At 50.7% G+C, this 57671-nt stretch carries 40 protein-coding genes, 1 other RNA gene and 1 pseudogene (1 of these 42 running past the window's edge); 16 read left to right on the top strand and 26 right to left on the bottom strand.

The genetic code is table 11. The features are described 5' to 3' along the window. Positions 1 to 1332, bottom strand: partial view of a 3-deoxy-D-manno-octulosonic acid transferase gene (locus ACN0YN_RS23840; RefSeq protein ID WP_417387537.1) — the 5' portion only. The gene continues 12 nt to the left of window position 1, outside the view; the window shows 1332 of its 1344 coding nt (coding positions 1-1332); the start codon lies at positions 1330 to 1332; the stop codon falls past the left edge of the window. A gap of 45 nt (positions 1333 to 1377) precedes the next feature. Continuing rightward, entirely contained in the window at positions 1378 to 4926 is a 3549-nt protein-coding gene (gene secA / locus ACN0YN_RS23835; RefSeq protein WP_417387536.1) for a preprotein translocase subunit SecA, read from the bottom strand. A gap of 398 nt (positions 4927 to 5324) precedes the next feature. On the opposite strand from secA, the gene ACN0YN_RS23830 reads away from it, so the two are divergent. Then, positions 5325 to 6035, top strand: a complete 711-nt coding sequence (locus ACN0YN_RS23830) for a molybdopterin-dependent oxidoreductase (protein WP_417387535.1) — start codon at positions 5325 to 5327, stop codon at positions 6033 to 6035. Positions 6036 to 6071: 36 nt separating this feature from the next. Here the strand turns inward: ACN0YN_RS23830 and ACN0YN_RS23825 are convergent, their stop codons facing one another. The 4 genes from ACN0YN_RS23825 to ACN0YN_RS23810 form a co-directional block, all read right to left on the bottom strand. After that, entirely contained in the window at positions 6072 to 7292 is a 1221-nt protein-coding gene (locus tag ACN0YN_RS23825; protein ID WP_417387534.1) for a hypothetical protein, read from the bottom strand. A gap of 5 nt (positions 7293 to 7297) precedes the next feature. Beyond that, entirely contained in the window at positions 7298 to 8377 is a 1080-nt protein-coding gene (locus ACN0YN_RS23820) for a hypothetical protein (RefSeq protein WP_417387533.1), read from the bottom strand. A 244-nt stretch (positions 8378 to 8621) separates the two neighbouring features. Further along, a complete protein-coding gene (locus ACN0YN_RS23815; protein WP_417387532.1) occupies positions 8622 to 9140 on the bottom strand; it encodes a hypothetical protein in 519 nt (172 codons plus the stop codon). A gap of 50 nt (positions 9141 to 9190) precedes the next feature. Then, positions 9191 to 9403: a hypothetical protein gene (locus tag ACN0YN_RS23810; RefSeq protein WP_417387531.1), complete on the bottom strand. Its 213-nt coding sequence runs from the start codon at positions 9401 to 9403 to the stop codon at positions 9191 to 9193. A 749-nt stretch (positions 9404 to 10152) separates the two neighbouring features. Here ACN0YN_RS23810 and ACN0YN_RS23805 point away from each other — a divergent pair. Next, a complete protein-coding gene (locus ACN0YN_RS23805; RefSeq protein ID WP_417387530.1) occupies positions 10153 to 11100 on the top strand; it encodes a hypothetical protein in 948 nt (315 codons plus the stop codon). An 85-nt stretch (positions 11101 to 11185) separates the two neighbouring features. Then, positions 11186 to 11689 (top strand): endonuclease V, encoded by a 504-nt coding sequence (locus tag ACN0YN_RS23800; protein ID WP_417387529.1) that lies wholly within the window; start codon positions 11186 to 11188, stop codon positions 11687 to 11689. Here ACN0YN_RS23800 and pckA read toward each other — a convergent pair. From pckA to ACN0YN_RS23775, 5 genes are all read right to left on the bottom strand, one after another. Next, positions 11686 to 13272 carry a phosphoenolpyruvate carboxykinase (ATP) gene (gene pckA / locus ACN0YN_RS23795; protein WP_417387528.1) on the bottom strand — a complete coding sequence of 529 codons (1587 nt, stop codon included), beginning with the start codon at positions 13270 to 13272 and terminating at the stop codon, positions 11686 to 11688. The genes ACN0YN_RS23800 and pckA overlap by 4 nt on opposite strands. 183 nt (positions 13273 to 13455) lie before the next feature. Further along, on the bottom strand, positions 13456 to 14457 hold the full coding sequence (locus tag ACN0YN_RS23790; protein ID WP_417387527.1) for an NAD-dependent epimerase/dehydratase family protein: 1002 nt from the start codon (positions 14455 to 14457) through the stop codon (positions 13456 to 13458). Beyond that, a complete protein-coding gene (locus tag ACN0YN_RS23785) occupies positions 14454 to 16118 on the bottom strand; it encodes a fatty acid CoA ligase family protein (protein WP_417387526.1) in 1665 nt (554 codons plus the stop codon). Before ACN0YN_RS23785 ends, ACN0YN_RS23790 begins: the two co-directional genes overlap by 4 nt. Positions 16119 to 16158: 40 nt before the next feature. Beyond that, the gene (locus ACN0YN_RS23780) at positions 16159 to 16980 is read right to left on the bottom strand and encodes a formylmethanofuran dehydrogenase subunit C (protein ID WP_417387525.1); all 822 of its coding nucleotides are present in this window, start codon (positions 16978 to 16980) and stop codon (positions 16159 to 16161) included. 17 nt (positions 16981 to 16997) lie between these two features. Then, positions 16998 to 17801 carry a hypothetical protein gene (locus ACN0YN_RS23775; protein ID WP_417387524.1) on the bottom strand — a complete coding sequence of 268 codons (804 nt, stop codon included), beginning with the start codon at positions 17799 to 17801 and terminating at the stop codon, positions 16998 to 17000. Between the two features lie 254 nt (positions 17802 to 18055). Between ACN0YN_RS23775 and ACN0YN_RS23770 the strand changes: the two genes are divergently transcribed. Both ACN0YN_RS23770 and ACN0YN_RS23765 read left to right on the top strand, forming a co-directional pair. Then, entirely contained in the window at positions 18056 to 20134 is a 2079-nt protein-coding gene (locus ACN0YN_RS23770) for a HEAT repeat domain-containing protein (RefSeq protein WP_417387523.1), read from the top strand. A 306-nt stretch (positions 20135 to 20440) separates the two neighbouring features. Continuing rightward, the gene (locus ACN0YN_RS23765) at positions 20441 to 21730 is read left to right on the top strand and encodes a GNAT family N-acetyltransferase (RefSeq protein WP_417387522.1); all 1290 of its coding nucleotides are present in this window, start codon (positions 20441 to 20443) and stop codon (positions 21728 to 21730) included. A 21-nt stretch (positions 21731 to 21751) separates the two neighbouring features. Here ACN0YN_RS23765 and ACN0YN_RS23760 read toward each other — a convergent pair whose 3' ends face one another. The 3 genes from ACN0YN_RS23760 to ACN0YN_RS23750 all read right to left on the bottom strand — a co-directional run bounded on the left by ACN0YN_RS23760 (position 21752) and on the right by ACN0YN_RS23750 (position 26437). Further along, positions 21752 to 23314 (bottom strand): PP2C family protein-serine/threonine phosphatase, encoded by a 1563-nt coding sequence (locus ACN0YN_RS23760; RefSeq protein WP_417387521.1) that lies wholly within the window; start codon positions 23312 to 23314, stop codon positions 21752 to 21754. Between the two features lie 198 nt (positions 23315 to 23512). Continuing rightward, positions 23513 to 25084 carry a dicarboxylate/amino acid:cation symporter gene (locus ACN0YN_RS23755; RefSeq protein WP_417387520.1) on the bottom strand — a complete coding sequence of 524 codons (1572 nt, stop codon included), beginning with the start codon at positions 25082 to 25084 and terminating at the stop codon, positions 23513 to 23515. Between the two features lie 153 nt (positions 25085 to 25237). Next, the gene (locus tag ACN0YN_RS23750) at positions 25238 to 26437 is read right to left on the bottom strand and encodes a Gfo/Idh/MocA family protein (RefSeq protein WP_417387519.1); all 1200 of its coding nucleotides are present in this window, start codon (positions 26435 to 26437) and stop codon (positions 25238 to 25240) included. A gap of 388 nt (positions 26438 to 26825) precedes the next feature. On the opposite strand from ACN0YN_RS23750, the gene ACN0YN_RS23745 reads away from it, so the two are divergent. Next, entirely contained in the window at positions 26826 to 27326 is a 501-nt protein-coding gene (locus ACN0YN_RS23745) for a hypothetical protein (RefSeq protein WP_417387518.1), read from the top strand. Between the two features lie 199 nt (positions 27327 to 27525). Here ACN0YN_RS23745 and ACN0YN_RS23740 read toward each other — a convergent pair whose 3' ends face one another. Genes ACN0YN_RS23740 through ACN0YN_RS23730 form a run of 3 tightly spaced genes read right to left on the bottom strand, consistent with a single transcriptional unit; the run spans position 27526 to position 35612 of the window. Then, the gene (locus tag ACN0YN_RS23740; RefSeq protein ID WP_417387517.1) at positions 27526 to 28698 is read right to left on the bottom strand and encodes a class I SAM-dependent methyltransferase; all 1173 of its coding nucleotides are present in this window, start codon (positions 28696 to 28698) and stop codon (positions 27526 to 27528) included. Between the two features lie 8 nt (positions 28699 to 28706). Beyond that, positions 28707 to 32222 (bottom strand): UvrD-helicase domain-containing protein, encoded by a 3516-nt coding sequence (locus ACN0YN_RS23735; protein WP_417387516.1) that lies wholly within the window; start codon positions 32220 to 32222, stop codon positions 28707 to 28709. A gap of 9 nt (positions 32223 to 32231) precedes the next feature. Next, entirely contained in the window at positions 32232 to 35612 is a 3381-nt protein-coding gene (locus tag ACN0YN_RS23730) for a PD-(D/E)XK nuclease family protein (protein ID WP_417387515.1), read from the bottom strand. A 375-nt stretch (positions 35613 to 35987) separates the two neighbouring features. Here ACN0YN_RS23730 and ACN0YN_RS23725 point away from each other — a divergent pair, with 375 nt between their 5' ends. Both ACN0YN_RS23725 and tsaD read left to right on the top strand, forming a co-directional pair. Beyond that, positions 35988 to 37427 (top strand): S41 family peptidase, encoded by a 1440-nt coding sequence (locus tag ACN0YN_RS23725; RefSeq protein ID WP_417387514.1) that lies wholly within the window; start codon positions 35988 to 35990, stop codon positions 37425 to 37427. A gap of 154 nt (positions 37428 to 37581) precedes the next feature. Next, positions 37582 to 38613: a tRNA (adenosine(37)-N6)-threonylcarbamoyltransferase complex transferase subunit TsaD gene (gene tsaD, locus ACN0YN_RS23720; RefSeq protein ID WP_417387513.1), complete on the top strand. Its 1032-nt coding sequence runs from the start codon at positions 37582 to 37584 to the stop codon at positions 38611 to 38613. Positions 38614 to 38628: 15 nt separating this feature from the next. On the opposite strand, the gene ACN0YN_RS23715 is transcribed toward tsaD, so the two are convergent. Continuing rightward, a complete protein-coding gene (locus ACN0YN_RS23715) occupies positions 38629 to 39933 on the bottom strand; it encodes a hypothetical protein (RefSeq protein WP_417387512.1) in 1305 nt (434 codons plus the stop codon). Positions 39934 to 40070: 137 nt separating this feature from the next. Beyond that, entirely contained in the window at positions 40071 to 42806 is a 2736-nt protein-coding gene (locus ACN0YN_RS23710; protein WP_417387511.1) for a hypothetical protein, read from the bottom strand. A 620-nt stretch (positions 42807 to 43426) separates the two neighbouring features. Between ACN0YN_RS23710 and ACN0YN_RS23705 the strand changes: the two genes are divergently transcribed. Further along, positions 43427 to 45349, top strand: a complete 1923-nt coding sequence (locus tag ACN0YN_RS23705) for a hypothetical protein (protein WP_417387510.1) — start codon at positions 43427 to 43429, stop codon at positions 45347 to 45349. Positions 45350 to 45355: 6 nt separating this feature from the next. Here the strand turns inward: ACN0YN_RS23705 and ACN0YN_RS23700 are convergent, their stop codons facing one another. Next, positions 45356 to 45844 carry a hypothetical protein gene (locus tag ACN0YN_RS23700; protein WP_417387509.1) on the bottom strand — a complete coding sequence of 163 codons (489 nt, stop codon included), beginning with the start codon at positions 45842 to 45844 and terminating at the stop codon, positions 45356 to 45358. A 288-nt stretch (positions 45845 to 46132) separates the two neighbouring features. Here ACN0YN_RS23700 and ACN0YN_RS23695 point away from each other — a divergent pair, with 288 nt between their 5' ends. Then, positions 46133 to 46465: a hypothetical protein gene (locus ACN0YN_RS23695; protein ID WP_417387508.1), complete on the top strand. Its 333-nt coding sequence runs from the start codon at positions 46133 to 46135 to the stop codon at positions 46463 to 46465. Between the two features lie 19 nt (positions 46466 to 46484). On the opposite strand, the gene ACN0YN_RS23690 is transcribed toward ACN0YN_RS23695, so the two are convergent. After that, positions 46485 to 46799, bottom strand: coding sequence for an Hpt domain-containing protein (locus ACN0YN_RS23690; protein WP_417387507.1), 315 nt, complete (start codon positions 46797 to 46799; stop codon positions 46485 to 46487). Between the two features lie 507 nt (positions 46800 to 47306). On the opposite strand from ACN0YN_RS23690, the gene ACN0YN_RS23685 reads away from it, so the two are divergent. Beyond that, positions 47307 to 48485 carry an LptF/LptG family permease gene (locus ACN0YN_RS23685; RefSeq protein ID WP_417387506.1) on the top strand — a complete coding sequence of 393 codons (1179 nt, stop codon included), beginning with the start codon at positions 47307 to 47309 and terminating at the stop codon, positions 48483 to 48485. Here ACN0YN_RS23685 and ACN0YN_RS23680 read toward each other — a convergent pair. Next, a complete protein-coding gene (locus ACN0YN_RS23680; RefSeq protein WP_417387505.1) occupies positions 48482 to 49567 on the bottom strand; it encodes an alpha/beta hydrolase family protein in 1086 nt (361 codons plus the stop codon). The genes ACN0YN_RS23685 and ACN0YN_RS23680 overlap by 4 nt on opposite strands. Positions 49568 to 49730: 163 nt before the next feature. Next, on the bottom strand, positions 49731 to 49976 hold the full coding sequence (locus ACN0YN_RS23675; RefSeq protein ID WP_417387504.1) for a hypothetical protein: 246 nt from the start codon (positions 49974 to 49976) through the stop codon (positions 49731 to 49733). A 292-nt stretch (positions 49977 to 50268) separates the two neighbouring features. Between ACN0YN_RS23675 and ssrA the strand changes: the two genes are divergently transcribed. From ssrA to ACN0YN_RS23655, 4 genes are all read left to right on the top strand, one after another. Next, positions 50269 to 50625, top strand: a transfer-messenger RNA (tmRNA) gene (gene ssrA, locus ACN0YN_RS23670). A 209-nt stretch (positions 50626 to 50834) separates the two neighbouring features. Further along, complete coding sequence (locus tag ACN0YN_RS23665; protein WP_417387503.1) at positions 50835 to 52577, top strand: tyrosine-type recombinase/integrase; 1743 nt, start codon at positions 50835 to 50837, stop codon at positions 52575 to 52577. A gap of 131 nt (positions 52578 to 52708) precedes the next feature. Further along, the gene (locus tag ACN0YN_RS23660) at positions 52709 to 53572 is read left to right on the top strand and encodes a hypothetical protein (protein WP_417387502.1); all 864 of its coding nucleotides are present in this window, start codon (positions 52709 to 52711) and stop codon (positions 53570 to 53572) included. A gap of 203 nt (positions 53573 to 53775) precedes the next feature. Next, on the top strand, positions 53776 to 54009 hold the full coding sequence (locus ACN0YN_RS23655; protein ID WP_417387501.1) for a hypothetical protein: 234 nt from the start codon (positions 53776 to 53778) through the stop codon (positions 54007 to 54009). Here the strand turns inward: ACN0YN_RS23655 and ACN0YN_RS23650 are convergent. Together ACN0YN_RS23650 and ACN0YN_RS23645 are read right to left on the bottom strand one after the other, a co-directional pair. After that, complete coding sequence (locus ACN0YN_RS23650; RefSeq protein ID WP_417387500.1) at positions 54006 to 55445, bottom strand: copper ion binding protein; 1440 nt, start codon at positions 55443 to 55445, stop codon at positions 54006 to 54008. The two genes, ACN0YN_RS23655 and ACN0YN_RS23650, sit on opposite strands and share 4 nt — an antisense overlap. Beyond that, entirely contained in the window at positions 55442 to 55873 is a 432-nt protein-coding gene (locus ACN0YN_RS23645) for a heavy metal-responsive transcriptional regulator (protein WP_417387499.1), read from the bottom strand. The genes ACN0YN_RS23650 and ACN0YN_RS23645 overlap by 4 nt, the downstream gene beginning before the upstream one ends. 223 nt (positions 55874 to 56096) lie before the next feature. Here ACN0YN_RS23645 and ACN0YN_RS23640 point away from each other — a divergent pair, with 223 nt between their 5' ends. After that, positions 56097 to 56690, top strand: a complete 594-nt coding sequence (locus ACN0YN_RS23640; RefSeq protein WP_417387498.1) for a recombinase family protein — start codon at positions 56097 to 56099, stop codon at positions 56688 to 56690. A gap of 467 nt (positions 56691 to 57157) precedes the next feature. Here the strand turns inward: ACN0YN_RS23640 and ACN0YN_RS23635 are convergent. Next, positions 57158 to 57510 (bottom strand): annotated as a pseudogene (locus tag ACN0YN_RS23635) (transposase); the annotation flags it as partial. Positions 57511 to 57671 lie beyond the last annotated feature (161 nt).

The raw sequence follows: 57671 nt of genomic DNA, 5'->3' as shown, positions 1-57671 counted from the left end.
GCCTTGCCAGTCTGCCTCTTTCTGTACAATAAATGGTAAGATCAGCGACAGAGTTCGTTTTGTGGCTCCCCGTTGATCTAAAACAAAGCGCTGCGCCCGTATTCCCTGTTCTTCAGCCAGTTGCGGGGCTTTCAGCCATTGAATCAATGTCTCGTGAAATGCAGACTGATCCTGGACAATCGTGACAGCCTGATGCTGCAGCAGGGCGTCGACCACATCCTTGAAATTCCAGGTATTCGGCCCCAGCATCAGGGCAGTCCCGTAGCCGGCTGGTTCGATCATATTTTGTCCACCACGCTTTGTCAGACTTCCCCCGACAAACGCGATATCAGCCAGTCCCCAGCAGGATTTCAATTCTCCCAGTGTATCGAGCAGGCCGATCGCAGGGGTTTGATTCTTCGTAAACGGCAACACAGCTCCTGCTTCTTCCGGCTCCTGCTCGCTGCGGCGAATCAGCGGGAGCCCCTTTCGCTGCACCAGCTCGGCAACTTCCTCGAACCGCTCCTGATGACGGGGTACCAGAATCAGACGCAGCCGCGGAAACCGCTGCCGGGCCGACTGGTAAACCTCTAACGCCATCTCCTCTTCCGGTGACTGCGTACTGCCGGCGATCAGAACCGTATCATCTGAATTCAACCGAAAAATACTCCGTAATTCCGCCGTCAGCGGATTCGTCCGGTCCACCTCGATGCCGTCAAATTTAATCGAGCCGGTCACTGCAATCCGGTCTGCACTGCCTGTCAGCGCCTGAAAGCGTTCCGCGTAGGCTTCGGTCTGAACCGCAATCAATTCCAGACGGTTCAACAGCGGCCCGATCAGCCAGCGCAGCTTTCGGTATCCTCGAAAACTCTTTTCGCTTAACCGACCATTGATAATGGAGACCGGAATTCCCGCTTGATCAGCTGCCAACACGAAATTCGGCCAGAATTCCATCTCCACCAGAATCACCGCTGTCGGCCTGATGCGATGCAGCGCCCGTTTTACTGCCCAGGAAAAATCCAGGGGGAAATAACAGACGGTAAAGTCAGGAAATTTATCTTTTGCCACCGCATACCCGGTATGCGTTGTGGTTGAGATCACGAGTTCGACCTCAGGATGCTGTTGTTTCAGTTCTTCGAGCAGAGGAGGCAGTTGCAACACTTCCCCCACGCTGACAGCATGAAACCAGAGACAAGGCGCATTGCTGGCTCGCTCCGGCAACTGACCCAGAAACTTCTGCGCCAGACCACTTCGATATTTCTTCTGGACCAGTACCCGGTACAGAATGACTGGCGAAGCACAGGCCAGTAACAGACCGTAAACGAGATTCAACAGATAAGCATAGATTTGCACGGGATTCCATTCCCCAACCGGACTTCAATACCGGACTATATTAAGCTACAGATTCTTTCCGCAGCACTTTTTAAATTTCTTCCCGCTGCCACACGGACAGGGATCATTTCGACCAACCTTGGGTTGCTGATTGACAATCGGATCGATTGCCTGCTGAGCAGGTTCCGAGGAATTGGTGTCCCCTTCACTCTCCTCATCGTAATCGTAATCATCGGTGACTTCTTCATGGATCGTATCAGTCACACGCCATAATGAACCGACAAAATCAGGGCTCTGCTTTTCCAGGCGGAAAATGGCGGAAGTGACCTGCTGACCAATGCGGCCCCACATGGCGTCAAAGGCCTTCATCCCTTCACGCCGATATTCGACTTTAGGATCTTTCTGGGCATAACCAACCAGACCAATGCCGGACCGCAAATGATCCATATAATACAGGTGGTCTTTCCAGGAAGTATCCAGGACTTCCAGGATCAGCGAGCGTTCTGCCTGACTGAGTTCAGGGCGATAACGTTTATTGTAAGCCTGATACAGGCGAATTCTCACTTCATCGTCTGAGAGCGGTTCCAGTTCTTCCGTCGTCAGATTCAGTTCCAGCTCCTCGTTGGCCCAGCTGGCAAGTTCTCCCAGAGCGGCTTTATTCTGTACTGAATGACCACCCTGTCCGTGAGAAACTTTCTCGTGGCCTGCATAGGCTTTCGTCAGGTACTGTTCAATCTGCTTAGAGGCTTCGCCGTTGACAAAGACCTTTTCACTTTCCGCAGACAGGATATTCTGAATCTCGTTGATCTGCTTTCCTTTTAAGGCTTCCAGATCGAGGTTGGAGTGAAATCTTGAATTGGCCCACTTCACCAGGCCGACGCGGCTGTTCGCTTCGTTCCCAGGCTGTTGATTACCCAGGAAATTGTACATGCCCACGGTCACCGGGAAGGTGACTTCTTTTTCCCGATACAGCTCTTTGACTTTTTCCAGTACTTTGGCTTTCGCTTCCGGAATACTCAACGACTTGAAATCTTGCGGATCGGCTTCAATCCCGAACTGATAGTTCAGATATCCTGCCAGCGAACGGGAGCCCCACTCTTCATCCAGAAATGACTTCAAGGGGGTGAAATCAATGCGTTCGATGGCTTTCTGAGCCTGTTCAAACAGCGTTTCATGCAACCCGTCGCGACCGATTTTCTTGAGTTCGCGTTCATTCAGATTCAGATTGAAATAAGCGTTCGCCCACTTGGTCAACGCCTGCCAGTTCCAGTCGTCTTCATACTCTTCCGGAAGATTTTCATTGATCTGCTCGGCGATGATATCATCCGCCTGCATGCCGGCTTCGTCTTTCAGATAGCTGACCAGCTGGTCGTAATCCATATCGCGAATATTAGCGGCCTCGACTTCGATATGTGCTTCCTGACCACACCAGGCAGCGATCGTATCCCAGCTGTAATTTTTATCGAGCAGTCGCTCTGTCTCTTCGTCGACCTGTCGTTCGATCATCTCCAGAATCAGATCGCGACAGTTGCAGCCATCCAGAATCCGCTGACGATAGCCGTAAACCGTTTTTCGCTGTTCGTCCATGACTTCGTCATATTCGAGCAGATGTTTACGCTGCTCGAAGTGCGTTTCTTCACGTTTCTTCTGTGCCCCTTCCACACGCTTGGAAACCATTCGGCTTTCGATGGCTTCCCCTTCTTCCATACCCAGGCGAGACAGAATATTTTTCACCCATTCGCCGGCGAAGACCCGCATCAGTTTGTCTTCCAGTGAGAGGAAGAAACGGCTGGAACCGGGGTCTCCCTGTCGTCCCGAACGACCGCGAAGCTGTAAATCGATACGACGGGAATCGTGCCGTTCAGAACCGATCACATGCAGGCCGCCCAGCTGCATGACTTCCTCGGCTTCGACATCCATGCCTTCCCGTTTTTCAATCTCTTTGACCAGTTTGTCCCACTCCACCTTGGGAACCTCAATACGGGACGCGTATTTCTGACTCAACTCTTCCCAAGCCAGATGCTCTGCACTTCCCCCGAGAATAATGTCGGTACCGCGACCGGCCATGTTCGTGGCAATCGTGACGGCGCCTTTACGACCAGCCTGTGCGATGATTTCCGCTTCACGCTCATGATGTTTGGCGTTCAGAACGTTGTGGGGAATGCCGTATTTACTCAGTTTGTGACTGACAATTTCCGACTGTTCGATGGAAACCGTTCCGACCAGAATCGGACGTCCCTCTTTATGAATTTCGCGGACTTCGTCAGCAATGGCAGTCCATTTTTCTTTTTCGGTCTGATAAATCACATCGGGGTGATTGATGCGCTGCATCGGACGGTTAGTGGGAATACTGACCACGTCCAGCTGGTAAATCTTCCAGAACTCTTCTGCTTCCGTCATCGCCGTACCGGTCATCCCGGAGAGCTTGTCGTATAACTTGAAAAAGTTCTGCAGGGTAATGGTCGCCAGAGTCTGAGACTCTTCTTTGATCCGCACCCCTTCTTTCGCTTCCACCGCCTGATGCAGGCCATCGCCCCACTGACGCCCGGGCATCAGTCGTCCGGTGTGATCGTCCACGATAATTACTTCGCCCTGCTGGACAACGTAATTCACATCCCGTTTGTAGAGGTGATGCGCTTTCAGCGAGTTATCGATCAGGTGCGGCCATTCCATGTTGCCGGCGGTATAAAAGCTTTCCACACCGGCCAGCTCTTCCGCGTGCTTGACTCCTGCATCGGTCAGGTGACAGGTATGCTCTTTTTCTTTGACTTCAAAATCGGTGCCTGGAATCAGCTTGAGCGCTACGGAATTGGCTTTGGAATATTTAGTCAGATCATCCTGGGCCGGACCCGAAATAATCAGCGGCGTACGTGCTTCGTCGATCAGAATGTTATCAATTTCGTCCACGACGGCATAATTTAAAGGTCCCTGCACCTGCAGTTCCTTCACCGGCTTCATGTTATCCCGCAGATAATCGAAACCGAACTCATTGTTCGTACCGTAGGTGATATCGCAGGCATAATGCTTCTGGCGTTCTTCCGGTCCCATTTTGGACTGGATCGCACCGACGGTCAGCCCCAGCGCAATATGAATGGGGCCCATCCATTCCATGTCGCGCAGTGCCAGGTAATCGTTCACCGTGACGACGTGCACTTTTCCAACCAGTGCATTCAGATAAGCGGGTAATGACGATACCAGGGTTTTTCCTTCCCCGGTGACCATTTCCGCAATCATACCTTTATGGAGAAAGTAGCCCCCGATCATCTGCACGGGGTAATGTCGCATATTCAGATTGCGGCGTGCCGACTCACGGACGGCTGCAAATGCATAGGTGAGAATATCATCCAGAGTCTCCCCCGCCGCCAGTCGCGCGCGAAGTTTTTCGGTCGTCTGTTTCAGTTCGTCATCGGACAGTTTCATTAATTCCGGTTCAAAACTGTCGATTTCTGCCAGCATGGAACCGGGTACGATCTGATCCTTCCCGTCCTTGTCTCTGACGAAACCCAGTTTGCGAATCTGGCGTTCATTCGATGAACCGAACAATCCGGTCAGGAACCGTTCGAACCATGCCGTTACTGTCGTTAACCATTCACCCAGCTTGTCAAGGAATTCCATTTTTTAACCCGAACTCGAATTCTCGAAAAATTATCTTCTATATTTATTCCGGTCGATCACAATCAGACTGTCATACTGGCAGGAACAAGTAACCGTTCCCTGATGACTGAAGTATTCGCCTTCGCCAGCACATCCTTGCCCGGAATACATTTAATTTCTGTAAGTTCTTCTCTTTCCGAAGTTTATTTATTTTGAAAAATATGGTCAATGGCGGTATTCTGCCCGACCCTGACCTGAACTTCAGAAGATTGGAAGGCTCACTCATACAGAAATGCAACCAATGTGCCAAGTCTGGGGCATTTGTAATATCTTCCTCTGGATAATTTAGCCGAAATTCCTATATTTCAGAGGGGAAGCCGTTCGTTTCTCAGCAACTTAAACCACTGTGGAGCCTACAGATGTATAATAATGTTGATTCCGACAAATATCAGAGTGGTGCTCCCCCGCTTCCACCGGAAAATGATGCCGAAATCATCATCAGTGCCGACACACGTCGGCAGGAGCGGATTCCCGCCGGTCAGTCTCGAACGCGAAAATGGCCGGTACTCCACGCCACCACGGTTCCCGCGGTCAATCTCGACACCTGGAAACTGGAGATTGGCGGCCTGGTAGAGAATCCTCTCACATTCACCTGGGACGAATTCCAGCAGCTCCCGCGGACCCGGGTCTTCGCCGATTTCCATTGCGTCACGCGCTGGTCCCGCCTGGGAAATCTCTGGGAAGGGGTCTCCGCACAGGAGATCATGCGACGCGCCGGCGTTCACCCCGATGCCCGCTACGTGGTTGCGACCGGCTATGATGGCGACTGGACGACCAATCTTCCTCTGAAAGACTTTCAGTCAGACGACGTTCTGCTCTGCGATCTGCACGACGGTCAACCGCTGATACCGGATCACGGGGGCCCGGTACGACTGATCGTGCCTCTGCTGTATGCCTGGAAAAGTGCCAAGTGGCTCAAACGGATCGACTTCCTCGCCAATGATGCGCCAGGCTACTGGGAACGCTGCGGATACCATCACCATGGCGATCCCTGGGTGGTCGATAAAAATAACCCCGACGGTGAACGTTTCGAAGACCCGGATCAGATCCCACCCGGCTTTTATGACTAATCGGGCATTCTGCTCAAATCGAATCTAGAGCGATCACTACTCTGCTGGAGCCAGACAGCGATGCAGCGCCTGGAGTGCGAACGTAGTGGCGATCAGAGGATCGTCTTCCATCATCCAGGGAAGCGGGTTTTCCCAGTGGCCGTCTGCCTGCTGCCGCGCAATGAGTGTCCGCAGAATCTCGTGACAGCGTGCATTCAGATACGAATTTTCCACTCCTCTTTCTTTCAGCTGTTTCCAGACTCGGGTTGTCGCTGCCGCTTCGTAAAAAAAGAGGGCATCCAGCTTCTGATACGCAGGTAAGGACTCTGCAGAGAGCGGGAGCACAGCAAGACGTGCATGCGTTAATTGAGGTAGAACATGAATCGCAGTTTGAACCCTGCGATCGTCAGCGGGCACATCGCAGGCCAGCAGCGCGGAAATTCCATCACAGGTCGCCGAGAGATAAGGGACGCCATACCGCTTCCCGGACGGGCTGCGTTGGGAACCTGCTTTATTCAGAGGATGATCAGACAGGAACGTAAACACAAAACCACCCGCGCCCGCAGCGTCAGCGGGTACCTGACAGTGCTGAAGATAGTCCAATGCCGCAAAACGGCTCTTGAGTGGTAATCTTTGTGCCCCGGAGAGTGCCGCGAGTGCAAAGTAAGTGACAGAGATGTTCGCGGGATTGGCTGCAGCTCCCTGATAGAACGAATCACTGCCCGGCCCCCAGCCCCCCGCCACATCACCTTCCGAGACGCGCCCCGAGTGCATGATTCGCTGTCGGCGTAACAACTCCCGGCTCAGCGCGTCCCGTAGTTCCCGATTAGCAGTGGTTTCCGGCTGAAACTGATTCAGCGTCGCCAACATCAGGCTGATTGAATACAGGGGATAATTTGATTCCGCTTCGACCGACTGCCCGATCTCTCCCTGGTTGATTTTCGATTTGAGAAATAGCAGCCCGCGATTAATCGTTTCCTTTTGTTCGACTCCTGCCGATGTGGGTTCCACCAGCGTGGACATCACCAGCGCACTGGTGGCGACTCTGCTCTCAAGACTGGCGTAAGATTTTGACTGCCAGCCGCCAGAGTGTTCCTGCTGCTGTTCCAGCCAGCGTCTGCCTTTCAGCAGCGCATGGTGCCCCTGCTGCTTTCGAGACTGGAAATGTTCCTGCTCAACCTGGATTTCCGCCGGCGGGTCTTGCGCGATCAGTCGGCCTGGTAAAAGCAGGACGATTCCGAGTATTGGAATCCAGTGGTGAACGCAGTGAGGAAACATCCGACTTACAGATCTGAAGTGGGAAGACTGAAATTAGGGGATAACAAGGTCAGCAGCACGCCAGCCGTACAGAAAGTCCGGTCGGTAATACAATGATGTCCTTTCCAGCTGCCATCCTGGTTTTGAGTTCGTAATACACCGTCGCGCACCTGGGGATACCAGTATATCCAGTGATCTTCCTGTCCCTTCAGCATGCATTCGGTAATAAAATAGAAGGCCAGATATTCTTCTCCCCCGGCGAAACGAAAAATCCGCGGTTCCGTTTTCACGGTCTCCAGAATCGTCTTCACACACTCCTGGAATTCGGGAGTATCGCGGTATCCCATGGAATACAGTACGCGAACTCCTGCCGCCTCTTTATAAAACTGATGCATCCAGTTCCTTCTGTCATCAGGCTGTTCCCGCAAATGTTTCATCAGCGCCTGCCCGACCAGTTGTTCGGAAGCTTCAATCCGCAAACCCGCCGAACTGGCAGCGCGCAGACATTCCCAGCCTAAAATCGTTCCCAGTACGGGAGCCCAGCTGTCGTTTCCCCAGGTGCCATCCTTCCCCTGTGTCAGACAAATATGATGCACCAGCTTGTCCAGGGCAGCGCGAATCGCTTTCTCTTCCCCCGGCGCATCGTAGTAAATCTGACTCAGATAAAGTGTCGCCAGAAACAGATCGGCATTCAGTCCGATCTTTCTCTGCACCAGGGTGATGTTATCTTTCGATCGATTTAACGGGCGCGCTGCGACCAGATCCAGGACCCCATACAAAACCAGTCTGCTCTGCTTCTGATACTTTCCGGCACGCGGCGTACTCCCTTCTGAAAGGAGCACAAGCCCGGTGATTGCAGTACAACTGAGATCCGGCATATGGTATCGGTCCGGCCCCACCGTTCCATCCCTGTGAATGGCCGAGATCAACCAGTCCATCCCCCGTTCGATCGCCTGTCTGGTTTTGGGATCATTTCGAACCGGATTGCCTGCCTGCACCGTGGAAGTCACCAGTCTGAAATCAGAACAGGGCGCCGGAATGAAACTCAGGCAATAAATCAGGGTGCAGACACTTAACAGCTTCTTCGATAAGTATGGACGTTTCATCCGACACAATCCCTTGAACAAAGCAACTCTCAAATCGTTCAAAGGAAAACTACTGCATAAATCAGTCCATTTTCGCACATTATTTTATCGTGCAGAAAACCAGCGGGGAAAGGCTTTCTTATGTTGCATGGAGCTGAAAGAGACGACGCCTGAAATCCTTGAGTAGATTTCACCGACCGTGATGTCGAAAAATACGACAGACGCATTGGGAAGGGACCACTGTGAAATGCAATTCCAGAGAGCGCTATTCGTCATTGACGACGCGGTCTCGATAATCGCTCCAGTCACCAAATCCGCCACTTAAAATCTGCAGGAGTTCTGCGGGGGAAGAGACGACAACGGTATCGGACCACCGGGAAAGCACGCGTTCGGCATTTTCAGCGGAGGTCACCAGCGGTCTCATCTCATCCATGGCGGGCAGGATCACCAGATTCCCCTGGTCTGCCACTGCAAACAAAAATGAGACAATGTTCGTCGTTAAGGATCGGAGTGCCGCCATCCCTCCATTGAAATCAGGATTGTCTGCCAGTCCACTAAAAAATAATTCAATCCCCGTCCCATCCTCAAATTCGATCAGATAACAGCCAAAATCATCCGGTTCCGCAGCCCCCTGTTGTGCAAACAGTTCCTGCAGCCTGCTCCGCTCTTCCGCATTAATACGTTCCCCCACCGGTTTTTGAACTGTCTCCCCGGTAAAGGGATTTACTGCTTCTTCCGTTTTATCACTGATGTGAGCAGTTTGAAAAAAGACATCGAAGCTCATGTCTGACTCTTTCTAAAATCGGGATTGATCGGAATCTCAGTAAATCCGGCTCACGGATCATACAGAATGATTGAAGCCAACTGCAACCAGGAAAACGGAGTCCTGGCACTCCGCCCTGCCTGCACTCGACTGTGTCCCGTTTTACTGTAGCGTCTCCAGAACCATTTGGACGGAGTATAACGGAGTATATTAGATTGACAGACACTATGGTTAAATGTGATGCGCACCAGTTCCGGATTTCCATCTGAGGCAATCGGATGCATTTCGATACACTGCTTCCTGGTTAGCATTGAGAAATGGTCTCACCCTTCCCAGTCGTGAATGTAGTCTGCAGCAACTGGCACGATCAGCCTGCAACAGGTAACGAGGTCGGCAGGTCTTTTCTCCACGAATTTGATGATTGTTATTGTTGAGGAGATCGATTCTATGGAGAGTCATACAGGCGTCAACAGGGATCTGAATAAAAGCAGGTGGCGATACAGGTTGATACCGGGGCGACCTGCTGCGATGCCAAGGGCATTCCGTGCCGACGATGTGCGAAGTGCGGCGACCCGCAGGCATACACGAAACACTGATGAAATTATTGGCAGTGAAAATGTGGAAAAAAACAGCTCAAACAGAGTGAACTCCCGGAACAAGTGGTGCGTGTTTCGGTGATCGGAAAACTGAGCACGCGCGCGACCCGAAACAACGCTTATCTCCAGCGGCGCGCCGGAGTCAAGTGCAGTCCGGGCAGTAGTGGTGATTCGTTTTCACCTCTGAAGGTTTTAGCATAGGCACTTTGAAGGCGCTGGCTATAATGAAACTCTCAATGCAGGTCGGATCTATTATCCTGAATGGTTCGAATTCCCTGACAGTTGCCTGGTGTCTGCGACAACCCCGAATTGCATTCGGGGCTACCCGGTTCCTCACAGAAACTGTTCGTCGGATAGATCCTGTGAACTTATATTTGATAAACAGACCAGGTCACCTTGGTCTCTGAGAAAAAACGCGATTCTGAGAAAGTTCATCCATGTTGATTCCATTGCATTCCATTCGTTTCTGTTCTCTCAGTTTCCTGATCGTGTTCTCGTCCTGTTTCAATCCCTGTCAGGCTGCTCCTGACGGCAATGCGATCATCCGAGGTAAAGCAGGTCATTCAGAAATCGTGATCACCACCACCAATCGTCTGGCAGGCGCGATTCATTCTCTGACCTGGAACGGCAGGGAATTCATTGACAGTTTTGATCATGGCAGACAACTGCAGTCCGCGGCCAGCTTTGACTGTGGAAGACCGGGAGCATTCTGGGCGGAATGCTTTAACCCGACTGAAGCGGGCTCGCGTTCGGATGGCGCGGGAGCCACTTCAACCAGCAGACTCCTGCGTCTCCAGGCACGCGGAAATGAATTAAGTACAAAAACTCAGATGGCGTACTGGCTGGCGCCCGGACAGAAATCCGCCGGCAGGCCGGCTCTTAATACCAGTGTTCTTTCCGATCATCAGATTAGTAAACAGGTTCGCATCGGCTATCAGGACCTGAATCAGGTGCTCGATTATCGCGTCACGTTCACGATCCCGAAAGGAGAGCGGCATAACTATGCCCAGTTTGAGGCACTGACGGGCTACATGCCTGCGGAGTTTGAACAGTTCTGGAAACTGAATCCGCAAACAGGCCAGCTGCAGCCTCTGGACGACGGGCCGGGCGAACAGAAAGACCCGGTAATCCTCAGTACAAAGGACGGCGCGTATGCCATGGGAGTCTTTTCTCCCGATCAACCCTCCCCCGGCTTTGAACAGGCGGGCTACGGTCGGTTTCGCTTCCCGGCTGCGAAAGTAGTGAAATGGAACTGTGTCTTTCGCGTCAGGAATCCGGAAGGAGTGGCCGCCGGCGATTATTCGTTCCAGATGCTCGTCGCCATCGGTACGCGGGATGATGTGAAGCAGAATCTGCTCACACTGATGAAATTAAAAGCAGATTAACCGATTGCGGTCACGCTGAGAAACCAGCTTTTTAAAACGATGCTACAGTTAAAATTATCTTATTAATCAGAGGAGAATCGGAAAATTGCATCTGGCCATGGACGTGCATTACCGCGATGACAACTCTGCCTGCGTCGCGGGGATTTTATTTCGCGAATGGAATTCAGAAGCGGAAGAATCGACTCTGGTCTGTCAGATCGACCAGGTGGCGGAGTACGAACCCGGAAACTTTTATAAAAGAGAACTCCCCTGCCTGCAGACACTGCTGGCAACAGTTACCTGTCCCTTACAAACAATCATCATTGACGGTTTTGTCACTCTGGGAGCCACCGGGCGGCCCGGTCTCGGCTCCCATCTGTATGAACAACTGACCGAAAAAACCCACGTCATCGGTGTCGCCAAAAACAAATTTGTCGACACGAGTGATGAAACCAGAATCTATCGCGGCAACAGCGGAAACCCACTCTACATCACAGCCAGGGGATTACCATTGGAAACCGCCAGACAACGAATTATGTCGATGCATGGTGATTTCCGAATCCCGACTCTTCTGAGAAAAGTTGACCAGCTCTGTCGAGCGGGTGGTTAAATCCGGGGCGCTGCAGCCAGAACTTCTTCTGAAACGCCAGAAGCATATTTCATAAAGTTGTCGTTGAAAGCGGTCGCCAGTTTGACCGCAGTTGCTTTGTATGCAGCATGATCGGCCCAGGAAGAATGCGGAACGAGAATATGATCATCCACGCCGGGACATTTCGTAATGGTGGCGGTTCCAAAGATCGGATCGACTTCGGTCGGGGCATGAATCAGAGTACCGGAATGAATGGCATCGATAATCGCCCGCGTGTCTTTCAGGCTGATGCGTTTCCCTGCGCCATAAGCACCACCATTCCAGCCGGTATTGACCAGCCAGACGTTGGCGTTGTACTTCCGGATTTTCTCAGCCAGCAGGTCGGCGTATTTCCCCGGATGCCAGACCAGGAACGGCCCGCCAAAACAGGGAGAAAAGGTGGCTTCCGGCTCATCGACACCCATTTCGGTTCCAGCAACTTTCGCCGTGTAACCGCTGATAAAGTGATACATGGCCTGTTCGGGGGTCAGACGACTGACCGGAGGCAGAACGCCAAACGCATCACAGGTCAGAAAGATCACATCGTTGGGATGATCTGCCAGGCAGGGAATCTGAGCACTGGGCATGAATTCAATCGGGTACGCGCCGCGGGTATTCTGAGTGAAACTGGTATCATCGAAATCGACATGATGCCGGGCTTCATCGTAAACCACATTTTCCAGAACGGCTCCGTAACGCAGAGCCTGGAAGATTTCCGGCTCGTTTTCCCGCGAGAGATAAATGGCCTTGGCGTAACAGCCCCCTTCGATATTGAAAATTCCATTATCGGTCCAGCAGTGCTCGTCATCACCAATCAGGAAACGTTTGGGATCTGCAGAGAGCGTGGTTTTCCCCGTTCCGGAGAGACCAAACAAGACGGAGGAGCGACCTGTCTGGCGATCCGCGGTCGCAGAACAGTGCATCGACAGGATTCCCCGTTTCGGCATCAGGTAGTTCATGACCGTGAAGATGCCTTTCTTCATTTCGCCCGCGTATTCGGTTCCCAGGATCACGATCTCACCATCTTCGATGCTGAGGTCGACGCTGGTTTTGGAAGTCATGCCGGTGGTGAATCGATTCGCAGGAAAAGTACCCGCGTTGTAAATCACATAATCCGGCTTGCCGAAGTTTTCGAGTTGCTCTTCGGTCGGTCGAATCAGCATGTTATGCATGAACAGTGCATGATAAGGACGCGAACAGATCACCCGTACTTTAATCTGATATTCAGGATCCCAGCCGGCAAAAGCGTCAATCACATACAGGTGCGGGCAGATATTCAGATAATCGGTGGCCCGTTCCCGGTTACAGAAGAACGCATGCTGCTCGAGGGGATAATTCACATCACCCCACCAGATATCATCAGCAGAATTTTTATGTTTGACGACCCGTTTATCTTTGGGAGAGCGGCCTGTCTTCTCACCGGAGTAGGCAATCAATGCACCGGTATCCGAAATCGAAGCACCTGGTTCATAGCGAATGGCTTCTTCGTACAACATAGATGGATCCGGATTGCGCATCACCCAGTTCACATTGATTCCATGCTCTGTCAGATCGAACGACTCCATTTTCTACTCCATTCACTTGATTTGAATTTGAAGACCTTACTGATCCCCTGTTTCAGCAGGATCGCAAGCAGCCTTTTCGCACCATTGTTTGTCGCAAGTTTAATCTCTCTCCGGAGTTTCACCAAGAGAGATTCGCACCTTTGTATCCAATTACCTGCAGGATTCAGTCGGACTCTGACAGAACTACTGTGCAGCCAGTCGCTGCAGTTCAGGCTTCATCCGCCGCATCGCTTCTTCAAAACTGACAGGAGGCTGATACCCGAAATCAAGTCGCGCGCGACTGATATCATAATAATGAGAACTGCTGAGTTGAGAAGCCAGAAAGCGGGTCATCGGCGGTTCGCCTGGCAGATGCAGAACACGGAAGATGACCTCCAGAACGCTGCCGATTCGTTTCGCCGCTTTCGTGGAGATCTGTTTTTTGACAGGCTGCAGCCCCGCATCAACGAGCAGTTGATTGATCCATTCCCACATCATGACAGGCTCGGGTTCATTAATAAAATACGCCTGACCGCCGACAGGAGAATCGGGAAAGAGTCGCGCGGCGGCTTGCAGATGGGCCGCCGCCGCATTCTCTACGTAGCTCATCGAAATCAGATTGGTCCCTTGCCCGACCTGCCGCAGGCGACCAGATCTGGCACGCTGAATCAGTCTCGGGATCAGATGGTTATCGCGAGGCCCCCAGATCAGATGTGGCCTGAGAGCAACCGTAGCCAGTCCGTTTTCACCGTTGGCTTCCAGCACGGCACGCTCGGCCAGCATTTTGGTATGCGGGTAGTGACAGAGATAATGCTCGCTGTACGGCAGGGCTTCGGTGGCATTTTCATGAGCAGAACCGTCATAGACAACACTGGGGGAGCTGGTATAGACCAGTCGCGTCACGCCCTGCGACTTGCAGGATTCAATGACGTTCAGAGTCCCTTGAGTATTGATGCTGTAAAAATAATCCCAGGGCCCCCAGATGCCGGAAACAGCGGCGGTATGATAAACAGTATCGATTCCCACGCAGGCCTGCTTGACAATCGCTGCGTCTCGAATGTCTCCCTGAACGGTTTCCACGCCCAGCTCTTTCAGCCGCTGGTATTCACCACGACAGAGCACGCGCACCGTTTCGCCGGCCGCCACCAGTTGCTCGACAATATACAATCCAAGGAAGCCCCCTCCCCCGGTCACCAGCGTATTCATTTGACCTGCTTCTCTGCCCAGGGAGTTAATTTCTCACGAAAGATTTTGACATTATGACGGATATCAACTGGCAACGAATGATGAAACAGGATTGTCTCGATCGATTCGGTTAACGCGTTCGCTTTTCCTAATTCCAGCAGTTCCTGTGTGAAGCGATCCCGGTCAGCCTGGTTTTCGGGAAAGTCCCCCTGCTCCGGCTCGACGATGATGACCGGTTTCTGATTTGGTTTTGAACCGACCCCGACCAGCGCACTGCGATAGACACGAGGATGCTGGTTGAAAATCGCTTCACAACAGATTGTGAACATGGCCCCCCGACTGGTTTCCAGCATGTGTGCCTTGCGTCCGCAGAACCAGAGTTTTCCTTCCGCATCCCGATAACCGACATCACCCATTCGATGCCAGAACCGATCGCCGTCTGGGATTTTCGCCAGCTGTGTTGCTTCCGGTCGTTTGAAATATTCACGGGTCGCCATCGGGCCCTGCACGATGATTTCGCCAATCTCTCCAGCAGGCATCTCAACCGCCTGCTCAATCGTTTTGATGGGTTCGTTATGAATCTGAATGATTCTCACCTGGACTCCAGGAAACGGCGTTCCGACACAGGTGCCAGCTCCGGACTGGGTCTGTTCCGATGTTTTTTCCAGCACATCGCGACCGCAGATCGAAGCCACCGGCAACGATTCTGTTGCCCCGTAAGGGGTATTGATGTCTGTTTCGGAATTCGTAAATGTCTGCCGCATCCGCTGAATCACATGCACGGGAACCGGAGCTCCTGCAGACAACACACGATTGAGAGAAGGGAGTTGAATCTGATGCTGTTCACAGTAGCGGCCAATCCGATTCCACATGGCGGGTGAACCGAAAGCCTGGGTGACTCCCTGGTCGTTAATCTGCCGGATAATTTTCTTGGGATCGACTTGTGCCGGCCTGGTGGGATCCATGTCAGGCACGACCGTCGTGACTCCCATCGCCGAATTGAACAATGCAAACAACGGGAACCCCGGCAGATCCACTTCACCAGGTTGAATCTGGTAATAGTCACGGAGCAGATCCACCTGCGACCAGAACATGCCATGCTCGTAAGCAACACCTTTGGGCGGACCGGTGCTGCCACTGGTAAAGATCACAGCAGCCGGATCGGTGGCGGTTCGCTGGACCATTTCGAAAGGCTCCCATTCTCCTCCCAGCAGCCACTTATAATCGATCCCGGAAGTCAGCACCGGGTCGCCGACAGTCACATTCAGACGAGCTTTGGGAAAAGTACGGTGTTTCAGTTTACGGATCAACTGCGCCAGCGGGATCGCGACGAAACCTTCAGGTTCGACTTCCGCCAGACAGCGCATGATATTTTTTCGGCCCATGCCCGGATCAATCAGAATGATGACCGCACCCGCTTTGAATAAAGCAAAGGTCAACGCGATAAATTCCAGACTGGGGCGTACCATCAAAGCCATACGGGTACCAGGCTGCACCCCGAGTCGAATCAACCCCCGCGCCAGTCGGTCGCTTTCCTGGTCCAGCTGCTGAAAAGTGAGACTGCTGTAGGTATAACGTCCCTGCCTGTCCCGACCTGCAGGAAAGACCACCGCCTTTTGAAATGGCCAGGCTTGTGCGGACTGTTTTAAACGGTCGGCGATATTACGTTGTGAAGTAGACATGATCAGAAGGAACGCAGACTGTCAAAAGAGTGGAAACTTTTCACTGGCGGACCAGAACTTCTCCCTTGCCAAGTGTCAGAAAGTCTCCACAGTATCGGCGATATTCCGCGTTCAGACAATCTTCCGGAACCGGAAATCCAACGGAACTTAATTCGCGTAAGAAGAAGGACAACCAGTCGGGTCGATACTGGCAGGAATATTTGAACGTCGGAAGTAATTCAGGTTCTGTGGAGGCATTCAATGCTGCAATTGTTCCCCGACGCATGCCGGCACCGGGACAGGCACCAATTTTTCCAAATGAAAATATGGAACCGGCGATCATATCAAACCCGGCTGCATCACCAAGATCGCCTCCCACGACAATCGTGCCCCGCCGCATACGATGACCGGCTTCTCTGCCGGCGTTACCACGAATCAGGATTGTCCCGCCATTCATGCCCCGTTTGCTGCCCGGCCAGGCAGCTCCGACCAGATCACCGGCGTTTCCCGCGACATGGATTTCACCACCTCGCATTCCTGTGGCCATATGATCCGCAACGTCGCCCTGCACCTGAATCTGCCCCCCGGACATCTCTCTGCCCAGATGCATGCCCGCATTCCCTTCAATGCGAATGAAACCTGAATTCAGACCGGCTCCGATGGCTTTCACTCGGGAACAATCCCCCACCCAGACCATCAGATCGTCTTCAGCGGAAGAATATTTTATATCGAAGAAGTCAGCGACAGCAGCGCGTCGATTCCCCTGGAGGACTGGCAGTGCACGTACCTCATCTGCCGACAGTCGCTGGACCGCTGCATGATTGACTGAATCAACTTCAATCGGGATCGTGAGCGCATGCTTGAGAGTAAAAGTGAAGGCCATGCGGTGGAAATTCTATATCAACCTGTTCGAGAGGTTTTCCCCATATTGATGAGACCTTCAATGAATCCGCGTGCAGCAAGATAATCGTTAGGCAGCATCGTCTTAATCTGGCCACGCAGAATGTTCTTCATCTTCGTCGCTTCGTCATTGATCTCCTGCGACAGGCTGGAGGTAATGCCGGTGGAGTTCTTCAAGGAATAAAGTTCCTGAAGTTTTTCACGCGATTCGGCATATTCCGGTCCCATCAGAGATTCAGGCCAGGAGATTTCACCCGTCGCTGGATTCAGCTGACTGGCGTTTAAAGTCTCGTTATCCTGCGAACTGGATGCATTGTAGTAAGGGCTCAAACCGGATTCCTTCAGCTTGAGATTTTTTTCCTTCTGTGCATCGATCGCGTCCTGTTTCTGCTGAGCAAGTTCTTTATCAATTTCAGCCTGCAGATGAATCGCCTCGCGTTGTGCTTTTTGGCGTTCAACATAAGTTTCGGCAAGCTTCTTCTGGTTGTCGATGTATTTGCTGTTGGCTTCCTGATAATTGATCATGGCTTTGGAGCGATCGACCTGGGCCTGCCCCTGAGCGCGAATCAGAGAAGAGCCATCATTATAGTATCCGCCATAGTAACCTGGATAATATCCACCATAGTAGCCACCACCATAAATTCCCCGGTAACCATAAAATGCAGTGGGGCTGTAACCGCCACCAAAATTATAGACCGTTTGTCTCGGGAAGAAGGGACCAGCCGCCTGAACCATGTTGCTGGCTGACAACAAAGTCATTAAACATAAACCGGACAGGGTCATCTTGCGTATCACTGGTTTCATCTCATACCCCTGAGCATAATTGGTCGTGGACCTGATCCTGACGCGAACTTTACTTTCGCATCAGGCAGGCTTCTATGATTTCCTGATGAATCTGATCAGAATTACTTGATTTTTGAACTCGGATCATGATATCTATTAAGTAACAGTTTAATGTTCTCCTTTCTATTTCGCCAGTCTTTCTTCTGAAGGTAATATGAATTCTTTACTTTCAGGGAATCTGGTTTTCGCAACGATGATTAGCAGGAACCTGACTTATGCGTCTACTACTCACGACAGTACTTATTCTGGGCGTCAGTTTACTCACTTCAGGCATCGTTTCTGCTCAAGCCCCTGATATCGCTCCGCTGATTAAGCAGTTGAGCAGCGATAATGAAGAGCAGCAGGCTCTGGCCGCTCATCAACTGGGAGAACTGGGGCCTTTATCCAAATCAGCAGTCCCGGCATTGATTCAGGTGGTGAAAGAAGCTCCTGTCGCTGCACGGAGTGAAGCAATCATCGCTCTCGGAAAAATCGGACCTGCTGCCTCAGCAGCGGTGCCCGAACTTGCAAAAATCCTGCGAGGCTACTCCATCATCCTGAAATACAATACCTTACAGGCACTGCGGGGGATCGGGCCTGCTTCGAAATCCGCAGCCAAACAGATTCTGCCCCTGCTGGAAAGCAATAATTCCTATCTGAAAATCGCAGCTGCCCGCACACTCTGGGCGGTTGATCCGGGGAATAAAGAGAATCTGCAACCGATCATCAAAGTTCTCGTTGACAGCCTGCATGTACCGATCAACGAAGTTCATTCCAGCGCTGCGATAGCTCTTTCTGAAATCGGTGCCCCTGCCGTTGAACCACTTCTGGAACAGCTGAAAACAGAGTACAAGGAAAATCACACCGAACAATGCAAACAGATCTGCGATGTTTTCGCTCATATGGGAGTCCAGGGCGAAGCAGCGATCCCAACATTGATTAAATCGTTGAAGGTCGAAAACCCCGACCTGGTCTGGCATGCAGCCCACGCATTAGGCATGATTTCTTCCAGGCCGGATGAAGTCGTACCCGCTTTAATTCCTCTGTTAAAAAATTCTTCACCACAAGTACGAGCCCAGGCCGCTATTGCTTTAGGAAATTTCGGCGGTGCTGCCAAAGCTGCTGTTCCCGAATTAATCAAACTGCTGTCTGATTCGGAACTGAATGTCAAACTGGATGCCGCAGCAGCATTGGGTTCAATTGGTCCCGATGCTGCTTCTGCAGTCCCAGCATTGGCAAAAGCGATGCAGGACGGTCCAACCGCCTTAACCCTCACCAGCGCCTCTGCCCTGGCCTCTATCGGAAAAGCTGCTGTTCCAGAAGTAACGAAACTATTGAATGAAGACTCTTCGCTGAAACTCCTGGCAATTCACATTCTGGGTGAAATCGGCACCGAGTCGGAAGCATCGATTCCAGAATTACTGAAACTGACAAAATCAGAAGATACCGACATCCGTGAGACCGCCATCGTCAGCCTGGGCGAAATTGGTCCCAAGGCAATCAAAGCGGAATCTGATCTGATTAAGATTATGGAAAACAGTACGGGAACCACCAGAAACAAAGCCGTTTATGCCCTTTCAAAAATTGGCAGCAAAAAAGCTTTACCACTTATTAAAAAATACGCAGAATCTGATACTGATGACGAGCGGTTCCGGCTCGTGTGTGCCTGGGCACTTTTGAGAGAAGACCCCACCGATACAGAAGCAGTCAACGCTGCATTACCAGGTCTGATCAAAGCACTCTCCGATGAAAACGCACTGCTTCGTAGAGAAGCAGCCAGTGCAATTGCTCTCTCAGGCCCACTGGCAAAATCAGCCGCCCCCAGCCTGAAAGAAGCCCTTGAAGTAGAAAAAGACCAGAGCGTCATTGTGGAAATCATTACTGCTTTAGCCGAGATCGGGCCTCCCGCAGCAGCTGCGATCCCCCTCATTAAACCTTACGTGAATTCTGACGACCTGGTTCTGCGTACCGTGGCGACCTATGCTCTGGCACGTTTTGGTAAACTCTCCGCTTCAGCAGTCCCGCTACTGGAGAGAGAACTCAAACTGCACAACGAAAGCGATAATGCTGTCACTTTATGGGCATTAACGAAAATTGACCCGAGTCCAGAACGAGCCAAGGCAGCAATCCCCGTTTTAACGGATCTGATCACAAAGCATCCTAATCCGGATGCACGAGTCGAAGCAGCGATCAGCCTGGGAGAGTTCGGAATCAAAACACCGGAAATCAAACAGGCTCTGGAGGCAGCGGCTCAAGATAAAGATCCACGCGTTAAAAAAGCAGCTGCAGCAGCTTTGAAAAAACTCAGCAGCTGAATCTCGGCTGTCGGATCATGTTGTCTTTCTGCCACCTGAATGGTTGCAGTGTTGCTTTAAATCAACACATGATTTTCAAGTGTCAGCAGCAGAGAGCCAGTTTATTTCCGCGTTGTCCCGGTGGAAATCATCGGAAAGCCCATCGATGTCAGCACGTTACATCATGGGCTTTCACAGCCTTGCACCATTCACTCTGAAACGGATCTCTGCCCCCTGATCATTCCCCGCTCTGGCATGATTGTTGCATTTTAGTGCATTTACTGATGTACTTGAATTGTCCCTGTCGTTTCCAGAACTGGAGTAGCCATGATCACAGTCGCCGAAATCAACGATATTGATCGCCTGGATCATTTTCGACTGGCGTGGCGTGCTTTGCTGGGCAAAACCAAAGGAGCCACGTTTGCTCATTCACCAGAATGGCTGGAACATTACTGGAATCATTTTGGACACGATCAGAAGCTGCGGATTCTGTTTGTTACACTGGGTAATAAAATTATCGGCATCGTCCCCCTGGTCGTGAAACCAGTGGCGACGAAAGTCGGCACCATGCGTGTCCTGACTTACCCACTGGATGGCTGGGGAACCTTCTACGGACAGATTGGCTCAAACCCCGCTGCCACCATGGTCACTGCCATGAGGCACATTCATGCTTCCCGACGCGACTGGGATCTGATCGATTTGAGGTATATCGACCAGGACGGACACGATCATCGGCGCACCATGAACTCTTTCAAATCTGTCGGATTCCAAAGCAATCAGAGTGTCTGGCAGAAGCTTCCTCTAATCAACACTAGTGATACGAACTGGGAAGATTATCTGGCTTCACGTACCGTTAAAACGCAACAGCAGATTTCCAGTGCAGAGCAGCTGACCCGTAAACAGGGACCTGTTGCTTTTTACCGTTCCCGACTCGAAGACCCGCTCGCACCAGGCTGGAATCCGCGCTGGGACCTCTGGGCGGAATTCCAGCATATGAATTTCCGGGACGGGAATCAGTTGAATATTGCGGGGGGAGATTTCTCTCAGGATCAAAAACTTTCCTTCCTGCACGACATTCATGGTCCGGCAGTTCGCGCGGGGATGGCCAGAATTGATGCACTGTTTGTCAATCACTCACTGGTTGCCTGTGCCTACGGTCTGCAACACGGCTCTGGAACAGATTACCTTGCAGCAGGACGACGCAATGATGCCTCCCGGGAAGTAATCACCACACTGATTGCACGAATGGTACAACAGTCTATTCAGGACGGAGAACCAGCGCTCAACCTGGGTTTACTGGGGAACAGTCTGACTGAAATGTGGAGCAACCAGGAGCAGGCCAGCTATCGCTGTTCTCATTTTCCGATTCTGGCACCACGTTCCCAACTGTTGAGAATGAATCGCTGGATTCAAAAAGCCGATCCACAACCGGTAGGAAAGAAAAAATCGAATGCAGATTCAGGAACCAGTAACACTGCTACATCAGAATCTTTGCAGTCGTCAAAGCCGGATTCCTGTATCGAAATCACTGACGACGCCCCACAGGACTGGTCTCTTAATCAGGAGAGACGCGGAGGTTCTACGGAGGACCGCCCCCGATTTCGTATCGTGGGTTAATCTAGACTGAACCGCAGCAAATCAGTCTGTATTACGGGCAAATTTCACAACCATTAAGGTTCTGTCATCGCCATCATTTCCGCCTTCCAGGTGCTTCTGGAGCTTGGTCCAGATCCCCTGCATTACTTCTTCCGCAGTGTCTTCGATGTGATTTTCCAGGACTTTCATAATTCCATCCGAGCGGAACATCTTGCGCTCACTGCTCATCGCTTCGCTGATGCCATCACTGAATCCCACAATAATATCATTGGTACAGATTGGGATCACAGAATAGTCATAGTCGTTTGACTCAGTCACACCCAGCAACATTCCATGCGATGTCAGGCTGGTGATCTTCCCTTTATGCACCCAGAACGGTGCAGGATGCCCGGCGTTGGTATAAGTGAAAGTCCGGTTTTTCGTATCGATCACGCCGTACAACATACTCATGAACTGATGCGGGAGTGAAGTATGATACAAAGCGGTATTAATTCGACTGATGACAAAGCGGGTGTCTTTTGCCTGCTCGATCGGCCCCTCTGTTAATGTTCTGAGGGCTCCCCTGACCGAGGCCATCACCACTGCTGCAGGAATGCTGTCCCCTGAAGCATCTCCCAGAGCAAAACAGGTGATGTGTGGTGCCAGGGTAATGAATTCGCATAAATCCCCCCCCACTTCATGGTGGCTGATCGTCTGCACGGCCGCCTGAAAATCCCGCTCTCGATGGGATTCCAGAGCCAGTTCGGCCGGAAACGATTCCGAAATCACCTTCAACTCTTTTTTCAATCGGAGCTGATTCTGACTTTCCTTCATTAACACAGCACGCTCTAAAATCGTACTGACCTGGGCACCGATTGATTTCAGGATATGGATATCCCGGTCTTTCAAATGCCGGGCACGACGATCAAAGGCCCACAATGTTCCAAACGGGCCGGATTCCGACTGCACGGAAACGCAGACACCTGTCAGGCACCCTTCAGGTAACCAGCGCGATAATTCAGGGTTTTCCTGCCGGTTGATAATCAAAGCATCTTCAGCAAACGCCTCCAGATCGGGCGGCGATTCATCCAGTTTGCGGCGATGGAAGGGAATTTCAAAAGCCGTCAAACAATATTGTACGCGGAGGGACAGCTGGTTTGACTCAGAGTTTAATAGAAAAAAACCGGCAGCGCGAAACCCGGTCAGCTGCAATGCTGCTTCCAGTAGTTTCTGCAAGGCGTCCTGCAGTCCTTCCTGCCTGGTGACAGACAGTCCCACATCGACCAGGGTCGTTACATCTCTGGTTTTCAGTTCCAGGGAAGAACTCATGGTTTCGATGCGAGAGATTAATCCCCCCACCAGTTCGGCAAACTTGATCGCGGTTACGAACAGATGGTCGTTTGCCGATTCATCGGGCAGCGACAGGTAAAGATATCCCAGGGTCCGTTTGCCATCTTCGATAGATTCATACCAGCAGTATTTCTCACTTTGACATAACTCGGCTTCCAGGGATTTTCGTTCACCAGGTTTAGCAGGAGTGAATCGTAACGGCCAACCGGTAATTTCCTTAAACTGGTCACAGATACTGTGAATCCATTCCAGAGGTTGGGTGATTACCTGTTCCATTTCACCTGATCCAAGTCGCCGAAGAAGAAAAAAGCGGAGTTGCAGGCGGTTTGCCCTGTTATCTCCTATCGGCAGGCAGGCATCAGCAGATCAGGCATGAGTCAGTTTGTAACGATTGTGAGGGATACACATCTGCAATCAGGAGAGAACCCGGGAATCTGACAGCTTCGATTGAACTTCGAGGCCCTATCCTTAAGCTTAGCGATAACGCTCAATGACGGCACACCCACAGGAATCACTCCAGACATTAACGGATGTACGGCACATATCCAGAATACGGTCGACGGCAATAATCACCCCTTGCGCCTCAAGCGGGAGGCCAACGGCCTGTAGTACAATCGCCATCATCACCAGACCGGCATGAGGAATCCCGGCTGCGCCAATGCTGGCCAGTAACGCGGTCACTGCAACCAGAATCTGCTGCTCTAAAGGCATGACCACGCCGGTATAAGCCTGTGCGATGAACATCACGGCGACCGCTTCATACAGCGCCGTACCGTCCATGTTAATCGTCGCTCCCAGCGGCAGCACAAAGGAACTGACTTCATTCGAGATCCCCGCATTCTCTTCAACACAGCTCATTGTCAACGGCAGCGTACCATTGGAAGAAGCCGTCGAGAACGCCGTCATCAGCGCCGGGCTCATCGCGCGGGCAAATTCCAGAGGGGAGCGCCGCGCCACGAACTTGATCAGACAGGGTAAGATGATCACGGCGTGGATCAATAATGCCAGAAAGACAGCAATCATGTACCAGGCCAGTGTCTTAAAGATCTCGATCCCCTGTGAAGAAACCGCATACACCATAAACGCCAGTACGCCAATCGGGGCCAGGCTGATCACGAACATCGTCATTCGCATCATAACTTCAAAGCCTGCCTGAAAGAAATCCGTCAGTACTTTGGCATGCTTGCCTCCGACGATAATGATAAAGATACCAGTCAGCATACTGAACGAGATGATCGAGAGAAATTCGCCTTCGCCCAGTGAATGAATGATGTTGGTCGGTATAAGTCGATCAACCATATCCAGAAAAATAGACCCAACCGATTCGGTACCGGACGAAAGTGATCCACTCCCGCCAGGCAGATCTGCGCCAATCCCCGGTCGAATCAGGTTAACCACAAAAATGCCGGTAAAGATTGCCAGCAGACTGGTACAAAAATAATACAACAGCGTTCGGGAGAACATCGCCCCAAAACGGGTTGCATTTCCCAGACTGGCGATCCCCGTAATCAGGGAAGTGACAATCAATGGAATCGTGACCATCTTCAATAAGCGCAGGAACAGATCACCCAGCCATTTGGAAACAGCCATTACTTTTTGCGAGATGCCCGTTCCATATTGATTGTAGTCTGCTTTCCACTCCGGATACTGTTTCGTCAGATCTTCACCACTATCCGCAGAGATCGATGTAACTGTTTTTTTCTGATCCACATTCCGACTGTAAGTGAGAGTAATTTTCCGGGCTGCATCCACGATCTGAATCAGCCGCCCGGTCACTTTCACAGAGACCGTTTTTTCCGGATCGCCGTCAGCAAACACGCTTTTCAGCTCCGGAAATCGCTTGAGAAGCTGCTCCCGGTTCGTGAAGTCGTATTCCTGCGGGTCCTGCTCTCCTGTCTTCTGAACAACTTCAAAACCACCGGCAACCGGACTGACGGTTAAGGTCTGATCCTTGAGCGAGATCTCTCCCGGGTTAAATATGATCCCCAGAATGGTTCCAGCGATGAGAGCAATCAGAATCTGATAATGCAGAGGAATTTTCTTCATGAAACACCTGTTTCCCGCGTCTCGTTATCGATTTGTCAATGAAATCGCGACGTACGTTCCCTTACCAGGATAGCGATCTCCAGCAGGCGCGCATCCTGCCATCAACTCCCGTTTCCCAAATCAGCTCAATTCAGACTGTCAGAATTTTTCCGATTAACTACGGGCACAGTCGCACTGGAATGGTAACCAGGCCCCGTTTTCCTGACTGCTGGCGACAGACTGTTGAATGAAAAACATCCCTTCCACGCCGTCATAGACATTGGGATAAATTGTGTTCTTCGGTTCAAAAGGCTGACCGGTAATACGATTAATCATCGCATCAAAGGCAGATCGGTAGATATTGGCAAATGCTTCGAAAAATGCTTCGGGGTGTCCCGCTGGTAAACGACAGGCAGCCGCTCCCGATTCGTTCATGAAGGGAGCATTCGGATCACGAGTATAAATCGAATGTGGCTGGCCATTGCGGCGAACAATCATCTGGTTGGGTTCTTCCTGACGCCAGGCCAATGCCCCTTTCGTGCCATCCACTTCGATGAACAGGTCATTTTCACGACCATGCGAGATCTGGCTGGCAGTGACAGTTCCCATTGCACCATTTTGAAAACGAATCACAGCATGACCATAATCATCCAGCTGACGACCGGGTGCAAAGATTTTCAAATTGCAGGAAATTTCAGCAGGCAGCAGTCCTGTCATGTAACGTCCCAGGTTGTAGGCGTGCGTCGCGATATCACCAAAGGCGCCCGCTGCACCTGACTTCGCAGGATCGGTTCGCCACGCCGCCTGTTTCTGATCTTCCTGTTCCAGGCGAGAGCGCAACCAGCCTTGAATATAATTTGAACGGACAGCCTGGATCTCGCCGAAATCTCCATTCAGAATCATTTCGCGGGCCATCCGTACGAGCGGATACCCGGTATAGTTATGGCTGACCGCAAAGACAACGCCCGATTTTTCCACGAGTGCTTTCAGCTCTTCCGCCTGTGCCAGATCAAATGTCATCGGCTTATCACAGATGACATTAAACCCAGCTTCGACAGCAGTTTTGGCGATCGGAAAATGAGTAAAATTTGGAGTCGCAATGCTGATAAAGTCAATGCGCTGATCTTCAGGGAGTGCGGATTCTTTTTCAACGAGTTCTTCAATCGAACCATAGGCGCGATCAGGTTTGATGTCATACGCAGGTGCAGATGCTTTTGCTTTCTCAGGATTGGAAGAAAGTGCTCCGGCAACCAGTTCCGCACGGTTATCCAGACAGGCAGCAATGGAATGGACACGACCGATAAACGAACCTTGTCCACCACCTACCAGCGCCATCCGCAATTTACGATTCAATTGACCGTTCGTTGTATCCATAGTTGCTTCTTTCCTCTCGTTGATTCATTCCAGACCCGTGCCAAAAGACGAGTTAGAGTTGAGCTGCGACATGTTGAATCCGATCTGCCGGGATGGCAGTCACTTAAAAGCAGCATACTTTCGCTGGATCGGAATTACAACCAATGGGTATTTCAAGCGATGATCCGGTAAACCCAGTCAATTGGTCCTCCCCAGTCTTTCCCGGAAATCAATTTAATCAAGTCTGGCAGGGATTTGAGATCTTGGTTACAATACGCATGTCAGCCACGGTCCATTCGGGTCGTTTCAATCAATTGACCAGGTTTGTACCATACATCTGGTACAGATTTCAGGCTGTGAATCAAAACACTCGTATTCTGATTAAATGTAACACTGGGAGGCATTTGTGGTGAAAAATCAAAATGGAGAACGCCGGTTTCTGTGGCTGACCGTCGGTGTAATCTGCGGTATGTGTTTATCCTATTTCTGGCCGCACGAACCAGCCTACGCGGTAGCGACAGACCGTGATGGTGATCGTTTTGCGATTACGACGGTGCCGACTCGCAGTGGAAACGCTGAAGGCGTATTTGTACTCGACTTCCTCACCGGACGTCTGCAGGGCGCCGTCCTGAACTCACGGACGGGCAAATTTACCTATGCCTATTTCCGTAACCTCGCTGCTGACTTCGGCGTTGATCCGACAGCAAAGCCGCATTATGTGATTGTATCCGGTGATGTCAGTCTGCCGGCACAGGGACGAGCCCAGTTTGCTGAAGGTGGGTTGTATGTCGGAGAAATGTCATCCGGCATGGTGATCTGCTATGCCTTCTCGTTCGTGTTTAACAATGCACCGGCTGCACCTCAGCAGTTAATTCCTGTCGACCGATTCCAGTTCCGACAGGCACAATAATCCGACCGGTTGATTGCCAGAGCGCATCACATTTAACTAGAGCGTCTGTCAATTTAATCTACTCGATCCAAATGGACCTGGAGACGCTACAGTAAAACTGGACACAGTCTAGAATCATCAATATACAGAAAACGGGATCCTGATCGGGATCCCGTTTTTTTATTAGTTCTGTGTCAGAATTTGAAACTGGAGCAGCCGCTTATTCCCGTTCACAAATCAGAGCACGAGACTTGCCCTGCAGACGGGCGATGATCAACACACCAGCCTCGTCCCCTTTCAGAGACAGTTTTCGGCGGAGTGCTTCAATGCCAACCGGTATCCGCCGACACTTGATTTCGAGCTGACCAAAATTGGCGTTTCGAAAATACTTCCGAATTTCACGGTCATTATTAGGCAACTCTTCCAGAACCCGAAATCGTCTGAAGAATGGTGAATCCACGGCATCAGTCGAGGTCAGATATTCTTCTTCCGGATCCAGGCGATTCAGTCCTGCCTGAGCAGCGGCAACGTCCAGTAAACCGGAACGAACCACAGCCGGATCCGGATCGTAGACATAGCCCTCGGGATCAGTAATCTCAACGAAGGCATCCATGGGGTGACCGGAAATGCTGTCTACCTGACCGGTTCTGGAAATTGTGGTCGCCCGAAATTCGTGTTCCCCTGCCAGATCGCCAAACCAGATCGTCGCTTCCTTACATTCTCCATTCAGACTGATCAGCTCAGCCTCGGTTCCGGGAAACTTACCGGCGAAATTACTGGCGGGACTGAGTTTGATTGCACCGCCTTGAAACTGGGAAATCAATTCCTGAAGCGTCTCCAGTCCTGGCAGATAGTCTTCGATTCGAATGACTTTCCCGCCGGAATGAGGTCGACGATCGGGATCGATATGCAGCTGCCCCTGTCGATCCTGGATCTCTTCCAGTCGCTGATTCAACAGGCTGACGGAACTGGAAACCCCATAAACTTCACTGTTCCAGGCGGCGAACTGGCAGAGCACTGCTGAAATATCAACGCCAGTGACACGCGCCTGCTTTCCCAGCGCAATCAGGTCACCGCCCATGCCGCAACAGAAATCATAGACTGTCCCGGAGAACCGGGCAGCCTTGTGTTGAGAGACCAGTTCGGGTGTTGCCTGTTCCAGACTTTTCCGATCAAACCACATCTGGTCGGCACGGGAAAATTTGACATGCCCCCGTTTGCGTAATTCCGACAGTGTCAGCGCAGCGCGAACAGCGTCTTCAGAATAGTCTTTGCGTAACAGTTTCTGCAGATGAAACTCCGAACCGGAATGTTCGCGAATGATCTCAAATATTTCGGGATGCTGATACAACTGATGAAAACAATCAAGATCAGCAGGAGACTCACTGGACATGGAACTGGTTAATAACTTTCTGCCGACACGAGAGATTGGTTGACATGGGATACCGCCTGGGAAATGCGGTCTGAAATCTGAGCAAGTCGACTCGTATCAAACTTTATTTCCACGAATCGGACAGAATCGTGTACGACCGCCAGACCGACAGAGTCAGGCAGGCCTCCGATCAGTTGTTCAATCGCCAGTGTATAGACTCCCAACTGAAATTCATACTCTGAGATCAGTTCTTCATCCGTTAATTGCGCCAGGCGGGCCCCTGTTTTGTAGTCAAGGACGACCCAGCGATGATCGTCCGTCTGATAAACGGCATCGATCATTCCCGTCACAGTCACGGCAGACTCACTATCAGCCGTAGCAGGCATCCGCAGGAGGAAATCCAGTTCCCGATAATGAACGCGTGCTGCTTTCTGTGCATTGCAGACCCCTGACTCGTACCAGGCGGAGATCTGCTGCTGAATCAGTGGTTTCAGTTTTTCTCGAACCGGCTGAGTTTGATCGAACAGGACGAGTTCCACGATCCGATCTGACTGTTCAGGCTTCAATGGATCCAGTCGCTCAATTACCGAGTGGGTTAGCGTTCCCAGTTGAGTTGCCTCATCAGCGTTCAACAGATCTTCTGTCGGCAGCATCTGGTACTGTGGTTCCGGCAGTGATTGCAATAACGCATCAACCACTTCCAGATGAGAAACGCTGAAATGGGCTTGCGCATTTTTTTGCGGGCGGAAGAGTTTAAAGGTCTTGGGGTAACCTCCGGGTGTTCCCTGTTCGAGAGCGGTCCAGAACTGACTGGGCTTCAGTTCTTTGAATTTCTTTGCGGGCTTCGTTGCAGTCTGAGGTTGATTCAGATGGACACGAATCTCCGGAATCTGATCTGCTGGGACATTTCCCAGCCTAAACTGTCCGAGATAAGGATCTAAAGTCGGGAGCCCCGTCGAGAGATCAAAGTGACGTGCCAGCAGTTTCATCCACGGTGACTGAACGCGGCGATCATAGGGCAAACCAGCCGAGAGAATCAGATAATCTGCCGCGCGGGTTACCGCCACATACAACAGTCTGACGGTCTCATCTTCGTCAGCATCCTGCTCGATCGCGCGATGCATTTTAAATGCGAAGTTTTCCGGGGTTACCCCCCGCTCTGCAGGCAGGTTCAGCAGCGCCCCCCACTGCGGATGCAGGAACGGATGCTTTGGCGCGCCGGGAGATTTGCGATCCATGTCGGCAACAATCACTACAGGAAATTCCAGCCCCTTGGATTGATGGATGGTCATCAGGCGAATCACATCGCTGGTTTCAGGGAGCGTCGCCGCCAGTTCTTCCTTACTCTCTTCCAGAATCGAATCCCGAATCCGTTGTACAAAATCTTTCAGAGTAAACAGGCCGGACGCTTCAAAGTTGCGCGCCAGTTCAATCAGTTTTCGCAGGTTGGCCAGTTTGCGGTCGCCCAGGAATTCATTGAGCAGAGCCGCATCATACCCGGTTCGTTCCAAAGCCAGATTCAGCAACTCGACCAGAGACAACCGGTCTTTTTTTGCCCGTAGCTCTTTCAGAATTGACTGAGCGTAGAGTACCTGACGTTTCTGCTCGGGTCGTAGATTCTCAGGCGGGGGAACCAGCATCGCCGCAGTCAGATTTTCCGCATGGCGGGTAATCGTATAGATCGTATCATCAGACAGACTGAAGAAAGGGGAACGCAGCAGCCCCAGCAGACTCAACTCATCATCGCTGCTGTCCAGATACTGACACAGGTTACTCAGATCATAAATTTCCTGCTGGGCATAAAAAGCACGCCCGCCTACCAGGTAATAGTCCAGATCCCGTTGCTGCAGGGCCTTTTCATACAAGGCAACACTCGACAGGGAACGAAACAGAATGCAGATATCGCCGGGTTCGACACGCCTTAATTCACGCGCGCCCGTTTGCGGATTTTTGGACCAGATGCGGGGTGTTTCATCTTCCAGCAACTGACGAATTCGAGCCGCAATCCAGTCTGCTTCAGTTTCGCGGAGCGCATCGGCCAGCTTGATATCCGGATCATCAGGCGAAGCAAACAAAAATTCGATTCCCGGCGTGGGAGAGTGCTGCTGCTGATCAAAAGGGGTCAGCGATTCGTAATAATGCTCCATCGCGGAAGCAAACAGACAGTTCGTAAAATTCAGAATTGCCGGCTGACTCCGGAAATTGGTGCTCAAGGGGAGCCGGCCCTTTTCGGGAATCTCCATTCTTAACTGGTGAAACACTTCCGGGTCGGCCCGTCGGAACCGATAGATCGACTGCTTGGCGTCCCCCACCAGAAACAGCTTCCCGGTTAACAGTTCTTTCCCACACAACGCACGGACAATTTCACTCTGTACGGGGTCGGTATCCTGAAACTCGTCCACCATCAGGTAATGAATGCCAGCAGCCGCCCTCTGTCGCGCATGCGGATCGCGGCGGAACAGATCTCGAGTCTGCAGCAGCAGGTCATCAAAGTCTAACAGACCTTTTTCTGCTTTACTCTCCTGATAGCATTTCGCAGCAAATTCGGTCACTCTTAACACGAGCAGACTGAATTCCGCCGCCATTAGAAAGCCGGCAGGATCGGGAGACAGTGACTCAAAAACCGGTTTTAGTGTGTCACGTAAATCTTTGAATCCATCTCGGATCTGTTCATAAACGTTGACGTCATCCCAGTCTTTTTTTGTACCGGCCCCCTGCACTTTCGCATGATCCATCAATGTCGCCAGCAGATCACCACGCAACCGGGGAGCACCATTTTTCAATTCGGGAATACGCGATTTGAGCACCTGAAACCGCTCACGCATTTTCGGATGGGTCGGCTCGTGTGCATTCATCAGTCTTAATAAATGCCGTGTCGCGTCTGATTCAGCAATCTCCGCAAGTTGCATGGGAATATAAGACTCTTCCCAGTAGTCGCGCATCCGTCCCGCGAGCTGTTCCGGAGTCAGATCACGGAACTCGTCGAACTCAATCCGAAACTGCTGAGGAACCAGGGAAATCAACAACTCATAGGTTTTCTCCAGACCAAAGCGATACACCATCTGGATGCAATCCGCGTTTTCCTGTTTCAACAGTTCGTGTACCGCTTCATGAACGACTTTCCTCAAAAAAGTGTCACTGGTCCCCTGCTCCAGGAGGCCAAAATGAGGATCGAGCCGGGCACTGACGGCGTGACTCCGCAGAATGGAAGTACAAAACGAATGGATCGTACTGATCCGGGCCGAGTCCAGTCCACGAATGACAGCCTGCCAGTGAGATACTTCTGCCGGCGGACAGTTCTTCAACTGATCCAGACAGGTTTCACGAATCCGGTCCCGCATTTCCCGTGCGGCACGCTCTGTAAAGGTAATCGCAACAATATGGCTGAGTCGATCGGGGGGAGTTCCCGGTTCAATCAGTTTTAAAAACCGTTGGGTCAATACAAACGTCTTCCCACAACCAGCGCCAGCTGACAGCGCAATGGAGGCATCGCGCGTCTCGATGGCCGCGGCCTGCTGATCGGTATAAGTGGGTTGATGTGACATACGTTCTCGTTATCTGTTTTGTGATGGTTCGGTAGCGGAATCCGGTTCTGTTTCAGTGAACTGCAGCAGATCAATCTGTTTGCCCAGGCTGTCACGATAACTCTCCACCTGGGAAGCACGACAGACCGATTGAAATGCCTGATCGAGATGTGCGATTTTTTCATCCACCTGCACGGGAAAAAATCCGCTGCGAATCAATGCTGCCAGATGTGGAACGAGTCCTTCCAGCGTGACTTCCAGAATTTCAAGATCTTCCGACGAGATCGGCTCCACCACTTTCTTGCGTGCAGAATGCAAAGGCATGACAAAGCCGGACTCCTGTATCTTCCAGTAGCCCAGATGAAAGGGTTCTGCATCAGCGTCAATCATTCCCAGTCGACGGGCCGCAATCAGATACAATGCCAGCTGCAGTTTTTTCCCCGATCGTATTTCCGTAGATGAGGGCACACTACGCCCCGTTTTGTAATCGATAATGTTGAAATACTTCTGTCCGTTAACTGTTCCCACGTCAATCCGGTCAATCTGTCCTCGAACTCGTGTTTCACGCGGACCGGTTCCCAGTGTCAGATGCTGATACTGTTTTTGAGACGGATCTTGTTCTCCAGGTACTTCTCCAAAAGGAACCTCCCGACCCGCAATCGCTGGAACGGAATCCCACAGTTCCTCAAACAGTTGACCATAAGTTTCTGACTGTTCGGCAAAAAAGCCTCCCCAGTCCTCCAGAATCTGTTTTTCGATCGACAATAAAACCTGTTGCAGTTTGGATTCAACATCAGAATCCGAGACTCGCTTTTCCAGTAATTCCAGAAACAGCGGTTCGATCTGATTCGCATCGTACAGCTGCGTACTGGTGTCTTCTAAACTGATCCGTTCATACAGACGTGTCAGAATACTGTGAACGTGAATCCCCCGCTGCAGGAAGTTAGTTCTTAACTCCGGGGGTTCCGGAACCTCGATCCCTAAAACACTCTGTGCGAAAAACTGAAAGGGACAGGCCAGATACAGTTCCAGTTGCGTCGTGCTGAATTCGTAGTCCTGCGGAAAACGGGCAGAGATTGCCTGCCGGGATGCAGCAGAGACCATGATCCCTTCATATTCGGTAAAGCCTTCCTGCTCAAACCGTGCGACTGCCATTTCTGAAGCGGCCAGAATATTCCGGGCCGTGGCTTGCAATTCCGGTTCATCCAGAATTTGCAGAAACAATCCTGGTTGATGCCGTTTCAATTCGTCAATTGCCAGGATGCGCAGGTCGCGTGACGACATCGCCTGCTCTCGTCGTGGCAGTGGATTCAATTCCCCCACCTGTTGAACCGTGAGTGCCCCCGGTTCAAACAGATCAATCAATGCCGTCAGATAAGGACTGGCGAATAAGGGCTGGCCCGTAGAACTGATGGCGGGATAACTCAAAATCAGCTGCTGCGAAAATCGCGTCATTACCTCATAAAACAACAACATTTCTTCCTGCTGCTGATTCGCATGCCGTTTCAGCGAGAGTCCATACTCATTCAACTCCCCCCGGTCTTTTTCGCTGTAAAGACAATCCTCTCGATGGCTGCGGGGAAAACTGGCTTCACTGAGCCCCCCCACCAGCAGATAGGGAACACTCAGATTTCTCAACTGGGACGCATCCAGAACCTGAACCCGTCCTGTTTCCTCCGTCTGTAATGCGAGAGTCTGCTGTTCCAGCAAATCGAGCAGCAAACTTCGAAAGGAGAGTAAATCCAGAGGAGTCGCTTCGCGTTGATGAAACTGCTCAATCTGATCCACTTCAGAGACTGCATGAAACAGAAGTTTCTGAAACCGATCCCAGACCAGTTGGTCTCGTTGATCGAGAGACTCTGTGCCGGCGTCTCCGTTTGCCCAGGCTTTCTGCAAGCCAAATTCATTCGCCAGAGAGGTCAGAATTTCAATCCAGGTGACAAAGAGTTCTTTGCCTCGCAACTTTTGAGTTTCACTGGCAAGTCGCTTCGCGAGCTGATATGCAGACTCGACTTCCTGCAGTATCGCCTGTCGTTTCGGTTGATCCGGATAACGGGCACAAAGCTCGTTTGCTTTCCGGCATTCTTTTTCCAGCGCGTTCAAGATATCGGTTTTACCGGAGTCGATCTTCAATTGCCGCAATATTCGGGACAGACAGCGCACGGCAGTCCCCGACCTGTATTCAGGCCAGTCGGGTGAAAAATAATTTGAATCCAGAATGGACATCAGACTGTCAAACGACCAGTTATCCAGTTCCATCTGCAGAAAGGCGAAGATCGCCCGAATCACGGGAAACCGGGAAAACTCCTGCTCCTGGCCCAGGAAGTAGGGAATCCCGGCTGCGGACAAGGTCTCATGGATCAGGTCGCCGTATTCGAGTGTCGAACGAAATACCAGCGAAATCTCTTCCGGATTGACTCCCTGCAGCAGTAACCGCTTGATTTCGACCGCCAGAACTTCCAGTTCGTTCCGTTGACCGGCAACCGCCAGAACCCTGATTTGCTCTGCAGACTTTGACGGTTTTATTTCACGAGGATTATCGAACAAAGCTTCACAGATCTGCGACCGGGATGAAGCTGATTCCTCACGCGTGCAGGCAACACAACGAATCGTTCCCGGCAATCTGTTTTCAAGAACCTGCCGGGCGACTAAAGATTTGGCAAATAAGTCCTCCCGCCGTAATTCATTTTCCAGGGGAAGCGAAATCAACAGTCTGCTGGTTCTGGCCGCCAGCAGTTCCAGAATCTCGTACTGCGTGTGAGTGAAATCAGCAAAACCATCGAGCACGATCAGATCAAACTGCCCGAAAGTCCCCCACAGGCCCTCCTGCAGCGCTGTCCGGGCAGACCAGAATCTCCCCTCAGCATCGTAACGTCGCATTTCTTGAAGCGCGACTTGATACCGATCATAGATTAAAGCCAGTTCCTGATCTTTCTGTCGGGAATCCGTTTTCAATCGGGCACATGCCTCGGAAAACTGCTCCGGCCAGATCTCTTCCCGTTTCAATTCGGAAATGAAATGTGAAATCAGATCCAGAAATCCGGATGTTCCCGCAATCGAACTGAAGTAATGAATCTGACCTGCAGCAATCAGGTCATCCACAATGCTCCTGAGCAGATAACGTTTGGAGATTTCAGGCAGGGTCTGAACGGGCTGATCGAGAGACTGTAAAATTGTCTCGGCAAAGGCCTCAAAAGTATAGACATGAGGGGCAAAACAGACTGGCATTTCCGGGCTGAGTAATTGATCCAGAACCTGTCTGCGTGAACGGACGGTAGGAGAAATCCAGAGAGTTTTCCCGGGAGCATGCCGCTTCAGGCCCTCCTGCAGAGCACGGCGATATTCAACCAGCAGGCGGTCCGTTTTACCGGAACCGGCTATACCAGTCAAAATTTGAATTTCAGGCTGCATGCTGGGAGTTACCCGGTCTTAAAGTAAAAATATAAATCTCGTGATTGGTGGAACGCCTCATTTTGACCATAGTGTCCTGATTCCTCAGATCAGCCAGGCCTGAAATGACAGGCAGAGTTACAAAAACAGCCCCCGTGCAATGTATCCGGCCGGACCCCAGAATTCAATTTCAGAATGAATTCCAGAAGAAACTGGTTTTAAAGCCTGAGTTTAGAGAGCAAATCTTGCCACTGCTTTACAGATCGCCTACACTTATAGAAAAGGAAAGGAAGCTCTCGCGAGTTTCGACACCAGACAAAATACATTCCGGCTGTGGGGAACATTCAGTTTCATGAGGTTGGAATCGTGTTCTGTATATCTCATAAGGAATCGTCCATGCAAAAATTCCGCTTGATCAGCTCGTTCTCTCTCATCACCCTGATCCTCTTCTCAACTGTGGCACAACTCAGTTATGCGGACGAGAAAGAAAAAGAGAAAGACGATGACTATTACCAGATGATGAAACTGTTCGCAGATACTTACGAGCAGATCGAACGAAATTATGTGAAAGATATCGACCGTCGTATTCTGGTAGAGGCGGCAATCCGGGGGATGGTTCAGGAACTGGACCAGTACTCTAATTATATCAGCCCCCGAGATCTGTCCCGCTTTAACCAGGTTGTGGAACAGGAATTCGGCGGTATCGGAATTCAGGTTCATATCGACGAAAATAACGGCAGACTGACTGTGATGACTCCCCTGCCAGGGACTCCTGCTTACAAAGCGGGAATTCGCGCTGGTGATGTAATCGATTCTATCGAGGGGAAAACAACGAAAGGTTTTACTCTTCCCGAGGCAATCAAAATTTTAAAAGGTCGCGCGGGTGAATCGGTCAGCATGTCTGTCATCCACAGGGGAACCAAAGAAGTGATCCCCTTAACTGTCACACGCGAGTTAATCCATGTCGCTACCGTTCTGGGAGACACCTACAAATCAGATGATTCCTGGGATTACATGCTCGATAAGAAAAACAAGATCGGATATATCCGACTTACCCATTTCAGCCGTCATAGTGCAGAAGAATTACATGCCGCGATTGAAGACCTGCAGAAACAGGGAATGAAAGCGCTGATTCTGGACTTGAGATTCAACCCTGGCGGATTGCTTTCTCAGGCAACTGAAATCTCAGACATGTTCATCAAATCCGGCAAGATTGTAAGTACTGAGGGACGCAACAGCCGTAACCGTAAATGGGAAGCGACAGCCGAAGGAACTTATGACGGATTCCCCATGGCGATTCTCGTCAACCGTTATTCCGCTTCTGCCAGTGAGATCGTTTCAGCCTGCCTGCAGGATCACAAACGGGCGGTGATTGTCGGTGAAAGAACCTGGGGTAAAGGAAGCGTTCAAAATGTGATCGAACTGGAAGATGGCGACAGTGCCCTCAAGCTGACCACCGCCAGTTATCACCGCCCCAGTGGTAAAAATATTCATCGTTTCCCGGGAGCGAAAGATTCCGATGTCTGGGGAGTCACTCCCGACGACAAATATCGTCTGAGGCTGACTGATGAAGAACTGGAAGCGTTCACCGAATACCGCCGCAAACGCGATATTCTGGATCATAACGCCAAACTGGATAATGAATTCAAAGACAAACAGCTTGATCTGGCTCTGGATTACATCAAATCAGCCTTGAAGGATGAATCAAAACCAGAAGCTAAGGAAGAAACGGAAAAAGCAGAGAAAAAGCCTGCCGAAAAAGAAGCAAAACCAGCCAAGAAAGCAGCCGCGCTTCCACAACCGGCAAAAGCGCCTCTGGTATTTCAGACGACCTGATGAATCCTTGATCTCAGGAACCATGAACAATAGGGACTGACAACCAGAGTTTGACAGTGTGATGTCAGACAGTTCAAAAATATGAAAGCGACTTTCGGGAATCTGTCTGGTCCCGAGGGTCGCTTTTTTATTGGAAATACCGTAACTTTCCTCTATGAATCAATCTGAAGAATATCTCCTGGCCATTGAATCTTCCTGTGACGAAACCGCCGCCGCGGTGATCACTCGCGATATGCGGATTCTCTCAAATGTCGTTTCTTCTCAGACCCGACTGCATGAAAAGTTTGGAGGGGTGGTCCCTGAAATTGCTTCGCGTGCACACCTGGAACGCATCCTGCCAGTCATTGATGATGCCTTAAAAGAGGCCGAGATCACGCTGGATCAATTGACTGCGGTTGCAGTCGCGACAGAACCGGGCCTGGTGGGCTCGCTGCTGATCGGCTTGACGGCAGCTAAAACCCTGGCACTGACACTCGATATTCCTTTAATTGCCGTCAATCATATTGAAGGCCATCTGTTTGCCTGCCAGATGCAGGAAGAGCGCCCCCTGTTTCCGGCGATTGGTCTGGTTGTCAGTGGAGGTCACACGAACCTGTATCACTGTTCGGAAACTCTACAGTTTGACCTGATCGGTGCCACCATTGATGATGCAGCGGGTGAAGCGTTCGATAAGGTCGCCAAGATTCTCGGTCTTTCGTATCCCGGTGGTCCCTCCATTCAGAAAGCCGCGCTTAATGGGAACTCCAGGGCATTTCCGTTTCCGCGAACATTTATCAAAGATCCGGAACTGCGGTTCAGCTTCAGTGGTTTGAAGACCGCCGTATTGTATGAAGCGTTAGGAAATCCGGGTGCTAAAAAACAGCCACCGGCACTCACGGAAGAACGCATTGCCGATCTAGCAGCCAGCTTTCAGGCTACCGTAGTGGATGTTCTGGTCGCTAAATGCCAGCAGGCCTTATCGCAGTATGGCTACTCCACTCTTTGTGTGGGAGGAGGGGTCGCCGCGAATGCTTTATTGCGAGAGCGGCTGGAAGAGGTGACGAAGCAGGCGGGAATTCACTTAAGCATCGCCCCTCCCGATTTGTGTACCGATAATGCCGCGATGGCTGCGATTGCCTGGCATCACCTGGATCAGGGACGGATCGCATCGCTGGATCTGGATGTGAAACCGGGGCTTGTCCGCTGATCAACTGAAACGGAATCAGGGGTTCATAAAACTGAAGGTAAAAATCTCAGTGACATTCGTGAACTGAGGCGACAAAGACAGCCTGACATACCTGCGGTCCGGCGAAACAACGGCTGCCCCCGTGAGACTGATCCCCTCAGGAACGACTGTAATCACGGGCTGATTGGCGATACCTCCGGTATTTTGTACTCCTGTCACAAAGGGAGTTTGACGACCTGTCGAAATCCCAGTCTGTCTGGAAACCCGGAAGCTGTTATATGACTCCTGGGAGCGCTTCGAAAGTTGTCCTGCTGGAAGCGTCAGATTACGATTCTGTAAACGACTGGTTTTTTGTGGCTCTCTGGATTCTTCGGGGACCTCTGTTTTTTTATCGCGTCTGCCTTTTGCCAGATTAATCCGAATCAGCTGATCTTCTTTTGCCAGAGGGACGATCCTGGTTTCAACAATCGGTTGCGCCGAACCTGCATAGCGGGTGATTTTCAGTTTAGCTCTCTGTCCGACAATATTCCCGGAGACATAGCGAACTCGGACGGTATAGTTTCCCGGGAATCCGCTCGCACAGAGATACTCTTCCTTACAGTTCTCCTGCTTCGGCCCATAACCGTCATTCAGCAGAACGCCTCCCCCTGCGGTCAAGGGAGACTCAAAAGAGCAAACCGTTCCTTTGGGTTCCTCTACGATCAGATCCAGATCTCCATCTCCGTTCCAGGTGAGTTCCAGTTTCAAATCTCGTTCCAAGGCAGTTTTTCTGGCTGAACGGACTCGCTCTGCTTCCGCTTTTCGCCCTGCCTTGACAAAGGACTGTTCCAGATCAGCCAATGCATTTAATGCCTTTTCGTGCCACTGCTGATGGTCTTTAATCCAGACGTTGGTCAGGATCCCCGTAGCCGCCCACTCGATGGCTTCCGCATCTTTCAGTTTTGTCGCCAGACGTAAGCCCATGATATAAGGCTCGGGACGGGAGGGTTGCAGTTTTGCCGCCTGCTCATAGAGCTTCAAAGCCTGCTCATCTGCCTCGAACCGGGAAAGATACGCGGCTGAATAAACCATGCTGGGTACATCGGTGGCTGAGAAATCAATGCGGGAAAGTAAGGCACGTTGAATTTCCTGCTGAGGCCGCCCGACAATTTCCATCGATAATGCCAGCACATCATACATCCAGGGCTGTGACTGGCCATTGATCAACGCGGCATTGATAGCAGCAATCACGTGCTCATGCTTGCCGGTCTGATGGAGATTGAAAATCAGGTCATTTACCAGATCGGGAGCTGGCTTACGCTTGGAAAAATAATCATTCCAGAACGCCTGAGGATCTTTCACATTGGCAAGTAATGGCGCTTTGAATTCGTTCTTTTTTTCCGGCTCGCCTTTAACAGAAACGGAGCCTTTCCCCTGGGAACGGCTCCGTGCTGTTAATTTAGATTGATCAGTGACTACAGGTGGTTTCTGTTTCCTGTCTACCTGGCGATCACTGGTTTTTTTTTGAGTTGTTCAATCGTGCTGTTATCAAATCGAAAGGGTTTGTCTTCGACCTGAAATTGCGCCTGAGATGCTTTCGATTCTTTCTCTCCCAGAATGTTATTCAGAATGGCTTTCATCTCTGCATCTTGAATTGACTTCAATTCTGGTTTGACAGCCTTATCTTTAGCCTTGGGCACAGACTGCTGCTTTGCGGTTTGCTTAGGCTGACTATTCATCATCAGCATTTCTGGTGCAACGTTGAATAGACCCTGACCACCGCCACCACCGCCGAAGCCGCCGCCACCGAAGCCGCCGCCACCACCGCCGAAGCCGCCACCCTGCTGGCCACCCAGACCACCCTGTTGTCCACCAAAACCACCCTGGCTTGATCCAACAGATGACTGTTGTGTGGAGACCGAGATCACCAGGTCAGCAACCGGATAAACCCGAGTGCTTAAGATTTCCTCAGCCTTGATGCTGGTTGTGATTTTCATCACTTCATCTTCAACCAGATAAGTCAGGCCGATTGGCTTCAAGATGATATTTAAAGCACTTTTCAGTTTGATACCGCTGAGAGCCACATTGACGGGTTCATCAACAGTCAAACCCTCTTCACCAAGATCGTTGGAATTGATCAGAATCGTAATATTGTGCAGTTCAGCGAAGTAAGTCATCACTTCTGACAGTGGAATGTCAGGAAAGTTTGCTTCCGTCTCTTTTTGCAGTTCTTCAAAAATACGCTGTTCCGCTGGGCTGTTACGATGCAGGTCCACATTAGACCATTTCTTACGCCGTTCGGTTAAAGCGGTCCAGACTGGAGCAGATGGCCAGCGAATGGGAGGTTCATCAGGGAAGGGAACATGAGAGAGTTCCACCTGATACAGAGTTTCCAGAAAACGGTCTGCACGAAGCGAACGCATCTGGAAGACTTTAGCCAACTGCCCTGCTGCTTCTGAAGTAAACAAAGCTGCGGTCGCAGGACCATTTCCAGGTTCCATATCAACGGCAACACGGGCAACCGCTTCCGCTTCTTCATAAGCATCAAAGTTACCATGCTTACCATCCTGGATCAGAGATCGAACACGGTCGATCAACTGTTCCATTTTTTCATCTTCCAGCAGAATCTGGTCGACCAGGCGTTTTTGCTGTTCCAGTTGAGCAAGTTGCTGCTGTTGACGAATCCGTCGAGTTTCAGCGACTTCCATCTGGCTGCGAACATCAACCATCATGTTGCTCAAACGACTTTCAAGTTGCTGACGCAAATCAATATCGATATCGGAAGTGGATTTCAGGAAATTCAAAGTTCGTTTCAAAACACCCAAGGCACCTTCTGGATTCTCAGCAGATTCCTGACGGGCTTCTTCGATCGCGTTCTGAACTTCGATCTTCATCTGAGCACCTTTAATCTGACGCAGCTGTTCTACTTTGCTGATAGCGTCATCAATCGGTGGCTTCGGATCTGCTTTAGGAGCAGGTTCAGCAGCCCCACCCGTTGCAGGCTGTTTTGTATCAGCTTGAGCCAGTTGGCCTTTCTGATAAGAATCTGTCATTTTCAACAATGATTCAGCCCGGGAATTACCGGGATCCATCTGCTGCAGCAGGTTTCCAAATTTGGCAGCCTGCTCGAAGTTACCACTGCGAATGGCATTGGTTCCAGCAAATTCAAGTTGAGCCATATTCTCTTCATGACCGGTGCGTGCCAGGTTCATCATTCGCTGACCGGCAAAAGCAACTGCCAGTTCCTGTCCCGGCTTATAATTGTTCCACGGCACTGCCAGGAAGCTGTTTACCGATTGAGCGACAGGAACTTTAAACTTCCAGACACCGTCCAGATTTCTGTTTTTCAGTTCTACTGTAAATCCGGTTGCGACATCTCCTTTTGCGAGATAGATAGTCTCTCGGTCAGTTCTGACGGGTAAGGCACGGGTTGTATTCAATTCTAACTGTTTGTCTGAGACACGGATTGATTCAGGATAAAATACGGGAGCCTGAATCGCTTTCACGAGCTCTTTGCCAACGATGGCTGGTAAATCCTGCTTGCCTGTCGCTTCATCAGAAAGAACCACTCCACCGGTGTAAACGCCGAGCGTTCCCAGCAATTGCAGGTCTTTTTTGGGACCGACGGCATAGCTGTGAACGGGAATATGCTGTTGAGCCAGTTTGCCGGTCAATGCTGCCATTTCAGGAAGTGAAATCAGCTTGGCAGAACTCATTCCATCACCGATATACACGATCGAACGAGCCTGTTCGTTCTCCAGCCCCTGCAGGACTGTATTCAGTGCGGCAGAAAGATTCGTCGCGCCAAGCGGTGCACGAGCAGCCAGCGATGCAACAGCCAGTTGAGCCTGACGGCTTTTAGGAGCGACATATTCACTTACAAACGGGGTGCATTGCACGTCAACCGCGTAAACGGCAACACTTGCATTGTTGGGGAGTTCATCCAGCAGAGATCTGAGGACATCCAGAGCCTGAGTCCGGTGCTCGCCTACCTGGCTGGCGGATGTATCAAACAGAATCGCAATCTGCTCTCCGGCATGGGCGGGAGCTGGCAGACGATCCGCTTTGAACTGCAGGGCGTAAAAATTTTCGCCTTCACTATTCTGATAACTGAGGATCTGGCCAATGTTTGAGATTTCTGGAACCTGCTGTTCAGCAAAACTTTGAGGCGTACTCAACATCATTGTTGAGGCAGCCAGAACAAACATTGAAATTCCAAATCTGGATAGTGACATGATTTCTCTCTCCCGAGTAACTTTAGGCAAGAATGCTTGAACTTAAGCCTATATGGTCGATTGCCAAATTGCGCATTCTCCTCAACTGTGCATTGTATATACAGTCTCGGACACCATTGAAGGAAATTCCCCCGATTTTCTCTTAATTCTCCAAATTTGATGCGAGATGAAAAGGGTTTGTCGGCACGGACTGAAGTATCCGCGTAATTTGCAGTCCGATTATGGGGAAAGTATGGATCAAAGCCCACTTATCGAAATCAGCGATTTCTCCAAACGAAGCTGATAAAACAGTTTCGATCTACTCAATTGTTCATATCAGGCATCTCAACTCAGTTCTATTTTCATATTTAAGATATTCGGATTGTGTTGATTCTACTCAATGAGTCACCGTGATTTTGTCGATCTTTCTTAGTGTCTCACCCTGTTAATTGGGCGCCTGAATCAACTGATTTCTGTCGAACCGGAAGTAGACACGCGAATACTCTTCGCAAGTCAGGCTCCATCAAATCCGGACACTGATTCCAGGCATGCTCTCTCGACCCTATATCACAATAACGTGTTTGATCACGTTGATCGGTTTGATCATTGGGTGGGAACTCCATTCTTCAAAATCCGATCCCGTGGCTGCTACGCCTGTAAACCGCCGTGCAGAAGTAAAACGGGTCAAAGTCAATAAACCGGTCCCGCAACTGAGTCAGCCTGTGGACTGGAACCGCCCCGTCAATATTACCTGTCTGGAAACGCAGCTGGGATTTCCGCTCTCATTTTCCCCCGGAGATGAGTATGTACTCATCGTCAACAACCTGGATCGTTCCCCTCGACGCACAAAAACAATCAGCCTGTCGCTTCAGGAAACAGCGGGGGATCAACCAGAAAACTGCTATTTCGAAAATACACAGGCCCCCGATGCAACGCCACAGGCAAGCAGCCTGCTCAATGCTTCAATCCCACAGCGTTCTTCTGACACTGGTCCTCTGGTGAATGAAGCAGAGTCTGACGAGGCACCGCTTGAATCTGTCAGATATTTCTATCTGTTCGTGACAGAAGGAGACCTGTCAGACAAAAAACAATACACGCGACTCAAGGCACGGTTGATTCAACAAAGTCCCCGGGTTGCGATTTATCTCGATGATCAGCAAAAACCTGAAGAACTGGCATCCGGACTAGTCAACGACCTGATTGCCCAGCTTGAAAATCAGGTACTGGATAAGATCGAGAGGGAGTGTGGTCCTCTACGAGACGTCGATGGAAATGGTCGCTTCACCATTTTCCTCACCCCCTGGTTAAGTAAACTGCAGGGAGGAAAAACAACAATCAATGGATTCGTCCGACCCAGCGATTTTCGAGATAATATAATGGAACCGTTCAGCAATCACTGCGATATGCTGTATCTCAATTCTGCGTTGAAACCAGGTCCACAGCTACTCGACCTATTGAGCCATGAAGTGACCCATGCAGCGGTTTCCAGCATCCGCACAACCGGAACTCATTCTCTTCCGGATGAAGAAGACTGGCTGAATGAAGGCATTGCCCATCTGATGGAACCGGGTTTTACAAATCGAGACTACCGCATCAGCGAATTTTTTCGGTCACCGGAATCCTATCCACTGGTTGTCTCCGATTATTATCGCGCACAACTCTGGCGCAACCATGGATGTCGAGGGGCTGTGAACCTGTTTCTGAACTGGTGTAATCAGCTCAAGTCGGACAGTCAATTTGCCAATCAAATTACTCGTCACCGTTTGACCGGCACTGCTAAGATCGAACAGTTGACTTCCACTCCTTTTCCGGAGCTCTTTCGTCTCTGGTCTCTGGATCTGGCCAGGCAGTCACAGGCTTATAACTCTCTGAATTCGACTGGGAATACACCTGAACCTCTCATCCACTGCGGCAGATTCGTACTGGCTGGCCCTGCCATTCACGATTGGAATTTGTCAGATCAAAACCACACGAGCCTGAAAATTGCTTCGACGGCTTCCGGTTTTGTACGACTCAAATCGAAGAGTCAACTGCCGGAAAAATGGATAATCAAGGTCCAGGGATTTCAATCAATGCAGATGACGCTATTGAAAATTGAACAAGCATCGCAGCTGGTTGCTTTAGAGGCTGAATACGCTTCTTCAGAAAACCCCATGGATTCAAACTCCCAATTTGTGGAAGTCCATCTGCGTTGCGGTCACCCCATCAATTCAAAAGTCGAAAAGATCTGCCTGGAATTCAATGGAGCCTATCTTTCGCAACTCGCCCGGCAACCACAAAAACGGGATGCCACGGCTCTCGACGATTCCGACTCGATTGAGCCGAGATCCGGTCTGCGTCTTGCTCTGTTGAATTCCGAAACTCAACAGAATAGACAGGTGACTGAATTCAATGCATTAATCCCACGAACCAGTTTCGAGGGAAAAACGAACATCGAAAGCCTCAGTTGGAAAGCCATCGTCATTTCAGAAACTCAACAACGAGGAGTCGCCCAGGTCGAAATGGCGTTCCCCTCGTTACCACCTCACAGAATCGCAAAAAAAATCCTCGAAGCTGCAAAATGAAATTCATTAAAAACTGTCGGCGTCGTCCTGGTTTTCACCCAGATATTTCAACCGGGTCGCATACATTTTTTTCAGACGAGAGACCGGATACATACGAACGATCTTGTTTTTATAGGTAATTCTACCCTGATCGTCCCGTCCCAGCTGCGCTGCAATATCTGGTTTGGCCATTCCTGCATACAGACCGGCGAATGTTTCCGGATCAACACCATTCCCTGCTTCAAGGTCATCCAGAGCATTCACTCCGCCACAGGAGACAGCAAATGCATTCAACCCTTTTGTGGCAGGTCGCATGAAATTTTCCTGCTCGAGCGATGACTGTGCTTCGGCCAGTTGCTTCACCCCGCGTTTGATTTTATCTTCGGTCTCTTCAGTGGGAGTACCGGAAGCCTGCTGTGCATGCAACACTGTGCTTTGAAAACTTTGTGACGCGCCTAAAACATAACCGACGGTAATCAGCAGTAAACCGACAGCGACCTGGCTAACCTTGGACATGAAAGACTCCCTGAGAATGCAACATGAATGTTTTGTGATTTCTATTCGAGGTCAGCAACCGTGAAGCCCATTATAGCCCCCGGTCTGCTGGCTTAAAATATTGAAATTGCATGACGTGCAGTAGCGTTTGATGATCATTTTTACTAATAATTAACGGCTCAGGTCAATAAGAACCCTGAAAATTAGCGGCTGAAACTATGATCCTCTGTATTTAGACCGGTATTCATCCCGATCAATACTTTTCCTGGCCGAACTCAAAGTGAACACCCAGAGCCAGAGATTCAAGAAATGACCATTGAAGAATTTCAACAGGAACTGTCACAGATTGTCACCCAGTTCCAGAGAGCCGATTACGATGCGAGACATCTGCTCCTGGATCTTTCTGAAAAAATTCAGAAACTAAAGGAGCAGATCCCCGAGTCCGTGCCTGCAAATCTGAAATCCGAGTGGAAATCGATCTGCAGCGAAGTAGATGCAGTCCAGCCGGCCTTTAAAAGCCATCGTAAAACATCGATTCTTTTTGACCGGCAGGGAATGGGACTTCCGGGAGTTCAAACTGCAAAAGCACTGATCACTCGCATCGTCGCACTCTCAAAACTGATCAATCGACTGACTGCGTAAATTTAGATTTGATCCGAAATCAGACGACAATCCGATTCAGATGATGTAACAACAGCTCTTTCTGGTGAGCGATTTCGATCCGATCTTCCGATTTACAGGCTTCTTCCAGATGAGAAGAAAGATCGGAGAGTTCATTAAATCCATAGCCGGCTCCGGCGCCTTTGAGCTGATGCGCCAGTGTTTTAAGTTGATCGATCTGGTCAGAAGTCACGGTCTGACTCAAAAACTGTTTCTTTTCTTCGATTCCATCGACGAACATTTCGATCAGCTCATGGAAATCTTCATCATCACAAAATGCCGATCGAACCGGGGTGTCTTCTAAGGCATCTAACATATTAAGGTACTCCAATCCAACTCAGGGTCCCAAAATGATCTTATTTCAATTATTAGATTTGCGTTTCAGAACTTCTTTCAGCGGGCGACGACATCAGTTCTAACTTGCTACACATTCTATTAATAGTTTGGGGGATTTCGCGTGCTGTAAAAAAGGTTCATTTATCCGATTTACGAGCGAAGTAATTCCGGCAGGAGAAATGAATGTACTGATTAAGCCAGATTTGCCGATACGAGTTCTATCCAAACTAACGTAATACACAGGATTTACAGAGCGCTTCACAATAAACACAAGAACACGTATCCACCGTCTGATATTGACTCAATCCGGCTTCTTGTCTTATACACCTTCGGTGATTTTCAATATTCTCGACAAAGGGCATCGTGTTGATTCCCGAGTCGGCATTACCGGAACCAAAATGGATTCACGCCCCAATTCAGACTGAAATCAGTTTGAACTAAATCCTTTAATTCTTTCTCTTTAGATCTAGATTAACATATCCCTGCCATGCGATTGTTACAGCGCTACGTTCTCTTCGAATTACTGCGCGTTTTTACACTCATGATTACAGTACTGACCGTCCTGCTGGTATTTGTTGGCGCGTTCCAGCAGGCAACCAGCCAGGGTCTGGGTGTGATTCTGGTTTTAAAGATCCTGCCGTTCATCGTTCCCAGTATGCTCCCCTTTACGATTCCTGCGACTCTCCTGCTCACAGTCTGTGTGGTTTATGGTCGCATCGCCGGAGACCAGGAAATTACTGCCGCCAAGGCTGCGGGGATCAATGTGCTCTCACTCCTCTGGCCTTCTTTTATTCTGGGAGGCTTCCTGAGTCTGGGCTCGCTGATTTTGAGTGACCAGATCATTCCCTGGGCGGAAAAAAATATCGAGAACACCATCGCCTGCGAACTCGAAACCATCTTCCTGGAAAAACTGCGTTCACAAAACCAGATCCATGACCCGACCAGTGGGATCTCCATCACTGTCATGGGCGTGCGCGAGAAAACCCTGCTCGTCCCCACATTTCGCTACTCGCCTCCCAACAAAAAGCCCGTCCATCTGCAGGCGGAAGAAGCAACCCTGGAATTTGATCTCACCAATCAGCAGGTCATTCTGCACATTTCCAAAGGGCATATCGACTTCCCGGGAAAGCCGCGTTTCTTTGTCGAAAAAGATACGTTTCCCTTCCCGCTTCCCAGTCAGACCACCATGGCCAAACCGAGGCACATGAGTGTGAAATCCATCAAATCTGAGCTCAATGAGCTCGAAGAGATGAAAAACGATTTCGAATTTCAGCGTGATATTGAAGTGGCCATGCTGTTAGCGCTGGGAGATTTTGAGCGTTTTCAGTCACCAGAAGTCAACACGGATCTCCCCCAGAATCAGCTCCAGGAAAAACGCCAGAACAAACTCAAGACGGCTCTCTCCAGCCGTTTCGCTTTAAGCTGCAGCTGCTTCTTCTTTGTACTGGTGGGCTGCCCCTTCTCCATTGCCCAGGCACGCCGACAGTTCCTCACCAGCTTCTTTCTGGTGTTCCTGCCGATTCTACTTTTTTATTACCCCATCGTCCTGCTGGCAATCAACCTCGCCAAGCTGGGCAAAATTGAACCAACCTGGTCACTCTGGGTCGGCAATGCAGGACTGCTGATCATCGCCATTCACATGTTGCGAAAAGTGCTGCGAAACTAAGAACCGGTCGAGTCGGCACTTCGCTTCTGGCGATCCCAGTCTGAGAAAAAGGTCGTCAGGCGACGCGTTTCTCCAAAGATATACAACGCCGCCGAGATATGTCCCGCATCCAGCCAGACCAGTTCCGGCTTCTTACCCATCGATTCCCATAATGCCACCGCGCTTTTCGGGGGAAGAATCTCATCATGCTTCGCAGCCACCATCAAAACATCACGATCCTGCAGCAGTTTGCCATACGTATGCGGATCGACGGGGGACATGATTTTCAGAAATGATTCATAAGTGCCCCCGTTTTCCAGCCAGTGTTGACGAAACCGTTTGGCATCCGGATGCGGATTTTCCCAGATCCCCAGCGCCAGATTGCCACCACCCAGATAGATGGCGACTTTCTTGAAGCGCGGCTCCGCTTCAGCCGACAACGCCGACATGATGCCCCCCAGGCTGATGCCGGTCACTCCCAGTCGCTCTGCATCCACTTCCTGACGGCTCGCCAGCCATGCCGCCGCCCGTCGGATATCCAGCACAGCCTGGGTCATCCCCTCCGCCGTATGCTCGGGCACAAAAGAAATCATCCTCCGCCGACTCTGTGCTCCTGTGCCGCGTCGTTCTGCATAATAAGGCATTTTGATGGTCAGCGCCGCAATCCCCTGGCGCGCCAGTGAATTCGCTGACATCTCAGACAGTTCAAAACCCCCACCCAGAATATGCAGGCACACACAGGCTGGAAACGGTCCGGGACCTTCCGGCTGATAATAATGCCCGTGCACCGTATTGTTTTCTCCCACTGCCGTCTTCACAGGGGAGGGAAATGTGACATCATACACCTTCACCGGCCCACTCATCCGTTTAAATTCACAGGTAAACGGAAACGTGTGAGACTCCAGATGGAAGCGTGCAGGTACCTTATCTTCGTCCTGCGTGGTCTCGAAGTGAACCTCCCCCTGCTCTGGAATGTCTACGAACAGAGAATCGGCAGTCTTCGATTCGGCCCAACCCACGCCTGGCAGACTGACCAGGCAGAGCAAAACACAACCAGTAACCCAGAGACGTCGTTTCAGTGACAGGTGAAGCAGACAATCCATAACCAATAAACTTCCCGTTGAGTTGTGAGATAAAAACAGCCACTGTTTCCTGTCAGTGACACGCTGTATGACTCGACCTATTTTAGAAGAATGACACCGGGGAATGTAGACCGATTTCAAAGAGATTTTTCGGTTGAAGAGAAAAGATTGCAAACAGGGAAACCTATTCAAAACCGGACCAGGATTCAGAAGAAGATGACTTCTGCTCCGACTTCCCGGCGTTGAGGACCCGTTCAATTTCTTCAGCTGACATCCCGGCGGCCAGCAGATGATGCTTCAGATTCACATCTTCCTGATGGCACACCGTTTTAGACCAGTAATGGCTGACGACCGCAGTCATCCCGATTACCAGAGGCAGACCTGCCAGACAAACAACAGTGAATATACCAGTGACATCAATGTCTCCCATGGGGCTCTCCTGAGCAAAATAACCGGTCATTGTCATCTGCCCGGTCTTCGCTGTCGGGTGTCAAATCTTGAAATTTTGCCGGTATTTCTGACTGACGCCGGAATCCGGAAAATGCAGTAAAAACAGAGAGTTGAGACAATAAATTGTTCTGTGATCAGAATTTCGGTAAACAGAGTAAATTGACTCCGGCTGACCTGCTGATAATAATAGGACAGGAGCAGATTTTCTTTCAATTAGATTGATCATTCTGTTCCCCAATGACGTATTAAAAGAAACGTACTACTTGAAACACGGGGGCGATCGGATTCGACTGGTTCACCGTATGTTAGGGTGGCGTGCCGTGGTTGATCAGTTGGCCACGTAAAAAGCTGATCACAACATAATTGCAAACAAGCAATTTTCAATGGCTGCTTAATATAGCAACCCCGGCTTAGGAATCCCTGTCTGAGGAGTCCGACTGCTGGTCACAAAATCAGGCTGGTATCAGATCAATGTCCGCTCCGTCTGATACGAGATCCGTGGTGGACTGGTTTCCCAAAGGCTCTGTTTATCGTGCCCAAAGAAACGAGACACAAACGATAAAATATGCACGTAGAGGCTTTAGCTGAGGGTTCACAGGACGCGGGTTCAATTCCCGCCGCCTCCATCACAAACAGCCACTTGCGATTTTCGCAAGTGGCTGTTTCTATTGGTGGTTACGGACATTTCTGGCTAACATTTCCAGCCTGAAAACGCCGAAACCACGCCGGTTTTGTTGATTTCTGAGGGGTGCTTTGTTGATTTTGGGCTTCCGCCATTCTCCCAATAAGGGTATGGTAGGCTCGAAATCAACAACACGACTCCATCAGAGACGGCACGATGACGACCATCTACGACACCGAACTCAAACAAGCCAAAGACGGAACTTTTTACCGATGGGTTGGTGAGGATGAGAAAGGGACGAAACAGAACTTCCGCCTCGGACGTGACAAGGCGGAAGCGAAACGACGACTCAGGTTGATCCTCGCACTTTTCGAGACCCAAGCCCAAGCCGCAGAGTTCTACGGCGGTTCGTGGGTCGCAGAGTTTCTTTCAGCCGCAAAGAAGATCGCAAAGGGCAAGAAAGCCGTCCTGCCTCGGTTGTCACTTCGAGTGAATGAGACCGATGCCGTTCAGGAGTCCTCAGAGACCTACGCTAAGACGCTGGCGTATCTCAACATGGATGGCGAACTCTTTCAGCCAGAAGCCTCCGAAGACTTCACAGACGCTCTCAGGGCGGTTGAAGCCGACCAGCGACGAAACCGGCTCATAAGGTCGAAGCTCACCGGCTCGAACCCAGATAATGACCCAACAGGTCAGACCGTTGGTCAAGCCGTCGATGCTTTCATGGAGTCTCTGAAATCAGATGCCATGCTTCCTGATGGAAGTCTCTCCACATGGGGTCGGACGCAGTTCAACCAAGTGAAATCATGGCGACGGTATATGTCGGTTGCCAAAGGAGTGAAGAACGGAGAACAGGTTTCATTGAGACTACTTGAAACCGATCTTGCCGACCTGACTGTCGCCAAAGCTCAACAGATGGTCGATGCCACACGGAAGCGACCCCTCACGTTTGAGAGCAAGCTAACCAGAAGGATGACAACCAAGTCGGCAGGGAGCATCAACAAAAAGATCAAGCACTTTTTTGACTGGCTTGACCTGTCCGATGATTGGAGTTGGTTTGAGCCGCCACGTTTTCGGAAAGTCGCATACAAGGTGTCACCGCTGACGGCAGAAGAAAAGCATCAACAGAAGCTCAAAAAGGAAAAGTGGCGTATCACAGATGATGAAATACAAATTTTGTATCGGTATGCCACCCCTGCCGAACGTGTCCTCATTTTGCTCGGTCTCAACTGTGCGTTCGGTGCAGGTGAAATCGGCAACCTTCGCATTCCTTATGTGAAGTTTGAGACCCAAGAAATTGACGGCATTCGGTTCAAGACCGGCAACGATACTCGCCATCATCTATGGGAAGAAACTATCGAAGGCTTGCAGTGGGAACTCAGCCGACGTGAACAACTCCCCAAGACCGACCAAAGCAAGGACATTGTTTTTCTCGCCGAGAAGGGAGGTAATCCATTATGGTCTCGGACGAAAACCGGCAACTACAACAATGGCATCACAAAGAGATGGAATGACCTGAAGGGGCGAGTGAAAAAAGACCATCCCGACTTCCATGATTACAGTTTTGGGAAGTTGCGTAAGACGGCGGCAATTCGAGTCATCGAAATGGCAGATGCGGAAGCCGCCAGCATGATCCTAGCTCACGGCATTCCATCGGAAGACAAGGTGTTATCTGCCTATGTGAACATTCCGTGGCAGAAGCTGTATGAGGCTCAGAAAGCGTATGGGGAAACCATCCGTCCGCTACTCCAAACGGAAGGCAACGCTTTTGAGCAACCACCGAAGGACTACATCGGCAAGAACCGAGCATTACAAATTTTGGAATTGTTCAAGTCGGATGTCCCTGTCGCCCAGATTGCTCGAAAAACCAAAGTCTCTGTGATGACGGTCTATCGCCATGTGGATCGGGCAGGACTTCGGGATGCTGAACCTTTCTCCGACGAAGAACGGGCTACCTAATAGTAATAGGGAACAACACGACAACAGGAAGAAAGAAAAAGAAACATCGTCACTACCATAGAAAGAGCCGTGATGCCAGATAACACCACGGCTCAGAAATCAGTTTGCCGACCAGTTGAGACCAGACGACGATGAAGACACCTTCACAGTATTGTAGTGATGATGATGGAAAATTATTCCAGACGAACCCCACATATCACAAGCCGAGCCAATATCCAGCGAAGGGCTGGACGGAGACTGTTGAGGGCTACATCAATGAAGCCAAACAATGGGCAATGTGCATCAACCGCAACAGGAAGTTGATGAAACGCCCCTACACTTGGGTTGTCCATCTGAACCTCAACGAAGAAGTCTCGCCAGAATATGTCGCTCCGATGTGGAACAAGGTCACTCGGAAGCTGAAAAGAAAAGGCGTCGTTTGCCTATGGGTTCGTGAAGTTAATCGACTGAACAAAATCCACTATCACATCATCGTCAAGAACCGTATATCATCGGACGATCTCAAAGCCGCTATTGAAGACTCCATGCCTCCCCGAAGCGAAGTGGTGTGGCGAAAGCGAGTCGAGGAAATCAAGTCTCAATGGCACTTGGCATACTACGTTGTGAAGGCGAAAATTAGAGGAACGACCAAAGCAGGAAAGGTTGTCAAAGACCTGTATCGACGTAAGCGACTCTTGTTCAAGCCGCATCTTGGCTTTCGCAAGGCTGGCACGATTGGAAATTTTTGGGAACAGGGAAAAAGCAAGACGAAGATGTGGGCGGATATTAAAGCCATTGAAGCAAAGATCGCAGAGGGACTAGAAAATACCGATGTGGTGAAGCTGGTCGATCATGTTGCGGACATGCTGGGAGATGGCGTTCCACGATCCAGAATTGAACGATCCTTCGGGTATTGGTCTGATGCTCCATCGGTTCAAGACTGGATCGAGCGGCTAATAGCCGTTGATTGGGACGACGACCCGTGGCTAATAACGCCAAACGCTGGTTCGCCGTAACTACTTACCACTCATCAGGTTACTACTTCTTGCTGGAGGTCTGTTGTTGTGTTTCAGCAGGGCTACCCTAGTCCGTCTGTGTTACAAAAATTGTATTGGAACAACTCCCTGCAAATCCCCTCCATTTCAGTTCCGATCATCGTTCTTCACTATCGGCTACGTCGGTTCTTTTTTTTATTGAACCCATGATCGTAAATACTTCCATGCGGTTCACATCATTCATCGAATACATTCAATACCGAGAAGGCTCACTCGCACCCGACAAGCCCCGCTGGGTTGGAATGCCACGCATCAACACGACTCCAATGACGAACCAGCAAAGGCGGAAGCTGTATCCCCCAAAGCCTCTAATGCCAAAGCCGTTCAAGCCAACGATTGCAAATGTGGCGAAGCCTCCCAAGCCGAGCATTCCAGCGACAAAGAAAACAGCACCCTAATCGGACTCATCTACCGCACTTGAAAACCCTGCGGCTTTGATCGTGGTGAGGATTTTGTCAGTCGGGAAAGCACAACACGATGGGGTGGACACAATCGCCTTCTTACTTTTGAAGTCCACTTTTACTTCTGCGACTTCTGGCAACCCTGCAAGCCTCTCTTGAAGTGCAGTCGCACAATGTTCGCACGTCATGCCTTCAATGGTCAGAGCCGTGTGGCGAAGTTCTGTGACTTCATCCTGTTGGGACGGCTCATTTCCATTTGTCGTGTCTGACGGAATAACATCAGGTGAAGTCTCAGAGTCTACAAGTTCCCCCTTGTATCCTGCCTTCGTGAGAGCGTCTTCGATGGCACTACTTTGGACAGGGGCATTTGTGCCGACGACTGCTTGCTTTTGTTCGTAGCTGACATCAACTGCTAGAACACCGGAAACTTGGCTGATAGCTTGTGAAACTGTTGTCGCACAACCATCGCAGGTCATGCCTTCAATCTTGAACACCGACCTGTGCATGTTCTCGGTTACTGTGGCTTGTCCTCCCGTGCCAAACAGAGTCCCGACGTAATTGGGGAAGAGCAGGAATGCTATTGCTGCCACGGTGACGCCCCACAGCATGATCTTGTTCATGGACATCATGTTGAGCCGACCAGTGTTGTTCGTGGCACAGCAGTCTTCCCCCTCGGTCGTGGCACAGCAACTTTGTCCCGATGCCGACTTCTTGGGACGGTAGGTGAGGTAGAATGCCGCACCCAGAAACCCGAAGGTGACAACCATGAAAATGGGACGATAGGCTTCCAGCGTGGCGGCAATCCCCGCACCGGAGACGCCCACAGCCAGTAGAACCAATGGCAACCAGCAACAAGCGGACGCCATGATTGCCGAGAGAACTGTTCCAACTTTTGTAACGGTCTCAGCCCTGCTTGACGACGATCTGTTTGACAATTTGGCGGGGAGTTCACTCTTGGCGGTTTCAACCCCCTTTGCGACAGCACCCAAACAACACGAACCTGACGGATTTGTCACTTCGCATGAACATCCGACGTTCTTCATCTTTGCTCGAATGTCTTCCAGTGCTTCGGATGAACCTCGTGCTTGAAGTTCTTCCTTGATGCTGGCGACTGAATGACTAAAGCAGTAGCAAAGCGGACGCTCACCCGTGGTTTCTTTCACACCGACTTCGACAGTGAGTTGATCTTTGGTGAACGTGATCCCGTTTTGCTCGCCAAAGTAGACCACATCACAACCAGTCGAAGCACAGAACCGCCAGCCTGTATTACCCTTTGAGGGTCGGCATCCAACCTCACAATCGTCATGTTCTTCCGCCGCAACCTCCAAAGCATATTGCTCCTTGAGCAACGCCCGAAGTGTGACAGGCTTGACGGTCTTTCCCGCCGTGCCGCAGTTGGGGCATTCAGTCTTGGTGGCAGTTGTGGTTTTCATGTGTTCGTTTCCTTTGTTGATCTTTTGGGTCGTCTTTCCAAAGCGTCCAAAATCGGACACTCAGAAGTCTTCACGTTTTCCCCACATGCTTTGGTCAGTCGAACAAGTGCCTTCTTCATTCTCTGCAACGACCGAATTTTCCCGTCGATGTCCGCAACCTTCGCATCTGCTTTGTTCTTCACATCAGCACAGGACGTTGTGGGATCGACTCGCAGGTCAAACAATTCTTTGATCTCTCCAAGTGTGAACCCCAGTTCCTTCGCCCTCTGGATGAAGTGCAGTCGGTCGATTGTCGTCTCATCGAACTGCCGATAGCCCGATGCTGAACGGTCAGGCTTGGGGATCAAACCTTCTCGTTCGTAGAAACGCACGGTTTCGATACCGACGCCCGACTCCTTTGAGACCTGTCCGATAGTCATTGGCTTCATGGGATTTCCTCTCTGTCATGTATTATCGACCCTGTAGCATACTACAGAGTCAAGCCCGTCCCAGTGAATTTCTACTGCCAAAAAGGGTCGGAGCGAGTTTCGATGAAAAAACGCCTGCTTTCAGGTCGTTTCTCATCGACAAAGGCATGTCATTATGCCTTTACCCTACTTGACAGTGCCGACATCGGCGATACAATCATGGTGAACCTACTTGGAGACCACCATGACCATTGCCGCCTACGTTCGAGTTTCCAGCCATCGCCAGAAGGATGACAGCCAGCGTGCCGAAATCCAGAAGTGGATGGACGCCAACGGCATCGACCCTGAACAGGTTGAGTGGTATGCCGACAAGGAGTCTGGACGCACTACAAAGCGACCAGCGTTCGACCGCCTTCAAGGAGACATCTTCTCGGGGAAGGTCAAGACGGTCGTTCTGTGGAAGCTGGATCGGCTCTCACGTCGTCTCCAAGACGGTGTGACCATTCTGGCGGATTGGGCAGACCGTGGCTTGAAGATCGTCGTCGTGACCCAACAGCTTGAGTTCAACGGTGCTATCGGTCGCACCCTTGCCGCCCTGCTTTTGGGATTGGCGGAAATCGAATGGGAGTATCGAAAGGAACGCCAAGCTGCCGGTATCGAAGTCGCAAAGAAGAAAGGCGTCTACAAGGGACGCCAGAAGGGAACAACGAAGGGGAAACCCAAGAGGGCAAGGGAGCTTCGGGACAAGGGAATGACCGCCCCTGAAATCGCCAATGCACTCGACGTGAGTGAACGCACAGTCTTTCGGTATCTTGGTAGCGAACCGGCGAAGGTGTAACATTCCTCACCGACGAACATGGGGTCGGGAAGTGTTGATTTTCGCCCCCTGAAAATGTTGATCTGAGGGGTCGAAATGTTGATTTTCAGCCTACACCCCAAACGGTCAAAACCCCGAAACCACGCTGGTTTCAGCACTTACGACACACGCTAAAATCACTACCAAAGACCCGCCGCCTCCACTTTAAAGGCTGCTTACCATTTCCGGTAAGTAGCCTTTTTCATTTGGGTTACAGAATTCAGCTGTCCCAATACTGCTGTCCCAAACCCCCATTTTTGAGCAAATGTCCGACTCAGTGTCCGATTAATTGTCCGATAAGGGGCTTTTCCGGGTCCGATTTCACGCCTATTCTTGCTTATCGGACACTGCCTCCATTTTCAAGTGGGACAAAAAAGGAACGCCATGGCTACCAGAACAGGCCGTCTGACCAGACCGGATCGCTCGGGACAATACGCACGCCAGCTGGGCTGGCGTTCAGAAACGATCTCAGCTCCCAAAGTATTACGAACGTAAGTCACAGCCTGACATCGCTTGACCTGGCTCAAAAGTTTCCCGAGGCGGCTTCCTTCAAGATCGCCTTATCCAGTTCCGCATCTGCCAGCAGCCGCTTTAAGCGTGCATTTTCCTTTTCCAGGTCTTTGAGTCGTTTGGCTTGGTCGGTACGGATACCACCGTATTCCTTACGCCAGCGGTAGTAAGTCTGATCGGTGATTCCAAGTTGTTTGCAGACCAGGCTAATCGTCTTGCCATGAGCCAGTTCGACCTCCGCTTCACGAAGCTTCTGAATAATCTGCTCAACAGTAAATCGTTTTCTCGGCATCTCTCATTCTCCCTAAACTATGTCCAAGACTGTGACCTTCCCCCCGTTTCTTGATCCATGCGGAATGCGAGAGAATTTGTTATCTTGTATTCAGGAAAAGGATCAGATCTATGAAACGAAAACGCTACACAGAAGAACAAATCGCCTTTGCTTTACGTCAG

Source organism: Gimesia sp., from assembly GCF_048260065.1.
Lineage (GTDB): Bacteria > Planctomycetota > Planctomycetia > Planctomycetales > Planctomycetaceae > Gimesia.
This window is presented reverse-complemented; position numbering and strand designations above follow the sequence as displayed.

Bases quoted from the DNA above. Each gene is read 5' to 3' on its own strand.
- ACN0YN_RS23665 (WP_417387503.1), top strand. From the start codon at position 50,835: ATGACGACCATCTACGACACCGAACTCAAACAAGCCAAAGACGGAACT.
- ACN0YN_RS23785 (WP_417387526.1), bottom strand. From the start codon at position 16,118: ATGTCTACTTCACAACGTAATATCGCCGACCGTTTAAAACAGTCCGCA.
- ACN0YN_RS23695 (WP_417387508.1), top strand. From the start codon at position 46,133: ATGACCATTGAAGAATTTCAACAGGAACTGTCACAGATTGTCACCCAG.
- ACN0YN_RS23820 (WP_417387533.1), bottom strand. From the start codon at position 8,377: ATGAAACGTCCATACTTATCGAAGAAGCTGTTAAGTGTCTGCACCCTG.
- ACN0YN_RS23710 (WP_417387511.1), bottom strand. From the start codon at position 42,806: ATGTCACTATCCAGATTTGGAATTTCAATGTTTGTTCTGGCTGCCTCA.
- ACN0YN_RS23790 (WP_417387527.1), bottom strand. From the start codon at position 14,457: ATGAATACGCTGGTGACCGGGGGAGGGGGCTTCCTTGGATTGTATATT.
- ACN0YN_RS23765 (WP_417387522.1), top strand. From the start codon at position 20,441: ATGATCACAGTCGCCGAAATCAACGATATTGATCGCCTGGATCATTTT.
- ACN0YN_RS23735 (WP_417387516.1), bottom strand. From the start codon at position 32,222: ATGTCACATCAACCCACTTATACCGATCAGCAGGCCGCGGCCATCGAG.
- secA (WP_417387536.1), bottom strand. From the start codon at position 4,926: ATGGAATTCCTTGACAAGCTGGGTGAATGGTTAACGACAGTAACGGCA.
- ACN0YN_RS23810 (WP_417387531.1), bottom strand. From the start codon at position 9,403: ATGCATCCGATTGCCTCAGATGGAAATCCGGAACTGGTGCGCATCACA.
- ACN0YN_RS23825 (WP_417387534.1), bottom strand. From the start codon at position 7,292: ATGTTTCCTCACTGCGTTCACCACTGGATTCCAATACTCGGAATCGTC.
- ACN0YN_RS23680 (WP_417387505.1), bottom strand. From the start codon at position 49,567: ATGGATTGTCTGCTTCACCTGTCACTGAAACGACGTCTCTGGGTTACT.
- ACN0YN_RS23750 (WP_417387519.1), bottom strand. From the start codon at position 26,437: ATGGATACAACGAACGGTCAATTGAATCGTAAATTGCGGATGGCGCTG.
- ACN0YN_RS23815 (WP_417387532.1), bottom strand. From the start codon at position 9,140: ATGAGCTTCGATGTCTTTTTTCAAACTGCTCACATCAGTGATAAAACG.
- ACN0YN_RS23770 (WP_417387523.1), top strand. From the start codon at position 18,056: ATGCGTCTACTACTCACGACAGTACTTATTCTGGGCGTCAGTTTACTC.
- ACN0YN_RS23655 (WP_417387501.1), top strand. From the start codon at position 53,776: ATGCGGTTCACATCATTCATCGAATACATTCAATACCGAGAAGGCTCA.
- ACN0YN_RS23690 (WP_417387507.1), bottom strand. From the start codon at position 46,799: ATGTTAGATGCCTTAGAAGACACCCCGGTTCGATCGGCATTTTGTGAT.
- pckA (WP_417387528.1), bottom strand. From the start codon at position 13,272: ATGGAGTCGTTCGATCTGACAGAGCATGGAATCAATGTGAACTGGGTG.
- ACN0YN_RS23775 (WP_417387524.1), bottom strand. From the start codon at position 17,801: ATGAAACCAGTGATACGCAAGATGACCCTGTCCGGTTTATGTTTAATG.
- ACN0YN_RS23755 (WP_417387520.1), bottom strand. From the start codon at position 25,084: ATGAAGAAAATTCCTCTGCATTATCAGATTCTGATTGCTCTCATCGCT.
- ACN0YN_RS23660 (WP_417387502.1), top strand. From the start codon at position 52,709: ATGAAGACACCTTCACAGTATTGTAGTGATGATGATGGAAAATTATTC.
- ACN0YN_RS23700 (WP_417387509.1), bottom strand. From the start codon at position 45,844: ATGTCCAAGGTTAGCCAGGTCGCTGTCGGTTTACTGCTGATTACCGTC.
- ACN0YN_RS23730 (WP_417387515.1), bottom strand. From the start codon at position 35,612: ATGCAGCCTGAAATTCAAATTTTGACTGGTATAGCCGGTTCCGGTAAA.
- ACN0YN_RS23675 (WP_417387504.1), bottom strand. From the start codon at position 49,976: ATGGGAGACATTGATGTCACTGGTATATTCACTGTTGTTTGTCTGGCA.
- ACN0YN_RS23640 (WP_417387498.1), top strand. From the start codon at position 56,097: ATGACCATTGCCGCCTACGTTCGAGTTTCCAGCCATCGCCAGAAGGAT.
- ACN0YN_RS23685 (WP_417387506.1), top strand. From the start codon at position 47,307: ATGCGATTGTTACAGCGCTACGTTCTCTTCGAATTACTGCGCGTTTTT.
- ACN0YN_RS23805 (WP_417387530.1), top strand. From the start codon at position 10,153: ATGTTGATTCCATTGCATTCCATTCGTTTCTGTTCTCTCAGTTTCCTG.
- ACN0YN_RS23830 (WP_417387535.1), top strand. From the start codon at position 5,325: ATGTATAATAATGTTGATTCCGACAAATATCAGAGTGGTGCTCCCCCG.
- ACN0YN_RS23780 (WP_417387525.1), bottom strand. From the start codon at position 16,980: ATGGCCTTCACTTTTACTCTCAAGCATGCGCTCACGATCCCGATTGAA.
- ACN0YN_RS23760 (WP_417387521.1), bottom strand. From the start codon at position 23,314: ATGGAACAGGTAATCACCCAACCTCTGGAATGGATTCACAGTATCTGT.
- tsaD (WP_417387513.1), top strand. From the start codon at position 37,582: ATGAATCAATCTGAAGAATATCTCCTGGCCATTGAATCTTCCTGTGAC.
- ACN0YN_RS23740 (WP_417387517.1), bottom strand. From the start codon at position 28,698: ATGTCCAGTGAGTCTCCTGCTGATCTTGATTGTTTTCATCAGTTGTAT.
- ACN0YN_RS23650 (WP_417387500.1), bottom strand. From the start codon at position 55,445: ATGAAAACCACAACTGCCACCAAGACTGAATGCCCCAACTGCGGCACG.
- ACN0YN_RS23725 (WP_417387514.1), top strand. From the start codon at position 35,988: ATGCAAAAATTCCGCTTGATCAGCTCGTTCTCTCTCATCACCCTGATC.
- ACN0YN_RS23645 (WP_417387499.1), bottom strand. From the start codon at position 55,873: ATGAAGCCAATGACTATCGGACAGGTCTCAAAGGAGTCGGGCGTCGGT.